Source organism: Bacteroides sp. QWL-09 (genome assembly GCF_058683585.1).
In genome coordinates this window covers 2998453-3056123 of record NZ_CM178748.1, presented here as the reverse complement: position 1 = coordinate 3056123, position 57671 = coordinate 2998453, and the positions used below count along the sequence as shown (strand labels likewise).

Annotated in this window: 42 protein-coding genes, 3 tRNA genes, 3 rRNA genes and 1 pseudogene (2 of these 49 only partly in view); 22 read left to right on the top strand and 27 right to left on the bottom strand. The window is 40.4% G+C overall.

Annotation, left to right across the window (positions count from 1 at the left end):
- From AC4PG5_RS12215 to tig, 8 genes are all read right to left on the bottom strand, one after another.
- Positions 1–379: the 5' portion of a peptidylprolyl isomerase gene (locus AC4PG5_RS12215; protein ID WP_492029138.1), read on the bottom strand. It extends 1004 nt beyond the left edge of the window; the window shows 379 of its 1383 coding nt (coding positions 1–379); it begins with the start codon at positions 377–379; its stop codon lies beyond the left edge, outside the window.
- Positions 380–388: 9 nt separating this feature from the next.
- On the bottom strand, positions 389–1234 hold the full coding sequence (locus AC4PG5_RS12210) for a peptidyl-prolyl cis-trans isomerase (RefSeq protein WP_492029137.1): 846 nt from the start codon (positions 1232–1234) through the stop codon (positions 389–391).
- Positions 1235–1291: 57 nt separating this feature from the next.
- The gene (locus AC4PG5_RS12205; RefSeq protein ID WP_492029136.1) at positions 1292–2791 is read right to left on the bottom strand and encodes a peptidylprolyl isomerase; all 1500 of its coding nucleotides are present in this window, start codon (positions 2789–2791) and stop codon (positions 1292–1294) included.
- A 117-nt stretch (positions 2792–2908) separates the two neighbouring features.
- Positions 2909–4384, bottom strand: coding sequence for an IMP dehydrogenase (gene guaB, locus AC4PG5_RS12200; RefSeq protein ID WP_492029135.1), 1476 nt, complete (start codon positions 4382–4384; stop codon positions 2909–2911).
- Between the two features lie 229 nt (positions 4385–4613).
- A complete protein-coding gene (gene recQ / locus AC4PG5_RS12195) occupies positions 4614–6794 on the bottom strand; it encodes a DNA helicase RecQ (RefSeq protein WP_492029134.1) in 2181 nt (726 codons plus the stop codon).
- A 177-nt stretch (positions 6795–6971) separates the two neighbouring features.
- Positions 6972–8213, bottom strand: a complete 1242-nt coding sequence (clpX, locus tag AC4PG5_RS12190; protein ID WP_492029133.1) for an ATP-dependent Clp protease ATP-binding subunit ClpX — start codon at positions 8211–8213, stop codon at positions 6972–6974.
- A gap of 2 nt (positions 8214–8215) precedes the next feature.
- Positions 8216–8878: an ATP-dependent Clp endopeptidase proteolytic subunit ClpP gene (gene clpP, locus AC4PG5_RS12185; RefSeq protein ID WP_492029132.1), complete on the bottom strand. Its 663-nt coding sequence runs from the start codon at positions 8876–8878 to the stop codon at positions 8216–8218.
- Positions 8879–9018: 140 nt separating this feature from the next.
- Positions 9019–10374 carry a trigger factor gene (gene tig / locus AC4PG5_RS12180; protein WP_492029131.1) on the bottom strand — a complete coding sequence of 452 codons (1356 nt, stop codon included), beginning with the start codon at positions 10372–10374 and terminating at the stop codon, positions 9019–9021.
- Between the two features lie 430 nt (positions 10375–10804).
- Here tig and rbp point away from each other — a divergent pair, with 430 nt between their 5' ends.
- Positions 10805–11050 carry an RNA-binding regulator gene (rbp, locus tag AC4PG5_RS12175; RefSeq protein ID WP_492029130.1) on the top strand — a complete coding sequence of 82 codons (246 nt, stop codon included), beginning with the start codon at positions 10805–10807 and terminating at the stop codon, positions 11048–11050.
- 81 nt (positions 11051–11131) lie between these two features.
- Here the strand turns inward: rbp and lptB are convergent, their stop codons facing one another.
- Positions 11132–11887: an LPS export ABC transporter ATP-binding protein gene (gene lptB, locus AC4PG5_RS12170; RefSeq protein WP_492029129.1), complete on the bottom strand. Its 756-nt coding sequence runs from the start codon at positions 11885–11887 to the stop codon at positions 11132–11134.
- A 77-nt stretch (positions 11888–11964) separates the two neighbouring features.
- On the opposite strand from lptB, the gene AC4PG5_RS12165 reads away from it, so the two are divergent.
- The gene (locus AC4PG5_RS12165) at positions 11965–12708 is read left to right on the top strand and encodes an MlaE family ABC transporter permease (protein WP_492029128.1); all 744 of its coding nucleotides are present in this window, start codon (positions 11965–11967) and stop codon (positions 12706–12708) included.
- Positions 12705–13484: an ABC transporter ATP-binding protein gene (locus tag AC4PG5_RS12160; protein ID WP_492029127.1), complete on the top strand. Its 780-nt coding sequence runs from the start codon at positions 12705–12707 to the stop codon at positions 13482–13484. Before AC4PG5_RS12165 ends, AC4PG5_RS12160 begins: the two co-directional genes overlap by 4 nt.
- 69 nt (positions 13485–13553) lie before the next feature.
- On the opposite strand, the gene der is transcribed toward AC4PG5_RS12160, so the two are convergent.
- The 12 genes from der to AC4PG5_RS12100 form a co-directional block, all read right to left on the bottom strand.
- Positions 13554–14867: a ribosome biogenesis GTPase Der gene (der, locus tag AC4PG5_RS12155; protein WP_492029126.1), complete on the bottom strand. Its 1314-nt coding sequence runs from the start codon at positions 14865–14867 to the stop codon at positions 13554–13556.
- 48 nt (positions 14868–14915) lie between these two features.
- A complete protein-coding gene (gene era / locus AC4PG5_RS12150) occupies positions 14916–15797 on the bottom strand; it encodes a GTPase Era (RefSeq protein WP_492029125.1) in 882 nt (293 codons plus the stop codon).
- A gap of 84 nt (positions 15798–15881) precedes the next feature.
- Positions 15882–16889, bottom strand: a complete 1008-nt coding sequence (locus AC4PG5_RS12145) for a beta-ketoacyl-ACP synthase III (protein WP_492029124.1) — start codon at positions 16887–16889, stop codon at positions 15882–15884.
- A gap of 90 nt (positions 16890–16979) precedes the next feature.
- A complete protein-coding gene (gene rpmF / locus AC4PG5_RS12140; protein WP_002562387.1) occupies positions 16980–17165 on the bottom strand; it encodes a 50S ribosomal protein L32 in 186 nt (61 codons plus the stop codon).
- Positions 17166–17176: 11 nt separating this feature from the next.
- Entirely contained in the window at positions 17177–17749 is a 573-nt protein-coding gene (locus tag AC4PG5_RS12135) for a YceD family protein (protein WP_492029123.1), read from the bottom strand.
- A 1500-nt stretch (positions 17750–19249) separates the two neighbouring features.
- A complete protein-coding gene (locus AC4PG5_RS12130; RefSeq protein WP_492028251.1) occupies positions 19250–20404 on the bottom strand; it encodes an IS256 family transposase in 1155 nt (384 codons plus the stop codon).
- A gap of 186 nt (positions 20405–20590) precedes the next feature.
- A 5S ribosomal RNA gene (gene rrf / locus AC4PG5_RS12125) occupies positions 20591–20701 on the bottom strand.
- Positions 20702–20782: 81 nt separating this feature from the next.
- Positions 20783–23664 (bottom strand): 23S ribosomal RNA (locus AC4PG5_RS12120).
- 126 nt (positions 23665–23790) lie between these two features.
- Positions 23791–23864: transfer RNA gene (locus AC4PG5_RS12115), tRNA-Ala, on the bottom strand.
- Between the two features lie 44 nt (positions 23865–23908).
- Positions 23909–23982, bottom strand: a tRNA-Ile gene (locus tag AC4PG5_RS12110).
- Between the two features lie 143 nt (positions 23983–24125).
- Positions 24126–25649, bottom strand: a 16S ribosomal RNA gene (locus AC4PG5_RS12105).
- The 16S, 23S and 5S rRNA genes sit together here with 2 tRNA genes alongside, the layout of an rRNA operon.
- 846 nt (positions 25650–26495) lie before the next feature.
- Entirely contained in the window at positions 26496–28688 is a 2193-nt protein-coding gene (locus tag AC4PG5_RS12100; RefSeq protein ID WP_492029122.1) for a GH92 family glycosyl hydrolase, read from the bottom strand.
- 176 nt (positions 28689–28864) lie between these two features.
- On the opposite strand from AC4PG5_RS12100, the gene sppA reads away from it, so the two are divergent.
- From sppA to AC4PG5_RS12075, 5 genes are all read left to right on the top strand, one after another.
- Positions 28865–30640, top strand: a complete 1776-nt coding sequence (gene sppA / locus AC4PG5_RS12095; protein WP_492029121.1) for a signal peptide peptidase SppA — start codon at positions 28865–28867, stop codon at positions 30638–30640.
- A gap of 11 nt (positions 30641–30651) precedes the next feature.
- Positions 30652–31758 carry a tetraacyldisaccharide 4'-kinase gene (gene lpxK, locus AC4PG5_RS12090; RefSeq protein WP_492029120.1) on the top strand — a complete coding sequence of 369 codons (1107 nt, stop codon included), beginning with the start codon at positions 30652–30654 and terminating at the stop codon, positions 31756–31758.
- Entirely contained in the window at positions 31715–32524 is an 810-nt protein-coding gene (locus AC4PG5_RS12085; RefSeq protein WP_492029119.1) for a purine-nucleoside phosphorylase, read from the top strand. The genes lpxK and AC4PG5_RS12085 overlap by 44 nt, the downstream gene beginning before the upstream one ends.
- A 9-nt stretch (positions 32525–32533) precedes the next feature.
- Positions 32534–33568: a thiamine-phosphate kinase gene (gene thiL / locus AC4PG5_RS12080; protein WP_492029118.1), complete on the top strand. Its 1035-nt coding sequence runs from the start codon at positions 32534–32536 to the stop codon at positions 33566–33568.
- Positions 33569–33688: 120 nt separating this feature from the next.
- Positions 33689–33761 (top strand) — tRNA-Phe (locus AC4PG5_RS12075).
- Positions 33762–34000: 239 nt separating this feature from the next.
- Here the strand turns inward: AC4PG5_RS12075 and AC4PG5_RS12070 are convergent.
- Both AC4PG5_RS12070 and AC4PG5_RS12065 read right to left on the bottom strand, forming a co-directional pair.
- Positions 34001–35104 carry a type II toxin-antitoxin system HipA family toxin gene (locus AC4PG5_RS12070; protein ID WP_492029117.1) on the bottom strand — a complete coding sequence of 368 codons (1104 nt, stop codon included), beginning with the start codon at positions 35102–35104 and terminating at the stop codon, positions 34001–34003.
- A complete protein-coding gene (locus AC4PG5_RS12065; RefSeq protein ID WP_492029116.1) occupies positions 35097–35432 on the bottom strand; it encodes a helix-turn-helix domain-containing protein in 336 nt (111 codons plus the stop codon). Before AC4PG5_RS12065 ends, AC4PG5_RS12070 begins: the two co-directional genes overlap by 8 nt.
- A 220-nt stretch (positions 35433–35652) precedes the next feature.
- Here AC4PG5_RS12065 and AC4PG5_RS12060 point away from each other — a divergent pair, with 220 nt between their 5' ends.
- The 3 genes from AC4PG5_RS12060 to AC4PG5_RS12050 all read left to right on the top strand — a co-directional run bounded on the left by AC4PG5_RS12060 (position 35653) and on the right by AC4PG5_RS12050 (position 39543).
- Positions 35653–36303: a virulence RhuM family protein gene (locus AC4PG5_RS12060; protein WP_492029115.1), complete on the top strand. Its 651-nt coding sequence runs from the start codon at positions 35653–35655 to the stop codon at positions 36301–36303.
- 667 nt (positions 36304–36970) lie between these two features.
- Positions 36971–38326: a serine/threonine protein kinase gene (locus AC4PG5_RS12055; protein WP_492029114.1), complete on the top strand. Its 1356-nt coding sequence runs from the start codon at positions 36971–36973 to the stop codon at positions 38324–38326.
- A complete protein-coding gene (locus AC4PG5_RS12050; protein WP_492029113.1) occupies positions 38323–39543 on the top strand; it encodes a hypothetical protein in 1221 nt (406 codons plus the stop codon). Before AC4PG5_RS12055 ends, AC4PG5_RS12050 begins: the two co-directional genes overlap by 4 nt.
- Here AC4PG5_RS12050 and AC4PG5_RS12045 read toward each other — a convergent pair.
- Together AC4PG5_RS12045 and AC4PG5_RS12040 are read right to left on the bottom strand one after the other, a co-directional pair.
- The gene (locus tag AC4PG5_RS12045) at positions 39537–40178 is read right to left on the bottom strand and encodes a hypothetical protein (RefSeq protein WP_492029112.1); all 642 of its coding nucleotides are present in this window, start codon (positions 40176–40178) and stop codon (positions 39537–39539) included. The two genes, AC4PG5_RS12050 and AC4PG5_RS12045, sit on opposite strands and share 7 nt — an antisense overlap.
- On the bottom strand, positions 40168–40842 hold the full coding sequence (locus tag AC4PG5_RS12040) for a PP2C family protein-serine/threonine phosphatase (protein WP_492029111.1): 675 nt from the start codon (positions 40840–40842) through the stop codon (positions 40168–40170). Before AC4PG5_RS12040 ends, AC4PG5_RS12045 begins: the two co-directional genes overlap by 11 nt.
- Before the next feature lie 598 nt (positions 40843–41440).
- Between AC4PG5_RS12040 and rhuM the strand changes: the two genes are divergently transcribed.
- Together rhuM and AC4PG5_RS12030 are read left to right on the top strand one after the other, a co-directional pair.
- Positions 41441–41899, top strand: coding sequence for a RhuM family protein (gene rhuM / locus AC4PG5_RS12035; protein WP_492030757.1), 459 nt, complete (start codon positions 41441–41443; stop codon positions 41897–41899).
- A pseudogene (locus AC4PG5_RS12030) lies at positions 41877–42188 on the top strand (ArsR family transcriptional regulator); the annotation flags it as partial. The gene rhuM and the pseudogene AC4PG5_RS12030, both read left to right, overlap by 23 nt.
- A gap of 59 nt (positions 42189–42247) precedes the next feature.
- On the opposite strand, the gene AC4PG5_RS12025 reads toward AC4PG5_RS12030, so the two are convergent.
- Entirely contained in the window at positions 42248–42664 is a 417-nt protein-coding gene (locus AC4PG5_RS12025) for a PH domain-containing protein (RefSeq protein WP_492029110.1), read from the bottom strand.
- 77 nt (positions 42665–42741) lie between these two features.
- On the opposite strand from AC4PG5_RS12025, the gene AC4PG5_RS12020 reads away from it, so the two are divergent.
- From AC4PG5_RS12020 to AC4PG5_RS12010, 3 genes are all read left to right on the top strand, one after another.
- Complete coding sequence (locus AC4PG5_RS12020; RefSeq protein WP_492029109.1) at positions 42742–43146, top strand: transposase; 405 nt, start codon at positions 42742–42744, stop codon at positions 43144–43146.
- Entirely contained in the window at positions 43143–44084 is a 942-nt protein-coding gene (locus tag AC4PG5_RS12015) for an IS3 family transposase (RefSeq protein WP_492030756.1), read from the top strand. The genes AC4PG5_RS12020 and AC4PG5_RS12015 overlap by 4 nt, the downstream gene beginning before the upstream one ends.
- Positions 44085–44916: 832 nt before the next feature.
- On the top strand, positions 44917–45522 hold the full coding sequence (locus AC4PG5_RS12010) for a type 1 glutamine amidotransferase family protein (protein ID WP_492029108.1): 606 nt from the start codon (positions 44917–44919) through the stop codon (positions 45520–45522).
- Between the two features lie 76 nt (positions 45523–45598).
- Here AC4PG5_RS12010 and AC4PG5_RS12005 read toward each other — a convergent pair whose 3' ends face one another.
- Entirely contained in the window at positions 45599–46543 is a 945-nt protein-coding gene (locus tag AC4PG5_RS12005) for an alpha/beta hydrolase (RefSeq protein ID WP_492029107.1), read from the bottom strand.
- A gap of 408 nt (positions 46544–46951) precedes the next feature.
- Between AC4PG5_RS12005 and nuoF the strand changes: the two genes are divergently transcribed.
- The 6 genes from nuoF to AC4PG5_RS11975 all read left to right on the top strand — a co-directional run.
- Positions 46952–48859, top strand: a complete 1908-nt coding sequence (gene nuoF, locus AC4PG5_RS12000; protein ID WP_492029106.1) for an NADH-quinone oxidoreductase subunit NuoF — start codon at positions 46952–46954, stop codon at positions 48857–48859.
- A 12-nt stretch (positions 48860–48871) separates the two neighbouring features.
- Entirely contained in the window at positions 48872–50638 is a 1767-nt protein-coding gene (locus AC4PG5_RS11995; RefSeq protein ID WP_492029105.1) for an NADH-dependent [FeFe] hydrogenase, group A6, read from the top strand.
- 18 nt (positions 50639–50656) lie between these two features.
- A complete protein-coding gene (locus AC4PG5_RS11990; RefSeq protein WP_492029104.1) occupies positions 50657–51133 on the top strand; it encodes an NADH-quinone oxidoreductase subunit NuoE family protein in 477 nt (158 codons plus the stop codon).
- Positions 51134–51311: 178 nt separating this feature from the next.
- Entirely contained in the window at positions 51312–54620 is a 3309-nt protein-coding gene (locus AC4PG5_RS11985) for a TonB-dependent receptor (RefSeq protein ID WP_492029103.1), read from the top strand.
- 12 nt (positions 54621–54632) lie between these two features.
- The gene (locus AC4PG5_RS11980) at positions 54633–56360 is read left to right on the top strand and encodes a RagB/SusD family nutrient uptake outer membrane protein (protein WP_492029102.1); all 1728 of its coding nucleotides are present in this window, start codon (positions 54633–54635) and stop codon (positions 56358–56360) included.
- Between the two features lie 139 nt (positions 56361–56499).
- Positions 56500–57671, top strand: the start of a protein-coding gene (locus AC4PG5_RS11975; RefSeq protein ID WP_492029101.1) for a M60 family metallopeptidase. 1606 nt of this gene lie beyond the right edge of the window; 1172 of the gene's 2778 nt are visible here — the first part of the coding sequence; its start codon is at positions 56500–56502; the stop codon falls past the right edge of the window.

The window sequence follows — 57671 nt, the reverse complement described above, 5'->3', positions numbered from 1 at the left end:
TCTGAGAAGAGGTTTTATTGAAGTACTCTTCCATCTTCTCCTTAGAGCCAAAAGCTTGAATGTATTGATTAGTCATATAGTCGGCACGTTTGATGATCTCAGACTCCGAAACCTCAATACTATCCAATTTTGCTTGATGCAAAAATAGTTTCTGAACAGCAATTTCTTCCGGGATAATGCAATAAGGATCCCCGTTGAATCGACGTCCATTAGACAACGCATCCAAGCGCATTTCTTCAACATCCGACTTTAAAATGGCCTCGTCACCTACAACCCATACCACTTCATCAATCACATTGTTCTGTGCATATGTTTCCGCACTGGCCATACATGCCAAAGCCAACAGTATAACAAATTTAAAGTTCACAAACTTTTTCATTCTTTGTATTTAATAATTATAACTAATTTTTTCTTTCTTGACGGCCTCATTGTATAAATCGGTTTTGACTTGCTTCATAAAGTCGACCTGCTTTTGGTTGATCAGAAAATCATGTATTTCCGATTGCGCAAACTCATAAGGCTTCTGTTCACTAATCCCTCTATAATCGGAGATGTTCAAAAAATAGCAAAACGCCGAATCTTTCAATTCAATCTGCCGATGGTTTTTCAAATAGTCTTCAGCTGAAACCCCTTTTAAAGGAAGCATCGCCAAAACATCATCGGCCAAAATCCATTTATCGTAAAAATAGCTATACTTGACCGCGTTCTGCAAACTATACTTTTCTAAATGCTCCACAGCTTCATGATCCTTACTTTTGTACCAACGTCTCACGTTGCTCAACTGAGGCGCTCTGAGTGGAACTTTAATAAACAAGCCTCTAATTAGAGGTCTATCTAATTTGAAAAGATCCTTATTCTTTTCATAATACTCGGCAATCTCCTGCGGCGTAATCTCGCGACTTAAACGCTGAGCAATCAACTCTTGTTGATAAGCGTGCATAATCAACGATTTACGATAATTCTCTACCAACTGGTCAATCTGTGCATTATCCGGTATATTATTGACCGCTTTATCGTACAACAAAATGTCTTCCGCCCAATTACGGATATAATGTTCGGAAAAAAGCAAGCTATCGTCTTTCGACAACCCTGTAGGCATCACCTTCTCCAAATCTTCACGATATAAGAAATGATGATTGATCTCAACCAATGGAGTTAATCCTTTGTGATCATACTTTTCTTGGCAAGACACACAAAAGAAAAATAGTATCCAAAAAAAGCTCCGAATCCGCATTTCCTATTTTGTTTAAACTGGTTTTAATATACGAAGATAATGGAATAATCAATTACATCAGAGATTATTAACGGTTTTTAAAACCTCTTGGTTAATTTCAACCTTATATTCTGTCCGTAACCGTCCCATCCAATAGGTATTTAAGAAGGTTTTATAGTCTTTTTGTACCAAATCGGCAACTTCCATATAACTGTCGGGCATTTTCTTCTTCTCCCCTAAAACGACAGTAAAAGGATGCGACTTTAACGGTTCAAATCGTCCGGCTTTATACACCATCTTATCGACGTATGGGTTATCTCCCTTAGAAAAGAAGCCTTCTTGTACTTTCACCTGTTCTTTCCCTTCGGAGTTGAATGTTTTATTAATCAACATCGCCCACTCCTCTTGAGGATATTTTTTCACAACTTTCTTTATTTTCTTCGCTATTTTCTTATCGGTACAATGCACCACTACTCCTTTGAACTTAGACTGATCAAACTTATAATTTGATTGATGATGTTCAAAATACATTTCCAATGCCTTATGATCGGAGAAAGCAGGGATATCCACTTTGCGACGCGTCAATTCACCGATGAGCCACTCACTGGAGTAGGGTTCAACGGCATTCCGGAACTCTTCTCCTTGCGTCAGGAGCTGTCCCTCATAATCAAGAATATGCTGGGTTATAAAAGCATTCAAAGCAGCCTTCACGCCCAACTCCTTAGCAATAGGGAACTGTTTAAAAAGAGCCCCGCCGAAAGTTTGCCCACCAAAAGTGAACAATGTCTTATTGGTCTCACCGTTCCGCAACAATTCGTCGATGCCGTACTTGTTGGGAGCGTAATGATATTTCGTCTTCAACTCATCCACCAAACGATCAACCCCTTCGGACGTGTTTACATCAACCGACAAATCAGGAATCTCAACCTGACGTCGAGAGATAACTTTCAGAATATGATAGCCTTCCGGAGAGAAAAACGGTTCCGAAAACTTTCCCGGTTTTAGTGAAAAGGCAACCTCCTCGATCTCTTTTGTAAAGTACAGCGGCTTTACCCACATTTTATTTTTTTCATCGGAGAACTGAGAGACCAATTTCTCGAAAGATTGATTGGGATGTTCTAAAAGAGCCGTGTACAGAGAGTCTATGAGTCGCGCATCCGAGCGCAATCGAGTCGATGTGATATTCTGAGAAAGATGTTTCGTAATTTGAAGGACTTCAACCCATTCTTCAGTCGCCTTCTCTTTCTTCATTGCAGAATATTCATGGCCCAGTTGTTTGGCCAAATAGTCCTTTACCCACTCCCGACGGAACTGATCAAATTGTTCCCGGTAAGCTGCAACCGTATCTAACCCCATTCGTTTAGCTTCCTCGATCTTCAACCGTCGATTGACAAAAACTGTTGTGTACTCCGCTAAATTCAACGAGGTTGTCCCTTCGGCACATATGCGGCGATAGTCTTGTTCAAATTCAGAACGATAAACAGCCTGTCCATTAATGTGCATTATAATGGGATCTTCTTTTGCCATTGCCATCAAAGGGAATAGGCCAAGTAACACAATAAATAGGTTTTTTCTCATAATATCATAACAGAAAGCACAAAATTGAGAATAAAAAAAATAAGAGTCAAGAATTAGTTGAAAAAAATCAAATACTAATTCTTAACTCTCGTTATTTTATAAAGGCAAAAGCCTTAATTATTCAGGGCGACTATAGTTTGGAGCCTCACTTGTAATCGTTACATCATGAGGATGACTCTCCATAACACCGGCATTGGTGATGCGAGTAAACTTAGCATCATGCAATTTTTCGATATTTTGAGCACCGCAATATCCCATACCGGCACGTAATCCACCAGTTAACTGATAGATCACTTCGAACAGCGTTCCTTTATAAGGTACACGAGCTGCGATGCCTTCCGGAACAAGTTTCTTAACGTCCATCTCACCACTTTGGAAATAACGATCTTTCGAACCGTTTTCCATTGCTTCAAGTGAACCCATACCACGGTATGATTTAAACTTACGTCCGTTAAAGATGATCGTTTCACCAGGACTTTCTTCTGTACCGGCTACCAACGAACCAATCATCACGCAATATCCACCTGCAGCTAAAGCTTTAACCACATCTCCGGAATAACGCAATCCACCGTCAGCAATCAAAGGTACACCGGTTCCTTGTAATGCTTTTGCCACATCATAAACGGCACTTAACTGAGGAACGCCAACACCTGCAACCACACGAGTGGTACAAATAGATCCAGGGCCAATACCAACTTTAACGCCATCAGCACCGGCTTCAACTAATGCTTTTGCAGCTTCACCTGTAGCAATATTACCAACAACAATGTCAATATGTGGATATTTTGCTTTTGCTTGACGCAAAACATCAATTACGCCTTTCGAGTGACCATGAGCTGTATCGATAACAATGGCATCAGCTCCAGCATCCACTAAAGCTTGCATACGTTCAAACGTATCGGCAGTCACGCCAACACCAGCAGCTACACGTAAACGTCCCTTAGAATCTTTGCAAGCCATTGGTTTATCTTTAGCCTTAGTGATATCCTTATACGTCACCAAACCGATCAACTTATTCTCCTTATCAACAACCGGCAATTTCTCAATCTTATATTGTTGTAAGATTTGTGCCGCTGCTTCAAGATCTGTCGATTGGTTAGTGGTTACCAAATTTTCCTTAGTCATCACCTCATCAATAAGCTTATCCATGTTTTGCTCAAAACGTAGGTCACGATTCGTCACGATACCAACCAAATATTTATGATCATCTACAACTGGGATTCCGCCAATCTTATACTCTGCCATCAAAGCTAAAGCGTCATGAACAGTCGATCCTTGTTTAATACAGATCGGATCATAAATCATACCGTTCTCAGCACGTTTAACCGTAGCAACTTGTTTGGCTTGCTCTTTTATCGGCATGTTTTTATGAATCACTCCAATTCCACCTTCACGAGCAATAGCAATAGCCATTTTCGCTTCTGTAACAGTATCCATAGCGGCTGTAACAAAAGGAACTTTTAACTCTATGTTTTTAGAAAACTTTGTCGACAAATCGACAGTGCGGGGCAAGACTTCAGAATAAGCGGGGATCAACAAAACATCATCATAAGTCAATCCGTCCATTACAATCTTATCAGCAATAAATGACATAAGGATATGCGTTTAAAAATTATTGCGTGCAAATATACGTTTTTTATTCCAAACGATATAAATGCTCCATCTTTTTTTTCGCTTTTTTAAATCAATCCTTTTTGCGTTGTTTTCTCTATATCAACGCCATGTTCAAAAAAATCTAAATAAAAAATCCGATTAATGTTTAAAATAAGGGTTTAAACATTAATCGGATCAAGATTATAATCGTTTATTCAATAACCGCTCTTTAATTGGCCATTTCAGAGATAAACTTAATACGAACAAGGCGAACTTCTTCTTCTGTGAAATCATCACCAAGCTCTTCTAAAGCATCTTCAATTTTATCGGTCGTTGACTCTTTGAAGTAATCATAAATATCCAGTAAATGATCTTCGTCCATGATCTCCTCAAGGAAGTAATCAATATTAAGCTTCGTACCGGAATAGACAATCGCCTCAACTTCATCAAGCAAATCACCAAAGTCAATGCCTTTAGATAAAGCAATATCGTCTAAAGCTACTTTACGATCGATGGCTTGTATAATGGCCACTTTCATTTTTGACTTGTTGGCTACCGTACGGACACGTAGGTCCTCCGGACGCTCAATTTCATTCTCTTCGCAATGGCGTTTAATTAACTTACAAAACTCTTCTCCATAGCGCTTCGCCTTACCGGCACCCACACCTGGAATATTTTGCAACTCATCCAGCGTTACAGGATAGATCGTAGCCATGGCCTCGAGTGAAGGGTCCTGGAAGATAACATATGGAGGAACTTCTAGTTTCTTAGACAGTTTCTTTCTAAGATCCTTAAGCATAGAATAAAGCGCCGGGTCAACAGCACAAGATCCACCTCCGCGAGCCGGAGCCTCTTCTTCCACCTCCTCAAAATCATTGTCTTCTGTGATTTTAAAGGATTTTGGTTTTTTGAGAAACTTATGTCCTGCATCAGTCACCTTCAACAAACCATAATTTTCTACATCTTTACTCAGATAACCAGCAATCAAGGCTTGACGGATAACAGCATTCCAGATTTTATCATCTTCTCCCATGCCTGATCCAAAAACTTCGAGATCTTCATGCAAATGAGCCTGAACTTCTGACGTTTCTCTACCTTGTATAATATCTATTATATAATCTGTTTTAAAATTTTCTTTAACCGCAACGACTGCCTCAATTACGGTACATAATAAGTCTTGAGCCTCCACTTGTTTTTTAGGATTTAAACAATTGTCACAATTTCCACAATTTTCTTCGGTAAACTCTTCGCCAAAATAATGCAATAATGCTTTTCGGCGACATACTGAAGATTCGGCATAAGCAGCTGTTTCTAATAAAAGCTGTTTGCCTATTTCCTGTTCTGCCACAGGTTTTCCTTGCATAAATTTTTCTAATTTCTGCAAGTCTTTATTCGTATAAAAAGTGATGCACTGTCCTTCCCCTCCATCTCTGCCGGCACGGCCAGTTTCCTGATAATATCCCTCCAAACTCTTCGGAATATCATAATGGATTACAAATCGAACATCCGGTTTATCAATCCCCATACCGAAGGCAATAGTCGCCACAATCACATCCACCTTTTCCATCAAGAAGTCATCTTGATTTTGGTTTCTTGTTGCAGAATCCATACCGGCATGGTAAGCACGTGCGTTAATCCCATTGGCTTGAAGAATCTCAGTCAGTTCTTCTACTTTCTTTCGACTCAAGCAATAGATAATACCCGATTTCTCCGAATTATTCTTTATGTATTTAATAATATCTTTATCAATATTATTGGTTTTGGCACGTACCTCATAATAAAGGTTGGGGCGATTAAAAGACGACTTGAAAACTTCTGCATCTACCATTCCCAAGTTTTTCTGGATGTCATGCTGGACTTTAGGAGTCGCTGTCGCTGTTAGCGCAATGACCGGTGCTTGACCGATCTCATTGATAATTGGACGAATTCTACGGTATTCCGGACGGAAATCATGCCCCCATTCCGAGATACAATGTGCTTCGTCAACCGCATAGAATGAGATCTTAACCGTGCGTAAAAAGTCAACATATTCCTCCTTTGTCAAAGACTCCGGAGCAACATACAACAACTTTGTTTTACCAGCAAGAATATCTGATTTTACTTGATCAACCGCGCTTTTATTTAAGGAGGAATTGATAAAATGTGCAATTCCATCATCTTCACTAAAATTACGCATCGCATCAACTTGATTTTTCATCAATGCGATAAGTGGAGAAATCACAATGGCAGTACCTTCCATTAGAAGAGAAGGCAACTGGTAACACAATGACTTACCTCCACCAGTTGGCATTAAGACAAAAGTGTCTTTTCCATCAAGTAAATTCTGTATTATAGTTTCCTGATTACCCTTGAATTTATCAAATCCGAAATAATTCTTTAGTTCATCTGTTAAATTAATCTTCTTTACCATCTTAAATAAATTGTTATTCAATTCATGGTTCAACTTAAAGTCAACGTCCCCTAAAAAGGAACCTTAACAAAGTTATAAAACAACTTCTTAAATATCAAGAAAAACTCGGCTAATATTTTCAAGATTCACAAAGATCCGATATTCATCACAACATCTACTCTTTCTCACTAAACACAATTATGCCGTCTGTAATCGAGCAAGGTTCGCTTTTTCAAGCTGTTGCTTGGCATATTCGAGTTTAACCTTATAGGTTTTTCTATTTTCCGAAGGTATCTCAAACATGATATCCATCATGATTGTCTCTACAATCGAACGCAATCCGCGTGCGCCTAATTTATATTCCACAGCTTTATCAACAATGTATTCAAAAACAGCTTCATCAAACGTTAGTTTAATGCCATCCATTTCGAATAATTTAATATACTGTTTAATAATTGAATTTTTAGGCTCAGTCAATATTGCCCGCAACGCTTCACGATCTAAAGGGCTCAAATAAGTGAGCACCGGCAAACGACCGATAATCTCAGGTATTAAACCAAAAGATTTCAAATCTTGAGGTGCAATATACTGCATCATGTTGCTCTTATCAATTACCGCCGTCTTTTGAGAGGCACTGTAACCAACAACATGTGTATTCATCCGTTGAGCAATTTTCTTCTCAATACCATCAAAAGCTCCTCCACAAATAAAAAGTATATTTTTGGTATTGACAGGAATCATCTTCTGATCAGGATGCTTACGCCCGCCTTGAGGAGGAACATTTACAATCGAGCCCTCAAGTAATTTCAATAACCCCTGCTGAACTCCTTCACCACTAACGTCACGAGTAATAGAAGGATTATCACCCTTACGAGCTATTTTATCAATCTCGTCTATAAACACAATACCCTGTTCTGCTTCAGCCACATTGTAATCGGACACCTGAAGAAGACGAGTCAATATACTCTCAATATCTTCCCCGACGTAGCCCGCCTCAGTCAATACGGTTGCATCTACAATTGTAAAAGGTACATGTAACAGTTTAGCGATTGTTCGAGCCAACAAGGTCTTACCGGTACCCGTGCTGCCAACCATAATAATGTTCGACTTTTCAATCTCAACATCATCACCACTATCTTTCTGAAGTAAGCGCTTGTAATGGTTATAAACCGAAACCGATAAAAAACGTTTAGCGTCATCTTGTCCAATAATGTATTGGTCAAGAAAATCTTTTATTTCAATAGGCTTAGGGAGTTGCTCCAAATTAAGAGTCGTTGCCGTAGCCTTATTCTTTTCACCTAAAGCTTCTTGAGTGATTTCATAAGCCTGACTGACACAACTATCACAAATATAGCCGTTCATTCCGGTAATTAGAAAACCAACCTCATCCTCGCTACGCCCACAAAAACTACATCTATTTCTTGTCTTAGAATTCGCCATTTCTATTTTTTAATCAATACTTCGTCAACCATACCATAATCCTTAGCCTCTTGAGCAGTCATCCAATAATCGCGATCAGAATCCGCCCAAACTTTATCAAACTCCGTATGAGAGTGATCGGCAATGATAGTATAAAGTTCTTTCTTCAACTTTTGTATCTCACGAGCAGTAATTTCGATATCCGAAGCTTGTCCTTGTGCTCCTCCCATCGGTTGATGAATCATCACTCGAGAGTGAGTCAAAGCCGAACGCTTACCCTCTTGACCGGCAACTAATAAAACTGCCGCCATTGATGCTGCCATACCTGTACAGATCGTTGCAACGTCACTAGACACAAATTGCATCGTATCATAGATACCCAATCCGGCATAAACACTACCACCCGGCGAGTTAATGTAAATCGAGATATCCTTTCCAGGATCAACAGAATCAAGATACAGCAATTGCGCTTGCAAAGTATTCGCTGTATAATCATCGATTTGAGTTCCCAAGAAGATAATACGATCCATCATCAAACGTGAAAACACGTCCAATTGGGTAACATTCAACTGCCTTTCTTCAAGAATATAAGGGTTCAAATATCCAGACTGCGACTTTATCACGCCATCTAAAGCCAAGCTATTCATCCCTAAATGCTTGGTTGCATATTTTCTAAAATCATCCATATGAATTCTTTTTCTAATTACTGTATTCAAAAATAGAAGTACAAAGAAACGAAAAAAGAAGTGAGACACAAAAAAACACAGAGTGATAATTTTAAAATACTCTGTGTTTTTTATCTTTATCCGTATATTACGGAACTATCTTATTCAAACATTTTGTTGAACTCTTCGATAGAAACTGTTTTGTTTTCTAATGTAACTTGAGCTTTCAATGCAGCAGCCAATTTAACTTCTACTGAACGGTTCACTAAGTTGTTCACACTTTCTTTCTTCTTCAACATCTCTTGAGCGTAGTTCTCCAAAAGATCTTCAGGAACAGAAAGCATTCCGTATTGAGCGAATTGAGCCTTAGTTGTTTCTTTAGCCATTTTCAAAACGTCATCTTGTTCTACTTTGATATCGTTAGCTTCAACCAACTGCTCTTTGATTAGGTGCCAAGTTAATTCTTCGATGCTATTTTCATAGTTCTCAGCAACAAATTCTTCTCCCTTTTCTTTGTTGTTAAGCAACATAACACGCTTCAATAACGTGTCAGAGAATTCTAATTTGCCAACTTTTTCCATCAAGACCTTACGAACGTCAATTAAGAACTTATAGTCGCTATCAGCTACGAACTGAGCAGCAACATTCTCTTTTACTTTCGCACGGAATTCTTCTTCCGATTTAACAACGCCTTCACCAAAAACTTGGTCGAAGATTTCTTGTGTCAAATCACCTGGAACGAAACGAGTGATTTCTTCTACTTGGAAGCTGAAGTTATATTTCACGTCACCTGCGATTTCTTTATCGATCTTCAACAAAGAAGCCATTTCAGCAGCGTTTCCTTCGTAAGCAGTGTGAGGATTGAAAACCAAAACGTCGTTTACTTTTGTGTTTGCAAAAATAGCCTTTTGGTCATCATTCTTCATATATGAAGGCATCATAACAGCACCTTCAACTTGAATTCCGTTTTCTTTTGTATTACCATTCTCATCAAGTTGAGCGATCAAACCTTTCAACATATCGTTTTCTTGGTAAACATCTACTTGATCGTATTTTCCGTTACGTTGAGTATAGGCTTTGATTTGATTTTCAACCATATCATCAGTGACATCAATGGTATAGTAATCAACTTTATCAGATGCTGCAACCTCAGCTTTAAATTCAGGAGCCAATGCGATATCGAATGTAAATTCGAATTCTTCCATTGTATCAAAATCAATCTCTTGTTGTTTTTCTTCATTAGGCAACGGTTCACCCAACATATTCACGTTGTTGTCTTTAATGTAACCATAGATGGCTTCTTGAAGAATCTTATTCACTTCTTCAGCAACTACAGAGTGACCATACATCTTTTTAACCAAGCTCATCGGTACCATTCCTTTACGGAATCCCGGCATTTGAGCCTTCTGGCGAAGGTTCTTCATCGCTTTATCTACTTTCTCTTGATAATCGGCTTTTTCTACTTTTACAGTAAGCAATGCACTTACTTTGTCAATGTTTTGTAATGAAACGTTCATTCTGACAGTTATTTATTTGATTTATACTCTATTCTATTCACGCAAAATAAGAGGGTGCAAAATTAGTGCTTATCTTTTAATTATCAAAAAACATTGCGGCTTTATTTCTTATCATTCAATAAATCAATGATTTCACACGAAAAGCCCCTCTAATAGATTTGTTCTTCATATTACATTTCAATGACATAAACTTTCTAAAAAGAAAAATATATAACTTTAACACAAATATTTAATAGAAAAAGAAGATAATTTCAAAAATAATGCGTTTCTTTGTCGCGGACAGACGAAGCATTAGTTTCTCGATTTCTATTACACGGTTTTTACTTCTGTTAGATTTGCATTTGTAAACTCTCTGTCGTTTTAATCCTTTTATTAGTACCTAACTGTCCAGAGAGTTTTATTCATTTATTTATTTTTTTATTTTTTCACTATGAATATTTATATTGGAAACCTTAACTACCGTGTTAAGGAAGGAGATCTGCAACAAGTTATGGAAGATTACGGATCAGTATCTTCAGTTAAAATCATTACAGATCGCGAAACTGGCAAATCAAAAGGATTTGCTTTCATTGAAATGGAAGATGACGCTGCTGGTTCAAAAGCCATCGCAGAGCTAAACGGTGCAGAATACATGGGCCGTACAATGGTTGTAAAAGAGGCTAGACCAAGAAGCTAATTTATAGCAAGAAAAACAAAAGGGATATCACAACGATATCCCTTTTTTATTTTCAACCTTATGGTATTACAGTCTAAATCATTACAACTGAAAATCTTTCCGTCTTAGCACAAAGCTATTACTTAAATATTTCTCACGGACAATTTTGTTCTCTGCCAACTCCTCAGGGGTACCTTGGAAAAGGATCTTACCCTCAAATAGCAGATATGCACGATCTGTAATACTCAGGGTTTCCTGAACATTATGGTCGGTAATCAAAATTCCAATATTCTTATCTTTCAACTTCCAAACGATCTGCTGTATATCTTCAACAGCAATAGGATCGACCCCCGCAAAAGGCTCATCAAGCATAATGAATTTAGGATCTATGGCTAAGCAACGGGCAATTTCCGTACGCCGTCTTTCACCACCCGATAATTGATTTCCTTTATTCTTCCTAACTTTCTGCAATCGAAACTCCGCAATCAAACTTTCAAGTTTATCCTTCTGATACTCTCTAGATTTATTAGTCATTTCAAGAACTGAAGCAATATTATCCTCCACAGTCATCTGACGAAAAACAGAAGCTTCTTGTGCAAGATATCCAATGCCTGTTTGAGCACGCTTATAAACCGGGTAATCGGTAATATCCAGATCATCTAAAAAAATATGTCCTTCATTCGGCGTAATAAGACCTACAGTCATATAAAAAGAAGTCGTCTTTCCGGCGCCATTAGGCCCTAAAAGTCCAACAATTTCACCCTGTTTCACATTAATGGAAACATGGTTTACAACTGTTCGCTTCCCATATTTTTTAACGAGATCCTCTGTACGAAGAACCATTTTAGCCTCTTCCATGTTTTTTGTTATTTTGCCGCAAATGTAATAAAAATAAGCTAGAATAATGTACCTTTGCATATATTAATAGTATAGCAATGATACAAGCATTAAGAACAGTTGGTCAATACATGATATTAATGAAACGAACATTCTCACGTCCTGAACGAATGCGTATGTTCTTTCACCAATACATTAAAGAAGTAGAACAATTAGGTGTTAATTCGGTTGGTATCGTACTACTCATCTCATTCTTCATTGGAGCTGTTATTACGATCCAGATTAAACTGAACATTGAAAGTCCTTGGATGCCTCGGTGGACCGTAGGATATGTAACCCGCGAAATCATGTTATTAGAGTTCTCATCTTCTATCATGTGTTTGATTTTAGCAGGTAAAGTGGGATCAAACATTGCATCCGAATTAGGAACAATGCGAGTTACTCAACAAATAGATGCTTTAGAAATCATGGGAGTAAATTCGGCAAACTACCTTATACTGCCCAAAATAACAGCGATGATCACTACCATACCGATTTTGGTCACATTCAGTATATTTGCCGGGATTATCGGAGCCTTTTGCACTTGCTGGATCGGAGGAATCATGAATGCAGTCGATCTGGAATACGGACTTCAATATATGTTTGTTGAGTGGTTCATTTGGTGTGGTATTATAAAATCGCTATTCTTCGCTTTTATTATCGCCAGTGTTGCAGCTTTCTACGGATACTCCGTTGGAGGAGGATCTATTGAAGTCGGTAAAGCATCTACTGATGCTGTAGTGTCAAGTAGTGTACTGATTTTATTTGCCGATTTAGTACTAACTAAACTTTTAATGGGATGATTGAAATAAAATCTTTATATAAGTCCTTTGAAGACAAAAACATCTTAAAAGATATCAATGCTACTTTTGAAAATGGAAAAACGAGCCTAATTATCGGACAAAGCGGATCAGGAAAGACAGTTCTAATGAAGTGTATTGTCGGCCTCCTAGAACCGACTAAAGGAGAAGTTTTATACGATGGGCGAAACTTCCTATGCATGGGCAAGAACGAAAAAAAGATCCTCCGAAAAGAAATGGGCATGATCTTTCAAAGTGCAGCATTATTTGACTCAATGACGGTACTCGACAATGTGATGTTTCCCTTAAACATGTTTAGCTATGATACTCTTAGAGCTCGTACTCAAAGAGCGATGTTTTGCCTAGATCGCGTCAACTTAAGTGAAGCTCAAAATAAATATCCCGGAGAGATCAGTGGGGGCATGCAGAAACGCGTAGCCATAGCTAGAGCTATAGCACTAAATCCTCAATACCTTTTCTGTGATGAACCGAATTCTGGACTGGACCCTAAGACTTCTATTGTGATAGACCAACTCATACATGATATCACAGAAGAATACAATATGACGACCCTTATCAACACTCATGACATGAATTCGGTAATGGGAATAGGCGACAAAGTCATATATATCCATGAAGGGAACAAAGAATGGGAAGGAACAAAAAATGATGTTTTCAATTCAACCAATAAGTTGTTGAACAACTTCATCTTTGCATCAGATCTATTACGCAAAGTCAAGGACTTAGAAGAACAAAACTTCGGAGAAAAAGACCTATAGCCTTTTTCAAATAAGCAGATAAAAAAAAATCGATTTTAAAATGATATTTAAAATCGATTTTTTTTATTTCTATTTCTGACGAATATAGATGTTAATCGGTGTACCGGTCAAATTCCATTTTTCGCGCATCTTATTTTCCAAGAAACGTTTATAAGGCTCCTTCACATATTGAGGAAGATTAGCGAAATAAACAAATGAAGGAACTTGCGTATTCGGCAATTGAGTAATATATTTTATCTTAATATATTTACCCTTAGTTGATGGAGGAGGATAAGCCTCTATCAAAGGCAACATTTCTTCATTCAAGCGAGCAGTTGAAATTTTAGCAGTTCGATTGTCATAAACACTACGAGCCTCTTCTAAAACTTTCAAGATACGTTGCTTCGTTAACGCTGATGCAAAGATGATAGGAAAATCAACAAAAGGTGCAAATCGATTACGAATAGCATCCTCGAATGTTTTCATAACCTTCACCGTTTTATCTTGAACCAAATCCCACTTGTTCACAACAACAACTAAACCTTTTTGATTTCGTTGGATCAAAGAAAAAATATTCAAATCTTGCCCTTCAACTCCACGTGTTGCATCAATCATCAAAACACAAACATCGGCATTTTCAATTGAACGAATAGAACGAACAACAGAGTAATATTCCAAATCTTCATTGACTTTATTCTTTTTACGAATACCAGCTGTATCCACAAGATAAAAGTCAAATCCAAATTTATTATAGCGAGTATAAATAGAATCACGAGTCGTACCGGCTATCTCAGTCACGATATTACGATCCTCACCAATAAAAGCATTTACAATAGATGACTTACCAGCATTCGGACGTCCAACCACTGCAAAACGAGGAATATCATTATCTAAGATCTCACTAGACTCTTTCTTAAATTTGGTGACAATTAGATCCATCAAATCACCAGTACCACTACCGGTAATCGCCGAGATACAACAAGGATCACCAAGTCCTAATTTATAAAATTCAGGTGCATTATATTGGAGGTCGTTATTATCCGTTTTATTAGCAACGACAATGACCGGACTTTTAGATCGACGTAGAATCGTAGCCACAGCCATATCCAAATCAGTCAACCCATTGATCACGTCTACCACAAATACAATTACATCAGCTTCTTCCAAAGCCATCAAAACCTGTTTACGGATTTCCTCTTCAAAAATATCATCAGAGTTCACTACCCATCCACCGGTATCTACAACAGAGAACTCCCGTCCAAGCCACTCCGATTTCCCATATTGTCGATCCCGAGTTGTACCAGCTTCGTCGTTCACAATAGCCTGACGAGTTTTCGTCAAACGGTTAAATAAAGTAGATTTGCCCACATTAGGACGACCTACAATTGCGACTAAATTTCCCATAGTTCTTAATATATTAAAACAACGACTATCACAGTCGAATAAATACTTTTAATCTAACTGATAACCAAAATTACGAAGTTTTTTATCTGAACTTCGCCAATCTTTATCCACTTTCACAAATGTCTCAAGAAAAATCTTTTTCCCAAAGAAGCGTTCTAATTCCAATCGTGCTTCAGTTGCCACTTTCTTCAAAGTTTTTCCTTGTTTTCCAATAATGATTCCTTTTTGTGAATCCCGTTCCACATAAATAACAGCTTGAATATGGATTTTATTTTCACTCTCTTTGAAAAGTTCTACAACCACTTCAACAGCGTAAGGGATTTCCTTATCATAATACAATAAGATTTTCTCACGAATAATCTCATTGACAAAAAAACGCGCAGGTTTATCTGTCCACTGATCCTTATCGAAATAAGGCGGAGATTCTGGCAGAAGTTCTTTTATCCGCTTCAACACATAATCTACATTAAACTTAGAAAGCGCAGAAAGCGGGATAATTTCAGCCTGAGGAATCAATTCTTTCCAACTCTCAACTAATTGCACAAGTTTTTCCTGATCGGTTAAATCAATCTTATTAATAAGCAACAAAACTGGTACCGTCATGTGACGTACCTTTTCCACAAACTCAGAATTTTTATCAGGAGTCTCAACTACATCCGTAACATAAAGCAAAATATCAGCATCAGTCAAAGCTGAGGTCGAGAAATTTAACATCGACTCTTGCAACTTATAATTGGGCTTCAATACTCCAGGAGTATCCGAAAACACAATTTGCATATCATCCGTATTATATATTCCCATAATACGATGACGCGTAGTCTGAGCCTTAAAAGTGGCAATCGAGATACGCTCTCCGACCAATGCATTCATCAATGTCGATTTACCGACATTAGGATTTCCTACAATATTTACAAAACCAGCTTTATGCATGAATAAAATTTTATGAGTTGAGAAAAAAAAACGCATCGAATCGAGATAGGATGCGTTTTCATATGTTATATATTAGAAACGAATCTAATCATTTTTTTTACCATCATAGCCCCATTTCACATAAACAGCGCCCCAAGTAAATCCAGCACCAAATGCTGTAAAGATCAAATTGTCTCCTTTTTTCAATTTATGTTCAAAGTCCCACAGACAAAGAGGAAGAGTTCCGGCACTAGTATTACCGTAACGATCAATATTAACCATTACTTTTTCGATAGGAACCTCAACACGATGAGCGACCGCCTCAATGATACGCATATTAGCTTGATGAGGGATAATCCAGTCGACAGTATCTTTAGTTAAACCGTTTTTAACAACGATTTCTTCAGTTACATCTGACATATTAGATACTGCATATTTAAACACAGTGCGTCCTTCTTGGTGAATGTAATGCATCTTATTATCAACAGTGAAGTAAGAAGAAGGACAAACAGATCCTCCGCCTTTCATATGTAGGAAAGGAAGTCCCTTACCATCTGTTCTTAATATTGCATCCATGACTCCAACATCTTCCAAAGTAGGTTCCATCATACACGCTGCAGCTCCGTCACCAAAAATAGGACAAGTTGCACGGTCAGTGTAATCAACTGTAGAAGACATCTTATCTGCCCCAACAATAATAACTTTTTTATATCTTCCTGAACGAATGAAACTAGCTGCAGTTTCAAGCAAATATAAGAAACCACAACAAGCCGCTTGCATATCGAATGCAAATGCGTTTTTCAAACCTAACTTATCACAAAGAATAGAAGCAGTAGAAGGGAAATGATAATCAGGAGTAGTAGTAGCAACAATAACTAAATCAATATCATCAGGATTTGCACCAGTTTTCTTCATCAAATCCTTTGCCGCTTTACGCGCCATGTATGAAGTACCTAAGCCTTCTTCATTAAGTATGTGTCGTTCCTTTACTCCAATACGAGTCATAATCCACTCGTCATTGGTATCTACCATCTTTGAAATTTCGTCATTAGTCAAAATATAATCTGGTACATAACCACCAACGCCTGTGATTACTGCATTTATTTTTTCCATCAAATCGGTTTTAAATTAACAATGCTTATAATACCTAAAGCAGCCGGAGAGGAAAACTCTCAGGCTGTCTTGAGTGTATAGCTGCACTGATTATACAGCTGCTTCTTTTTCAATTGCAAGTTTACCTCTGTAGTATCCGCATGCTCCACATACAGTATGATAAACATGCCATTCTCCACAGTTAGGACAAATAGCTAATGTAGGAGCTACAGCCTTATCATGAGTTCTTCTCTTTGCTGTTCTTGTTTTTGATTGTCTTCTTTTAGGATGTGCCATTTTCTTAAACTTTAATTATTATCTAATATTTTTTTTAAATCATTCCAGCGGGGATCGATCGTTTCTTCGACTTCTTCTTCCCCTACGTTAAACTCAGGGTCAATGCCCTCATCAGAATCATCGTCAGCTGCAGTACGCAAATGTTTGTTTAGTTTTCCAGACATTGCCTTATTACATTTACCAGGAGCATGGACATGCTTCATTGGTACAGCAAGGGCTATAAATTCATACATAAACCAAGCAACATTAATCTCTCCTTCCTCTTCAGGAATAATGATCATATTGTCACCTTCTTCTGCATACTCTGAACCAAACTTAACAACAAGCTTATCTGTGGAGGCAACCAATTGTTCCATATCGTCTAAGCAACGATCACAAGGCACCCAAACCACACCTTCTGTCTTAAAGTAAAATTCAAAAGCATATGATACCTTCTTAACTGTCAATTCGACATTTACTTTACCCTTTTGAACCTCCGGTCCATCAATATGCGAGAAATAGAGATTATCTAAAACGAACTCATACTTAGCAGAGTCGCTTTTCATATTTCTCAAGTCAATTTTGTATTTATCAAACTTACCCAAAGCTTTTCATTTTTAAGTAAATGTAAAGGTATAAAAAGTCAGAAGTATATCACTAGCCCATCTCCATACAGAGATGCACCAAACTCGATATAATTCGGGCGACAAAGATACAAATAATTATCCTCATTACATATAATTTATAGGTAAATATTCTCATTTTTAGCACAAAAACAGACAAAACTTTTAAATAATCATATTCACAATATTAGTCAAATAGCCATATAGAAGGGTTTTTCAACCATAATATATATGAAAGAAATTACGTCATTCAGCAATCATACAAATAATTCATAATCCACTAAAGTGCTTCTCAGCCAACACTAGTATTTCAAGATTAAAAGGAAACCAGTTCCAAGTAAAAAAAACAAAAACTGATTTTAGAGAACAACCAACGCTGTATATTACTCTTAAATCATTGACTAGATAGATAAATAACAAATCTATTTCCTAGACTTTAGTAAAATATCATAGTAAGAAGCTTCGCTATTATTAAGTTGCACCGAATGAAAAGGAATCAATCTTAGAAGGTTTAAAAGGACAAACTAAAGAAAGCCAAAAGAATTATAGGCGCTATAGAAGAAATAAGAAGATCAAACTGATAGACAAACTCAATTAGGCAAAAGAAGGGATAAATGGGGGAAAAAAAATAGTTCCGAAAAGATGAAAGAAGAAAAGAATAAAGGAAGAAGAATAGAAATAGGAACAAGAGCAGTAGTTCCAGAAGGTGTTTTAGCACAAAGACAGTGGTATTATAATGATAACGGATGATAGATTATCGTAATGAATCATCATCGCTAACATCGAAACAGATACCCTCAATCAATGGTGATAACCCGACCGATTCCTCTGAAGTTGAATATAATCGTATTGAATCTGATTTAGCTAAATATAACCTTGATTGCTATAATTTCATAAGCATAATTTACAATGGTGATTGCGGATAAGGAATAAGAGATGGATAAAGGATCTAAATAATCTAGAGCTTTTTAAAGCAGTTCAGGAGTACCCATCCAATTATATGGAATAAGTATAAGGACATATCAATTAGATTAGATAGATCAGTAGATCAGTCAGATGTGCTATGTGCGTTATATATGGTCATGTGGCTTATATGTAGCCATATGTAATAATGTATGTTATATATATGTGCGGTCATCTACAGTGATGTAGTGTGTATCGCGGTGATCATGCGCGGTAAGATGTAGATGTAGGTGTACCTAGCATCAGTCAATGTCTCTTCATCTGTATATTCAATCGGGGCCTATCAATCGAGGTTTGAAGAAGAAAAGCTGCATCAGATTCATGGACGGGTTCAGAAGACATGGCACGATAGGAGATAACATGACATGGCATCGAAGGAATGGGATGGAATGAAATAAGATGGGATGGGATGGTACGAGATAATGCGGCACAACATTGGATTAGATTAGATAAGAAGGTAATGTTCAGAAAAGTGTGTATGTTTTATTTCTTAGGCATAAATATTTCTCAAAAATATAATTATTCTGTTTTGATAAAAAGCTTTGATTCAAGAAAGTTGTAAATTGGATATTTAAATACATCTTTATTCATAGCCACATTGCCAAGCAATAATATCACAGAATCATAGTTTGGCATCGCGCCACGCATTTTCAGCACTCTTTTAAAATCCTTATTGAGTCGTTCAATCCAATTGGTTGTATATATCATACCTCTTATTTCTCTCTCATATTTGAAATAAGTGAAATAGAATTTGTACCTTTCATGTTTATACCTTTTAAGCATGGGGTAACTCTTCACCCATTTATCTATAAAATCTAGGAATTGTTTATGTGAGCTTTCAGGGGTGACCAAATCTTGATCTGGCCTAAATACTATCTGCATTTCAGCCGCAATTATTTTTTTATCTCGAGGTTTAATTTTCCCCAATATATTCCTCTTTAAATGCACCGTGCACAATTGGATATCTGCACCAGGAAATGCATGTGCGATAGAATTTTCAATACTAGATAAGCCATCGCATACAAATAAATTAATCTCACTAACTCCTCTTTCTTTTATATCATCGAATATATCAAGCCAGTTGGAAGCACTTTCGGTTGGGAAATTCACAATTGATAAGACCTCACGAGTTCTATCTTCTTTTACTCCTAATATTACGTAGTATGCTTCATTTGAAACCGAGTCATTGCGCCTGGTGGCAACATACGTAGCATCAATATAAACGATTGGATAACGTGCATCTAATCTACGGTTCAGCCACGCAGAAACATCTCCACGTGCCGTATCAAGGAGCCGGCTTACTTGACTCTTACTATAATGCTTACCGTAAAATTCCTCAGAGATATCACCAACTTGCTTGGTGGTCAAGCCTTGAGCGTATAAACTACAAATTAAGCGCTGAACTTCAGCTTCTTGATCTTTAAGTACCCCTAATAAAACAGGATAAAAGTTGCTCTCACGACTCCGAGGAACGCGAATCTCAAACATTTGACCGCCATGACATACTCGACGATCACGATAGCCATTACTCACATCATCAGTCTGAGAATTATAAATCTTACGCTCTGATTTCATTAAGGATTCCATCCCTAAACGGATTAATTCCTGAAATCCTTCTTTACCATTTGTAAGTGAAGAAATAATTTCAGACATTTGTTCTTGTGTAAATTCCATTTCTCTTTCATTTTAGGTTACAATACAAATCTAAGAAATATTGGGATTTACACACTTTTTAAAACGCTATCGATAAGAAGGCAAGGTAAAACAAGACAAGGTCAAATAGTATTGCATGGTACAAAACAGTACGAGCGGCACAAAAAAAAGACCCTTCGAAACATTACTGAATCGAAGGGTCAATCAAAATGGCGGCTACCTACTCTCCCACTGTTACGCAGTACCATCGGCGTGACGAGGCTTAACTTCTCTGTTCGGAATGGGAAGAGGTGGAACCCTCGTGCTATAACCACCTAAAAAAGGTTATGACATGTGTACAGTAAAAATTTAGACTCCTAAAAAGGATAGCTAAATGGATATAACAAACAACGCGCGTTTGTAAGAAAGTGCACGGGCAATTAGTAACGCTCGGCTTTGATGTTGCCACCTTTACACCTGCGTCCTATCAACGTCATCGTCTATAACGACCCTAAGAAATCTAATCTTGTGGCCGGCTTCGTACTTAGATGCTTTCAGCACTTATCCGATCCCGACTTAGATACCCAGCGATGCACCTGGCGGCACAACTGGTAAACCAGAGGTCAGTCCAACACGGTCCTCTCGTACTAGTGTCAGAGCCACGCAAATTTCATACGCCCACGATAGATAGAGACCGAACTGTCTCACGACGTTCTGAACCCAGCTCGCGTGCCACTTTAATGGGCGAACAGCCCAACCCTTGGGACCTTCTCCAGCCCCAGGATGTGACGAGCCGACATCGAGGTGCCAAACCCCTCCGTCGATATGAGCTCTTGGGAGGGATCAGCCTGTTATCCCCGGAGTACCTTTTATCCTTTGAGCGATGTCCCTTCCATGCGGAAACACCGGATCACTATGCTCTAGTTTCCTACCTGATCGACTTGTCTGTCTCCCAGTCAAGCACCCTTATGCCATTACACTCTACGGACGGTTACCAATCGTCCTGAGGGTACCTTTAGAAGCCTCCGTTACACTTTTGGAGGCGACCACCCCAGTCAAACTACCCACCAAACAATGTCCTCGCAAAAGCGAGTTAGAACTCAAACAATCAAAGGGTCGTATTTCAACAGCGACTCCACAAATACTAGCGTACCTGCTTCAAAGTCTCCGACCTATCCTACACATCAATGGCCCAAATTCAATGTTAAGCTATAGTAAAGGTTCACGGGGTCTTTTCGTCCCATCGCGGGTAATCGGCATCTTCACCGATACTACAATTTCACTGAGCTCACGGTTGAGACAGTGTCCAGATCATTACACCATTCGTGCAGGTCGGAACTTACCCGACAAGGAATTTCGCTACCTTAGGACCGTTATAGTTACGGCCGCCGTTTACTGGGGCTTCAATTCAATGCTTCTCTTGCGATGACATCTCCTCTTAACCTTCCAGCACCGGGCAGGTGTCAGGCTGTATACTTCATCTTTCGATTTTGCACAGCCCTGTGTTTTTGTTAAACAGTTGCCTGGACCTATTCTCTGCGCCCACATCGCTGTGGGACCCTTTATCCCGAAGTTACAGGGTCAATTTGCCTAGTTCCTTAACCGTGATTCACTCAAGCGCCTGAGTATATTCAACCCAACTACGTGTGTCCGTTTACGGTACGGGTACCTCAAAGATTATGTTTAGCGGATTTTCTTGGGAGTATGGTTACATGCGCTATTGAATTGTTCCGAAGAACGCTCCATACTATCAGGTTCGACTCTCGATACGGATTTGCCTGTATCGATCAACATCTACACCCTTTAACGAACATCCGTCTGTTCGCGGCATTGTCACTCCTCCGTCCCCACGTCACTCTTAAAGGTAGTACAGGAATATTAACCTGTTCTGCCATCGGCATCACCTGTCGGCTGAGCCTTAGGACCCGACTAACCCTGATCCGATTAGCGTTGATCAGGAAACCTTAGTCTTTCGGCGAGGGGGTTTCTCACCCCCTTTATCGTTACTTATACCTACATTTGCTTTTCCACAAGCTCCAGACAAGCTTACGCTTGGCCTTCAACGCGTAGTGGAATGCTCCCCTACCGATATTTACATATCCCACAGCTTCGGTAATACACTTAATGCCCGATTATTATCCACGCCAAACTCCTCGACTAGTGAGCTGTTACGCACTCTTTAAATGAATGGCTGCTTCCAAGCCAACATCCTAGCTGTCTTAGCAATCTGACTTCGTTAGTTCAACTTAGTGTATATTTGGGGACCTTAGCTGGTGGTCCGGATTCTTCTCCTTTAGGACATGGACCTTAGCACCCATGCCCTCACTCCCGTGATTAAACTAATGCGCATTCGGAGTTTATCAAGACTTGATAGGCGGCGAAGCCCTCGCATCTTATCAGTCGCTCTACCTCACATTAGTAACTCACGAGGCTGCACCTAAATGCATTTCGGGGAGTACGAGCTATCTCCAAGTTTGATTAGCCTTTCACCCCCACCCTCAACTCATCCAGAAGCTTTTCAACGCTTATTGGTTCGGTCCTCCAGCTAGTGTTACCTAGCCTTCAACCTGGTCAAGGGTAGATCACTTGGTTTCGCGTCTACTCCTACCGACTATACGCCCTATTCAGACTCGCTTTCGCTTCGGCTGCAGATCTCAAGATCCTTAACCTGGCCGGTAAAAGTAACTCGTAGGTTCATTATGCAAAAGGCACGCCGTCACAGCATAAAGCTGCTCCGACCGCTTGTAGGCGCACGGTTTCAGGGACTATTTCACTCTTCTATTCGAAGTGCTTTTCACCTTTCCTTCACAGTACTGGTTCGCTATCGGTCTCTCGGGAGTATTTAGCCTTACCGGATGGTCCCGGCAGATTCAGACAGGATTTCACGTGTCCCGCCCTACTCAGGATACCACTAGGATCTTTTAAACTTCGAATACGCAACTATCATGCGCTATGGTTGAACTTTCCAGATCATTCTTCTCATTTAAACAGATTCCACAACGTGGTCCTACAACCCCATCACATGCCGTAACATGGATGGTTTGGGCTGTTCCCCGTTCGCTCGCCACTACTAGGGGAATCATTATTATTTTCTTTTCCTACAGGTACTAAGATGTTTCAGTTCCCTGCGTTAGCCTCCTGACATAATCAGGATGATATTTCTTCAAAATATCAGGTTGTCCCATTCGGAAATCCGCGGATCAAAGGTTATTTGCACCTACCCGCAGCTTATCGCAGCTTATCACGTCCTTCATCGCCTCCGAGAGCCAAGGCATCCGCCATGCGCCCTTATTTACTTTCTTACAAACGTTCACTGTTACTATAAAAGTAACATGCGTAAAGTTTGATATATACTTTTAGCTCTTACTAAATTTTTACTTTTTGTACAACATGTCAAAGATCGTTTTTCTTATGTCTCAAAGAAAAGGTGGAGAATAACGGATTCGAACCGTTGACCCCCTGCGTGCAAGGCAGGTGCTCTAGCCAGCTGAGCTAATCCCCCGAAGTAACAAAAAAAGAGATGGTCATCCAAATCTCGTACATCGGTAGTCCCAGGCAGAGTTGAACTGCCGACCTCTACATTATCAGTGTAGCGCTCTAACCAACTGAGCTATAGGACTGTCAGTACACTCGTGCCTAAAATAGGCCCGGCTTCTTTTTATCTCTTGTTTATCCTTATTAAAGATCTATATCTTAAATAAACAAGTACCAGTAGTACAAAAACCAAGAACCATTAATCGTCATTTGAACGGTATCGCTCCAGAAAGGAGGTGTTCCAGCCGCACCTTCCGGTACGGCTACCTTGTTACGACTTAGCCCCAATTACCAGTTTTACCCTAGGACGCTCCTTACGGTTACGTACTTCAGGTACCCCCGGCTTTCATGGCTTGACGGGCGGTGTGTACAAGGCCCGGGAACGTATTCACCGCGCCGTGGCTGATGCGCGATTACTAGCGAATCCAGCTTCATGGAGTCGGGTTGCAGACTCCAATCCGAACTGAGAGAGGTTTTGGGGATTAGCATCACGTCGCCGTGTAGCTGCCTGTTGTACCTCCCATTGTAACACGTGTGTAGCCCCGGACGTAAGGGCCGTGCTGATTTGACGTCATCCCCACCTTCCTCACATCTTACGACGGCAGTCTCTCTAGAGTCCTCAGCATGACCTGTTAGTAACTAAAGATAAGGGTTGCGCTCGTTATGGCACTTAAGCCGACACCTCACGGCACGAGCTGACGACAACCATGCAGCACCTTCACAAATGCCTTGCGGCTATAATCTTTCAACTATATTCATTTGCAATTTAAGCCCGGGTAAGGTTCCTCGCGTATCATCGAATTAAACCACATGTTCCTCCGCTTGTGCGGGCCCCCGTCAATTCCTTTGAGTTTCACCGTTGCCGGCGTACTCCCCAGGTGGAATACTTAACGCTTTCGCTTGGCCGCTTACTGTATATCGCAAACAGCGAGTATTCATCGTTTACTGTGTGGACTACCAGGGTATCTAATCCTGTTTGATACCCACACTTTCGAGCATCAGTGTCAGTAACAGTCTAGTCAGCTGCCTTCGCAATTGGAGTTCTTCGTGATATCTAAGCATTTCACCGCTACACCACGAATTCCGCTAACCTCTACTGTACTCAAGACTGACAGTATCAACTGCAATTTTACGGTTGAGCCGCAAACTTTCACAGCTGACTTACCAGCCCACCTACGCTCCCTTTAAACCCAATAAATCCGGATAACGCTCGCATCCTCCGTATTACCGCGGCTGCTGGCACGGAGTTAGCCGATGCTTATTCATAATGGTACATACAAAACACCACACGTGGCGCACTTTATTCCCATATAAAAGAAGTTTACAACCCATAGGGCAGTCATCCTTCACGCTACTTGGCTGGTTCAGACTTCCGTCCATTGACCAATATTCCTCACTGCTGCCTCCCGTAGGAGTTTGGACCGTGTCTCAGTTCCAATGTGGGGGACCTTCCTCTCAGAACCCCTATCCATCGTAGGTTTGGTGGGCCGTTACCCCGCCAACTGCCTAATGGAACGCATTCCCATCGATAACCGAAATTCTTTAATATTTTCAACATGCGAAGAAAATATACTATCGAGTATTAATCTTTCTTTCGAAAGGCTATCCCCGAGTTATCGGAAGGTTGAATACGTGTTACTCACCCGTGCGCCGGTCGCCAGCAGATTATTGCTAATCCCTGATGCCCCTCGACTTGCATGTGTTAAGCCTGTAGCTAGCGTTCATCCTGAGCCAGGATCAAACTCTTCATTGTAATAATATTGTTTGAATATTAACTCTTATATAAATAAAAGCCAATACCTTTTTAGCTCTGTTCAGGATACCGTAAAAATTTATTGACGATCTAATAATACCTAATAATAAGTATTGACGGTTCTTGTTTTTTACTTGTACTACTTGTATTGTTTATCAATATTTCAAAGAACGTGGCTTCTGATCAAATCTTCGATTCAAAAGCGGGTGCAAAGGTAAAACTCTTTAAGCAAACCACCAAACGTTTTGGAAAGTTTTTTTTCAGAATTAATCTTTTAGGTTTTTTAAAATCAACATAAAGAGATCTTAAAAAAGAATATCCTCGCAACCATTAGCGATCAAACCAAAGCAACATTTCAATCAAAAGGCTTCGTCTCTCTTGCAAAGCGAATGCAAAAGTAGAGCATTAAACACCAATACGCAAATACTTGGAAAGGTTTTTTGAAAGTTTTTTGAATAAAAAAACGTAATCAACTGGATAACAGATGTGTTATAAAGCATAATTTTAAGGGAGTGAACCAAGTCGGTGGAAAAGATACACCATATAATATTCACACACACATGTACGTCTGCGGGCGAACGCGCAATTGCGGGTGAGGGCGCGAGCACACACGCACGCACGCATACATTCGCACGCACAATTAAAAATGAAGATCGGAGTTTAGTCACCAGCCAAACCCCGATCTCCAGTTATACTATCAAGTAACGATTATCAATTACAGACATCGATTAAATCTTTATATCGCTTCAGTAAAAGCAATGATTGCCTATAACCCAAACCACCATTATCAAGAATGAGAATAGAAAGAAAGGCACAACAAGAATAAAAACTAAAATGAAAACGACACTATTTCATTTCAAAAATCAACGTTCCACCCCTCATAATATCTTCATGTGTGATATAATTCTTCGTATACGGCTGTCCATTAAGCGTCACACCGTCAACATGCAAATGATCTTTCGATAAACCTTCAGCAATCACCGTAAACGTCTTTCCACCAGAAAGATGAAGTACCATTTTAGGTAATTGAGGAGCACCAAAAACATAATTGCCGCTGACCGGATCAACAGGATAGAAACCCATAGCACTGAACATATACCAAGCCGACATCTGTCCACAATCGTCATTTCCACACAATCCATCAGGCTTATTCCGATATTGAGTCGTAAAAATCTCACGAACCAACTCCTGTGTACGTTCAGGGCGGCCGGCCAATGTGTATAAGTACGCCACGTGATGACTCGGTTCGTTACCATGCGCATATTGCCCAATCAAACCCGTAACATCCGCTTGCTTCGTTTCCAATTTCAACGTAAACACCGAATCAAGTTTATTCAAGAACGATTTCTCGCCACCGAACAATTTAATCAACCCCGGGATATCATGCTGCACATGCCAGGTATATTGCCAAGCATTACCTTCCGTATAATCCCCGCCACTACTCTCAGCGTGCGCTACATCACTCGGATTAAAAGGTGTTTTCCAAGTTCCGTCCGAACGACGTGGACGCATAAACCGCGTCTCCTTATCAAATAGATTCTTATAAAAGTCGGCACGACGAGCAAAATAAGCCGCATCCTCCTTCTTTCCCATTCGTTTAGCCATGTCCGCCGCCGCATAATCATCATAAACCGATTCTAAAGTCGAAGAAACAGACTCAGCCGGAGTCAAATCAGTTGGGAAATATCCATACTTCATATACACCTCCCAATTCGATTTCAGTTTATGAGAAACCGTTTGCGTCTGCTTCACCATTCGGAAAGCCCGTTCAGCATCAAACCCACGGAATCCCTTCCGATAAGCCTCAGCCACCACAGACACACCATGATTAGCGACCATACAATAATTCTCTTTACCCCACAAAGCCCAAATAGGTAAAAAACCTTGAACTTCACCCTGCTCAATCAGCGAATTAATAAAACCATCCACACGTTCAGGAACCATCAACGTATAAAACGGATGAGCCGCCCTATACGTATCCCAAAGCGAGAACGTCGAATAGAATTTACCTCCTCCGGCCTTCACCACAGAGTCGGCAGCATTACGATAAAATCCATCAACATCCGAAATCTCATTCGGTTGAATCAATGCATGATAAAAACACGTATAAAAGTTAATCTTCTCCTCTTCCGTTCCCTCAATTTCGATGCGTCCCAAATAACTATTCCAAACCTCACGAGCATTCACCTTCACCCGATTAAAATCCCAGTCCGCAATCTCCGCTTTCATATTCTTTTTAGCTCCTTCAACACTGGTCGTCGACAGCGCCACCTTCATCATCAACTGCTCCCCCTCTTTCAAGTCGAAAGTAGCCACAATCCGCTTTCCCTTCTCCATATCCAGCATAGGCAAATCGATTCGACTCACGACCGGATGGTCGAATTCCAACACAAAGAAATAATCCTGATCGACCCAAACCGTGTTCGAAACATGACCGGTTAACATCCGATCGCTCTCCCAGGTCACCTCACAATGAGTCACATGCGAGTGATACTGTTGTTCATTCCAGGCCGGTCCATGCTGCAAATCGATCAACACCGAAGCCGAGTCCGCCTTATGAAACGTATAACGATGCAAAGCCGCATGAACAGAGGCCGTCAGCTCCGCTTTTACTTGAGCATCCGTCAGCTCAACCGCATAATAACCCGGTGAAGCCTCCTCCTGCTTTTTATCCAATCGACTACGATAACCCTCCCACGAGCGCACCCGATTACCCGTAAAAGGCATCACTAAAAGATCACCCAAATCCATACATCCCGTTCCGTTAAGATGCGTCTGGGAGAATCCCCAAATCAAAGAATCCTGATACGTATATTCCGAACAATAACGCCACCCCACCGCTCCGGTAACCGGACTCGTTTGTACCATACCAAAAGGCACACAAGCTCCGGGGAAAGTGTGTCCATTATCAGCCGCACCAATAAAAGGATTTACAAAGCGAGTATAATCGACCGTTTCCGCCACTTTCGTCGGCACACAAGAAACGAACAATAAGCCCATTATAAGCATTGAAAATAAGATAGTTTTCTGTTTCATCATGGTATTTATTTTAATAATCATCCGTGAGCAAAGATAGCAGAAAATCTTGTTTTTGGGTGAAATAAAACAGCGTTTCATGTGACAAAAGAAAAAAAACGGCGACATATTAAATAAATATCAATGCAATTAATTATCTTTGTTAGCTTTAAAACAGCTGACAACAAAACCTATAGCTCATGAAAGATTTTTTTAAATTTACTCTGGCCACAGTTACAGGAATCATTCTGTCAGGCATTATTCTATTCATCCTCGGCATTGTGACCTTTTTCGGCATCGCTTCTTCAGCAGATAGCGAAACCATTGTGAAGAAAAACTCAATAATGATGCTCGATCTGAACGGCACATTAGTTGAGCGTACGCAAGAAACCCCATTTGCATTCTTTTCAGAAATTATGGGCGATAAAGAAAACGTCTATGGATTAGACGACATCCTGTCTTCAATCAAAAAAGCCAAAGAGAACGAAAACATCAAAGGAATTTATATACAAGCCAGCGCCTTAGGGGCCTCTTATGCCTCACTACAAGCTATTCGGAATGCTTTAGTCGATTTTAAGACCAGCGGCAAATTCATTGTAGCCTACGGAGACGTATACAGTCAGAAGTTATACTATCTATCGAGTGTAGCCGACAAGGTTCTACTCAATCCAAAAGGCATGCTTCAATGGACCGGACTATCGGCTACCCCTATTTTCTATAAAGATCTACTCAAGAAAATCGGCGTTGAAATGCAGATCTTCAAAGTCGGAACCTACAAATCGGCAGTTGAACCCTTTAACTCAACAGAGATGAGTCCGGCCAATCGCGAGCAAGTCACCGTCTTCTTGAATTCCATCTGGAATCAAGTCCTAGAAGGTGTTTCCACCTCTCGCCACCTTTCGAAAGATTCATTAAACAACTACGCCGATCGGATGCTCATGTTCTCTCCGGCAGAAGAAACAGTTGCCTGCGGATTGACCGACACCCTAATCTATCGTAACGATGTAAAAGACTACCTCAAGAAGATGGCACAAGTGAAAGAAGACGATCCACTTCGCATCCTAGGCCTTCACGACATGATCAATGTTAAACGCAATGTCCCCAAAGATAAAAGCGGCAATATCGTAGCCATCTATTACGCTGCAGGAGAAATTGTCGATGCCGCTCAAAACGGAACAGACAACCTCATCGTTGGCAACAAAGTCATCAAAGACTTACGCAAGTTAAAAGACGACGACGATATCAAAGCCGTAGTTTTCCGCGTAAACTCTCCGGGTGGAAGCGCTTTTGCTTCAGAACAAATCTGGAACGCCGTTAAAGAATTAAAAGCTAAAAAGCCAGTCATCGTATCTATGGGCGATTATGCCGCATCAGGCGGATACTACATCTCCTGTTTAGCCGATACGATTGTAGCCGAGCCAACCACCCTTACCGGTTCTATTGGCATCTTCGGCATCGTGCCCAATGCCAAAGAGTTGACCGACAAGATCGGATTAAGCTACGACATGGTTAAGACCAATAAATTTGCCGACTTTGGCAACCTTATGCGTCCCTTCAACGACGACGAAAAACTCTTAATGCAAGCCATGATCAACAGAGGATATGAAACCTTTGTTAGCCGTTGCGCCGAAGGACGCGGCATGAGCAAAGAGGCGATTAAGAAGATTGCCGAAGGTCGTGTTTGGACCGGCGAAAAAGCAAAAGAGCTTGGTTTAGTCGACATCTTAGGAGGCATTGACACCGCTATGGAGATTGCCACCAAGAAAGCCGGTATCGAAAACTACACCGTTATTTCCTATCCGGAAAAAGAAAGCTGGTTATCGAATCTGTTCAACGATACCCCAAACAATTACATTGAATCGAAGCTATTAAATAGCAAACTAGGAGAATATTATCAACAATTTGGTTTATTAAAGAATCTCAGCGATCGTTCGATGATCCAAGCTCGGATTCCGTTCGAGCTCAGTCTAAAATAGGAAGGAGTTAAATGAGCGAAGACTTAATCAGAAAAAACAAATGGCTTTACCCCGTCTCATGGCTTTATGGGACGGCAGTTACAATAAGAAACAAACTCTTTGATTGGGGAATTCTCCAATCAAAGAGTTTTAATGTTCCTATCATCTGCGTAGGCAACCTTGCCGTAGGCGGGACAGGCAAAACCCCGCATACCGAATTCCTGATCAAACTCCTCTCCGCTCACTATCACGTTGCGGTACTGAGTCGCGGGTATAAGCGTCACACCAAGGGCTATCTTTTAGCTGATCCAAAAAGCACCGCCCAGACCATTGGCGACGAACCCTATCAGATTCACCAAAAGTACCCCAATATCACCTTAGCAGTCGACGAAGACCGTTGTCATGGTATCCAGCAACTTCTGGCTATCAAACAACCCAAAGTCGATCTCATCCTTCTTGACGACGCCTTTCAGCATCGTTACGTCAGAGCCGGACTAAACATCCTACTCACCGACTATCACCGCCTCTTCTCCGATGACGCCCTTCTACCGGCAGGTCGCCTCCGCGAGCCCAAGAGCGGTAAAAACCGTGCACATATGGTCATTGTCACCAAATGCCCGTCAGACATCAAGCCCATCGATTACAACATCATCGCCAAGCGGCTCGATCTGTACCCCTATCAAGCTCTCTACTTCTCGACCTTCCAATACGGAAGCCTCCGTCCGGTATTTCCGAGCGAGCACTCCAAAGAAAAGAAACTCGTTACCCTTATCGGTGCCGATGTTCTCTTAGTCACCGGCATTGTTTCGCCCGCTCCGATGTTAAACGAACTAGAGACCTATGCCACTAAAGTAGACCTTTTAGCATTCGACGACCATCATCAGTTCACCGAAAGCGATCTACAACAAATCGAAGAACGATTTCAACAGCTCAACCCCAACAACCGGTTCATCGTAACCACCGAAAAAGACGCAGCGCGTCTCGTTGGGCACAGCCAACTCAAGGACGAGTTAAAGCCCATGCTTTACTCCCTACCCATTACCATTAAGATATTACAAAAACAACAAGATAAGTTTAATCAACACATTATAGGCTATGTTAGAAAAAATACAAGAAACGGCAGCTTACCTCAAAAGTAAGATGCACACAAGCCCAGAAACAGCCATTATACTAGGCACCGGCCTCGGCAGTCTCGTTAACGAGATCACTGAAAAGTATGAGATAAAATACGAAGAGATTCCCAACTTCCCGGTATCAACCGTTGAAGGACATAGCGGAAAACTCATCTTCGGAAAGCTAGGCAACAAAGACATCATGGCCATGCAAGGTCGTTTCCACTACTACGAAGGCTACTCCATGAAAGAAGTAACCTTTCCGGTACGCGTGATGCGTGAACTCGGCATCAAAACCCTTTTCGTTTCGAACGCCAGCGGAGCCACCCATCCCGACTTTGAGATTGGCGATTTGATGATCATCACCGATCACATCAACTACTTCCCCGAACACCCGCTTCATGGAAGAAACATCCCTTACGGTCCACGTTTCCCGGATATGAGCGAAGCTTACGATAAAGAACTCATTCGCAAGGCCGATGCCATTGCCGAAGAAAAAGGCATCAAAGTACAACATGGCGTATACGTCGGTACCCAAGGCCCAACCTTCGAGACCCCAGCCGAATACAAACTCTTCCGCATCTTTGGTGCCGATGCTGTTGGTATGTCGACCGTACCCGAAGTCATCGTAGCCCGTCATTGCGACATTAAAGTCTTCGGCATCTCCGTAGTCACCGACCTTGGAGTAGAAGGAAAGATTGTAGAAATATCGCACGAAGAAGTACAAAAAGCAGCCGATGCCGCACAGCCCAAGATGACCACCATCATGCGCGAATTGATCAATAGAGCATAATCATTTTATATGAGAACAGAAATATCCACCCTCGGCGAGTTCGGCCTCATCGACCACCTTACCGAGGGCTTAACATTAGAGAATTCATCTAGTCAATACGGAGTGGGCGACGATGCCGCCGTCCTTTCCTACCCATCGGACAAGCAAGTCCTAGTCACCACCGACCTCCTCATGGAAGGCGTGCACTTCGATTTGACTTACGTCCCCCTAAAACACTTAGGCTACAAGTCAGCCATTGTCAACTTCTCCGACATCTATGCCATGAACGGCACTCCTCGTCAGATCACCGTATCGCTCGCGCTATCGAAGCGATTCAGTGTAGAAGACATGGAAGCCTTCTATGCCGGCATCCGTCTCGCTTGTGAAGAATACCATGTCGACATTGTAGGTGGCGACACCACCTCTTCTCTCACCGGATTTGCCATCAGCATCACCTGTATTGGCGAAGCCGATAAAGACAAAGTAGTCTACCGCCATGGAGCAAAACCGACTGATCTGATCTGCGTCAGCGGCGATCTCGGTGCAGCCTACATGGGACTTCAGCTATTAGAGCGCGAAAAAGTTGTTTTAAAAGACTCTGCCGACGTTCAACCCGACTTTACGGGCAAAGAATACCTTCTTGAACGCCAGCTCAAACCAGAAGCCCGCAAAGATATTATCAAGCTTCTAGCCGAAGCCAACATTGTGCCAACTGCCATGATGGACATCTCAGACGGTCTTTCGTCAGAATTGATGCATATCTGCAAACAAAGTAAAGCCGGTTGTCGTGTATACGAAGAGCATATCCCAATCGACTATCAGACCGCAGTGATGGCAGAAGAGTTCAACATGAACCTCACCACCTGTGCGATGAACGGCGGCGAAGACTACGAGCTCCTATTTACTGTCCCCATTGCCGATCACGAGAAAGTAGCAGAGATGAAAGGCATCCGCATCATCGGACACATCACCAAGCCTGAGCTTGGTTGTGCATTGATCACCCGCGACGGACAAGAGTTCGAACTGAAAGCACAAGGCTGGAATCCTCTTGAAGAAGAAAAATAAAAAAAGTTCAAAATTTAAAACACTGATAATAAGACTACAAGCTTTTTATCAGTGTTTTTTCCTTTCAAAAGGTTTGGTAGTTTCAAAACTTTCACTACCTTTGCAACCGCAAACAAGCAAGGTGCCATAGCTCAGTTGGTAGAGCAAAGGACTGAAAATCCTTGTGTCCCCGGTTCGATTCCTGGTGGCACCACAGAAAAGAGAGTTACAGAAATGTGACTCTCTTTTTGTTTTAGGAGGTTGGAAAAACAAGGATCATGGGATCATACCAAAATCGGGGATCAGTCCGAAATTCTGAGGGATTGTCCTGTTAAGCATAAATTTTAGATAATCTGAATAAGAAGAATGCCACATTTGGACTGCAACAGCATGACCGTTTTTGCTGTTACAGTCCGCGTCGTTTTTTACACTATTTCCTGTATTTTATGATTATCATAGTTTAAATTTAGCCATCTTCCTAGTGCCACATTTATCTGTCAATTCTTCGATTATTTGAGTCGCTGACTGTTTAGATAATCCTACCTCAGTTGCCACCGCAATCACATCTGCGAGTGTTGGTTCTCCTTTGCCGTTTATTGTCGTAGTATGGTAGCCGTTAAATCCACTACTTGGCAAAAGGTCATAAGCAGGCGAAAGTTTCCACTCCCCATCAACCCACTGAAACGAGAAGTTTTTAGAATGGTCGTCTCGGTTCGAAATCAATATATTAAACACCATTATTCGGAACATTTGAGCCACCTGCTCCATATCTTTGGTAAGATTCAGCGTCAGTTTCAGTAGCAAAGAGTAGTCAAGGCTTGGAATCCGATAATTGGCATGGAGCAGTCCTGCCGCACTTATGGTATGGATCTTATTTTGTGAGATTCTATCGAATCGTTCCACCCCGAAATAGCGACTATCGAACAAGCGGGTTTCTGCCATTTGCACCCCGCACTCTTTGGCAAGTAGAGAATAGTTGTATTCTATTTCTCCCACATTAACGGGATCGCTGGTTGCTTTAAATTTCACCAACCATTCACGACCATCGATTCTCGCAAAGACCTTCGGACGCGCTCCACCTGACGAACCACCATATTTATAGAGTAAATCGACTGAGCCCGCACTTTCTTTACTTTCAAGTATTTTTTCGACCTCTTTAGCCAAACGATCAAAATTTAGAAATTCATCCTCCGTAGCAATACTTTTGTCGGGTCGGTACTCCAATGCGCCACGTCCGGTAGAACCGATGAGCGACAATCGTTCCAAAACACTCAACCTATATGGATCGATCCCTTTTTCTTGCAAATAACGATCAAGTAATAGATTACCCCATCCATCCGGCAAACTATCATCAAACACGCCAAAATTTCCTGCGAAAGGATCCCGCTTAGCCATTATCAGCCCCGGCTTCAACGGCAGATAAAATGGAGATATCGAAAATCCGCTTTGTATCCAATCCACATCGTATTCAAAACCACACAATCCTTCAGGCGTAAGCGCCATTCGTCCTACACGACTATCAGATATAAAAATCTCTATCATTGAAATACTATTCATTTTTAAGCCCCCTCTTTCTTTGTTTCGGTTGCTTTGCTTTTAATATATCGTCAATACTCTGATAGGTTTTGTTACTGAAAAGAGTTTCAAACTCATCCGTCATGTCTAATGCATAAGCAAGCATCACCAATGAACGCAAAGAGATCTCTCCCGATAACTCAAAACGCCTGTAAGAAGGATATGATAAGCCTGCTTTTGCAGCAAGTAGCTTTTGCGTCCATCCTTTTTCCAATCGTCTCTGCTTAACACGCTCTGCAAGACCCAACATCAACAAGTCGGGAGTTTTATTTATAAGTGATAATATATTATCATTCACATCTGTTTCCATGTTTTAAATGCTATTATTTGGATACTTACAAATTTAATCAAAGTTTCTCATTTATCAAACCAATCGAGATAAAATATCCTTTTATGAAAAACAAAATCTCAAAAACTTAAATTATCTTACTCTAGGGTAAATACGTGTTTTACTAGCCTACAATACAATTATGCTCAAATCCATTTGAGTGAACAAAATTAATCATTAACTTTATAGAAATTTAGGCGTTGTGAATACAGGAGAAATCATACTATATACAACCTCGGACGGTACAACTGCTCTGGACGTAAGGTTGGAACAATATACAATCTGGATTAACCGTCAGCAGATGGCAGAGCTATTCGATAGAGATATCAAGACCATTAGTAAGCACATTAATAATGCTCTAAAAGAAGAATTAAAGGATATTCCAGTTGTCGCAAAATTTGCGACAACTGTCAGCGATGGAAAAACATACCAGGTAGAACATTATAACATTGAAATAATTACCTCTGTCGGCTACCGTGTCAAATCGCAACGAGGTACCCAATTCCGTATCTGGGCAAACAAAGCACTGAAAGAACACCTTATTAAAGGCTATTCGGTTAAGGATAATATCAAATTGGAACAGTACGAAGATTTGAAGCAAACCATCAAGGTATTGGCAAATGTGCTTGACTACAAACCATTGAAGTATTCTGAAGCAACCGGATTACTCAAGGTTGTAACAGATTACACCTACGCTCTCGACACCCTTGACAGATATGATTATCAACAACTCAAGATATACAACCCAACTTTCACCCCCCTAAATTATTCTTCAAAAAAAACGTACATGTTTTGGTTCCTTTTGGACCAATACCCCACTGATAATCAAAGATGGCATTCTTCAGAGCTGTAGCAAATTCGAGTTGTAGGACACTTTCGTTAACATTTTATATAGGATGCGAAAAATGTATATTTGGAAAGGAAAGTTATGGTGAACGTTTTATAATTTACATGCTGTATGTACTATAATACATAAAGCTCACAGTAACATGATTTCAGACTACATTTAGCTAATATTTCTAATTACATCAACAAGACCTTTGTTACCTTTGCATTCAAAATAACCTATAAATTGTAATATATGGCAAGATTCAAAACTACAACAAAACACGTTAGAAACTGCAACTTCGCATTGAACCAGAAATGATAGTTTGGCAGATGCGAAAGCAGTAACTGTTTTTAACACTTGAGACAAGTTCCATCAACAACAATGCTTGTAGATACTCCGGGATTATCTTCTCCTGATCCAAAACATTAACAAACCCTTGTAAACTTTTTACCTAAAGCCGATGGAATTCTATTGGTAACAGATACAAATCAGCAGATAGCCAGACAATTAACAGGATTTATAGAAACTATGAAGTTATCAATGAAACCTATATTTTGGTTCTTACAAAATCGGATACAAAATCTCTTAACGACATAGATGCTGCTAAAAAATATATTAGCAAGAATTGCCAAATTCCTTTAAAACAAGTTACTGTAGTATCTGCAACCAACAATAATTTATCAGAGTTTACATGCCTTCTAGAAAGTGTCAAAAAAGCAAAAAGGAGATTATCAAACAAGTCGATTCAAAAAGACTTAAAGATATCGTTAATGTTTTAACACAACAAATTGAGGAACTAATGAACGCTTCTGGTTCTGATAAGGAAACGGATGAAGCGATACATCGAAGTCAATATGGGTCAAAGGAAATTAACAGAAATATTGATAGATTAGTAGAATCGATGTCTGATGATATAGAAGAAAAAGAAAGAGAAGTTTCAAGGAAGTTTGAAGATATCATCTTCTCTAAGTCAAATGACCTTGTTACTGGAAAGAGTAACAACTTTGATGCCGAAGCTATCTCTTTAATTAATAGTACGCCTGTTTTGTTAATGAATATAAAACAGGTATCCAACGTATTTTATGCGATAAAGCTAGAAGCAAAAAAAGGTTCAGATGAAGAGGTTTGCGTCTACAAATTTGAACGCTTTTTATATATCCTCCAAAAAAACTGCCGATTTAACATTTCCAATTTTCGACGATTCAAAGTTACCGATTACAACATTTTTATTTATCTTTGTGGTTATAAGTACAATATCATGAGAACTACTAAATTAGCAGAAGAGTTCATTAAAACCTTCAACATACATAAGATAATTGAGGAAAAACCTAAATCTGGTCAAAAGCAGGTATATATTGTGGAAATAGATGGCTCTATTTTCGCCCTTAAAATTATACCTACAGCAGATGAAAGAATAGCGAGAGAATTGAATATTTATGAACGTTTCAAGGATAACTCTGGAATACCGAATGTTATCAATGTGCAAACATATGGAGATGAGCTTGTTGTCATTGAAGAATTTATTGAAGGAGATGATTTAAGCCACATAGCTTCACAGTATATAAACAATTCTAATAAGACACGATATTTAATTGCTGATATAGCTCGCATATTAGCTCCGGTATGGAATAATAGATGTATTCATAGAGATTTAAAACCACAGAATATCATCATCAAAAATGATGGTCATCCAGTTGTACTAGATTTCGGTATCGCTAGAGACTTAGACGATGAAACTATAACGCCAACAGGTTTCCAACCTTTTACTTGGACTTTCGGAAGTCCAGAACAATATTTTTTTAGAAAAGATCAAATTTCATATCGAACTGATTTTTTCTGTTTAGGGATTATTGCATATTACTTATATACAGGTAATCTACCATTTGGAAGGTCAAGATCTGCCGTAGCTGAAAGTTTTATGCAGCCACAAAAAAATCATGATGTACATAATGAAGAAATGAATATATTTTTGAATGCAGTTTTAAAATATAGTGTTGCAGAGCGACCAAGAACCGTTGAACAATTTATTAAATTACTAAGTGTATGAAAATAGTACAGATATTGGGACACAATCCAAATTGGAATGTTGAAGCCTTCACTCAACAGGGTATTGGAGATGAATTTCTTATCACAGCAATCTCTTTTGGAAATAAGTTTGTAAACAATAAGAGAGTTGCTCCCATATTGGATAAATCAATGCTAGATCTTCAATTTTATGGTCAAAAAAATAGTGGACATTTATCAAAAGGGAAATTGTCAGATTTCGATTTCCATCCTGCAAGATTCTTAAATGATGATGAGGCTACGAATATACGAATTAATAGTTGCATAGAAAAAGCTATCGAATATCAAATATCATTAGGCTTCAAGAAAGTAATAATCCCCCATTATTATGAAGATAATTATATAGCTGGAATTATTTCTACTATAAAAGTTGCAAATGAATACCTCAAAAGTAATAAACAAGATGGGATAGAATATTTTATGACTCTCCCATTAGCTTATGATATTATTCGCAACCAGGACAATGTTGAGGATTTGTTATTGGAGTTAACTGACATGAGTATTATTTTTGACGGTTATTTTGTTGTTTGTGAGAATAAGCCAGAACAAGGTCACAAAATCTCAAACGATATAAAACTTATAACAAATTTATCTAAAGTTTTAAGAGTATTGAAATATCAAGGATTTAAAACTATATATGGATATGCTAATTGGGATGCAATATTTTTTCTAGCCCAAACTGATATTGATTATATTACAATTGGCACTTATGAAAATTTGAGAAATTTTTCCATAAAAAGATTCACAGAGGATATTTCAGGAGGTGCTTCTGAAGGATATTATTTTTCCGAAAAACTTCTAAATATGATACGTGCAAAAGATTTAATAAACATTCGCGCTAATGGTATGCTAGATACAATTAAAAATGAGCATAATATATTCTCGGATATGATATTAAAAGAAAACTACATTTGGAATATACACAAACCAGATGTGAACAAAAACTATCTTTTATCAATATCGTTTCTATTAAAGAAAATTTCCACGGTACACAATATAAAAGATAGGATAATATATGTTTTATTTCTAATCCAGGAAGCTATCGATAATTACCAACATCTTGACGATAATTATGTAGTACTACAAAGTGAAGGTAGAAACTACCATCTAAATACTTGGTTAATGTATTTACTAAAAACAATCCAAATGAAACCTGATGAATTTTATACCATATATAGAAAACATAAAGAAAATCATTGAAACATAACAACCTCCGACAATAGCATTTGCATAGTTGGATCAAGTGGTTTTTGTTTTTTGGGGTGATAATATTTTTTTATTACCCCATCTATGGATATAGTCAATAACCCAACATTTAATTTCTCAAATAGTGGTAAATTTTCTATAGCAGCTTTAGAATGAGCCTCATCCAATACAACATATGAGTAATCCGCAAACCATTTATATCTATAAGCTTGCATCAGTGCTTTTTTCCAATGTCTTAACTTAGCTTCAAATGCTATATTCTTTTTAAAAGACAACTCGTATTTATTACTAAATACATAGTATGAATCCATTCTCTTTATAAAACTATATTCAATAAGTTTTTCTAAAGATTTAGCAATTTCTGGCTTCTTAATTCCTGTTATAGTTTTAACAATATCCAAAGAAACCTTTTTCTTGTTTTTTACAATTTGATATACATTTATATCGATAGAAGTCAGCCTTTCTCTCTGGACTATCTCTGCTGAATCTTTAAGTTCTGTAACAACTAAATCTGCAATGCCAAAACCTAAGCTAACTTCCTCTAAGACTCTTTTATTGGCAATATTAAATTTGCTAGAAAAAGATATTTTAAATAAATCTACTAACTCTTGTTCTGTACTAAAGCCCATTTCTTCTTATTATTATATACGTTGAATCGTCTCTGTTTTTATTTGTTTGTAATCTGTTAATAGCATTTACAATGTTCTTATTACGCTTATATTGGAAAATCATAAAATACTTTTTTATATCCTCTTCCATAAGGCTGTAAAACCCATCAGAGCATATTAAAAAATTTTGAGTTATATCTATCTCTTTTTGAGTTATATCATCTAACATCAATTCTTCTAAACCTATATATTTAGTTAGTATACGACTACTTCCAGACAAATTATCATCTACAGTCAATGGCTCCAAGAAATAATTTGAGAAGGAATAAATTCTAGAATCTCCAACATTAACAATAAAAGCTTTATGCAAATTAGAATGAAGTAATAACGCACTACACGTAGTTTTTCCATCTATGGAAGAAGATAAAGAAGATAAATGCATATCATATATCAATCGATCTAATTTAACCTCAGAATTGATATATAAATTATAATTTTTATTCAAGTAGTATTTACAATCCTGAATATAATCGATACTCTTTTTCAGTGAACTAACACCATCAAATAGAATGAAAAGACTATAAGTATCAGTATGCATAAACCAAATATCATCTTGATTCTGCAACCGTGCGATTCCTTTTAAGGAATTGCATATAATAGTTCTATTTTTATCATTCTCTATCATACAAACAAACTTTCTTGTGGTTACAAAGTTACATTTTTTTGTGAAGAAACCTCTAGTATTACCAATAAAAAGGATTTTATAACTGATAAACAGCATATTACGATCACCATTGATCTCCTTGTTTATAACAAAAATACAATACGTATGTTTATAAACCCGCCACAAGTTTGCCTTTATAAATCTAAATTTATATATTTGTATCGCTTAATAGCAAGCAAAACGATAAAACATAATCGTGTGCTAAATCATGTGGATTTCCAAATTAAATAAACTATAAAACGGTGATGATCAACAGAGAGAAGACAATAGTTCTCTTACTGGTGGCACCACAGAAAAGAGATTCACAGAAATGTGACTTTCTTTTTGTTTTAGGAGGTTGGGAAAACAAGGGATCATACCGAAATCCTGAGGGATTATATACGACCTCTGACGGGACAACTGCTCTGGACGTTAGACTTGAACAAGAGACTATTTGGTAATTCAAAAGCATATAGCGAAGCTATTTGGTACAAAGCGTCCAGCAATAACCAAACATCTCAAAAACATATTCTCGTCAGGCGAACTTAACGAGAATAGCACATGTTCCATTTTGGAACATATGGGTAATGATGGGAAACAACGCTATCAAACGACCTATTATAACCTCGACGCTATTTTATCAATAGGCTATCGTGTAAACTCTAAAAATGCAACCCAGTTCCGTATCTGGGCAAACAAAGTACTGAAAGAACACCTTATTAAAGGTTATTCGGTTAAGGATAATATCAAATTGGAGCAGTACGAAGATTTGAAGCAAACCATCAAGGTATTGGCAAATGTGCTTGACCACAAAACATTGGAGTATTCTGAAGCAACCGGATTACTCAAGGTTGTAACAGATTACACCTACGCTCTCGACACCCTTGGCAGATATGATTATCAACAACTCAAGATAAATAAGATTACCAACAAAGAAAAGATCAATCCTTTAAAGGCTCTATCGGTGGTATATATCAGACTTTCGGAGGGCAGGATCTCTATCCAAGTATCGAGGAGAAAGCAGCAAAATCTTCTTTGATCACATCTCTGTTCATGGTTCAACATATATACAAATGCAGACGAAAGAGCCATAAAAGACTTCCGTACAGAAGGACAATTAAGCCCATCCACTACCGACAAACAAATCTTTTAAAATTTGGAGCTCTTTACAGATAAGGGAGTAGCCCAAAATGGTGCTGCCATTTCTTTGGAAAAGAACCGAATCGAAAATTTCCGTATGCTATTACAAGATGTGTTTTTTCAAAGGGACAGCTAAAGTATATATTATAGATTATAAATTCTTTGGCGATCCATTTTATCAGCAGTATTCAATTTAAAAATTTGATATTACACAGAAATACCCAAACCAGTCCGAACAATTCTGCATTTACCCTATTTGTTGGTTTATCTCTTTCCTGAATCGTTGCGGATTAGAAACAAACGGATAACTGATCGTTACTCCACCAGTAGTAACGGTTATTGTCCCAAATCCAAAGATTCGTCCCCACACACTCTGTTTAATTTGTAATCCTTCGCACTTTGTTAGCACCAAGTCAAGTATATTGCGATTTATTACCCCAGTTTTCAATATGACCCGTTTATTTGTTACGACGTAAACGGAACCGATTTTTACCATTATCAGCTGTAAAAGCGAAATCACTCCGATAATCAATAGGAAAATACTGCCGTAGCGGACTATATCAGCTCCCGATCCATAAAGCCACCAACTCAACAATAGAAACACGATAGGCTGTACGAATAGGAAGAAATGAAGTTTTGCTTTGTATACAATTTCCTCTCCCATTTGTAAGTTAGATTCTATATAACTGTCTTACCCTGCAAAAAGTTGACTCTATAATTCATTAAATAAATAGCTTTATTATGAAAAAAGAGAACATTCAATTCATTTCAGGTGATTTTTCCTTTGATTCTTTAGAGTCTGCTCAGGCAGATAACTCCTTGCATTTTATGGTTCTTCGTTCGCATTATGTGGATGATTTGGGCTTAAATGCCCTTGCATTAAAATACTCTGTATCTCGTAGCACTATTTACCGTTGGATTTGTAACTTTGCTTCGTCTAATCCCGAAATCGTTGATTATATGAAGCAGAAAAAAAGTATCAAACCTTCTTCTGAGGAAATCGCCTCTCTCAAGTCTGAGATCCTTCGTTTGAAGAAAGAACTCCGTGATGCCCAGATGCATGCTCATGCCTACGACACCATGATTGATGTTGCTGAAGAGATGTTCAACATCCCTATCCGAAAAAAAGCTGGCACCAAACAATAAAGAGGCTTCGCATAGAACGTTCTCCTTATGGAGTAACTTCTCTATGCGCCCTGTTTGGTGCTTCAAAACAAGCCTTTTATAAGCATGAAGATTCTTATTTTAACTATCTTGCCCAAGAATCCATCGTCGTTGAATTCGTCTATGATATCCGAGATAAGAAAGATCTGGCCATAGGCGGATTAAAGCTTTGGCATAAGTTTCAGGAAGGTCCCGGCAAATCTGCACCCATGGGTCGTGATCGTTTTCTATGGATCCTTTCTAAGTACGGATTCACTCTGCGTGCACCTCATAAACGCCCACAAACCACAGATTCATCTCATCATTTACCCAAATATCCAAACCTTATCAAAAATTTGCTGCCTGATCGTCCCAATCAACTCTGGGTAAGCGATATTACTTACCTTAAGATTTGGCACACTGAAGCTAAAGATGATTATTCTTTTTGCTTCTTATGTTTACTCACTGATGCTTATACGAAAGAAATTATAGGTCACCGGGTTGGTGAAAATCTTTCGGCTGTCTATGCTATTAATGCTTTAGAAATTGGCCTAAAGCGTCTCAAATCTTTAGATGATGTGGACTTAATTCACCACTCTGATCGTGGTGTCCAGTATGCCTGTTTTGATTATACAGAAAAACTTCGTAAAGCAGGAGTGAAAATAAGCATGACAGAATCCGGTAATCCTAAGGATAATGCCATCGCCGAAAGGGTCAATAATACGATCAAGAATGAGCTGCTTAAAGGCAAGTCTTTTTATAGCATTGAGGACGTTTCTATAGCGATTGCCGGTGCCATTGAGTTCTATAATAATGAACGGCCACATTTAAGTTTGAATATGCTGACGCCCGCACAAGCGGCCATGGAATCGGAAGTTATGAAGAAAAGATGGCATAGCTACAGAGAAAAGTATCTTCAAAGAGTGCAAAATGAATATTAACTTTATACATTTGCAAAGAAACAAAATCTAAAAACCTTCTGATAGGCAATTTAAAAGGAAAAGGAGGTATTCTTTCTCCTATCTTCCTTTTAACGTGATTTAGTCAACCCGATTTAGTACGTATGCTAAAAAAGGTCAACCTGAACCTGATTCAGACTTAATAAACGAATGAGGCAACCTGATTTAGGGATAATAAATAATATTGGCAACTAAATACCGTCTAGAGAATATAAAACGTCAACCATTTCAAGGATAAGACATTGAAAATAGATTGTCAACGTTAGAAAAAAGATTGTCAGACGTTGAAACTTTTTTTCCGTCAGCTTGAAACTAAAGTTGCGTCATATTGGAACTCCAATTGCGTCAGCTCAAAACTAGAGTTTCGATATAATGAAACTCACAGCCGATCAGCCTATTTATTTTTCTTACAAAACAAAAGGAAAAATTGACCAGTATAAAATCTCTTGCATCTAAATAAGAAGTAAAATAGAGAGTCTGGTATGCAGCAGTAAACAGAAAACACGAAGTGTTGCAGATCATTGATCTGTCACCTATCTGCAACGGGTATCTGCAACGTCACAAATCGCTGACATAATGCTACTTAACGTCAAAAAGGTGACAGGTGTAAGATAAATTACAAAAAACAACTTCTAGAGAGAGAAGAAAGAGAGAGAGAAGAAGAAGAGAAAGAAAAAACAAACAGAGAAACAACAAACAAGGTCAATTAAAGAAATAAATAGGCCAATAAATAAAAATGAAAGAGTAGACCAATTAATAAGAACGAAAGAACGAAAGAAAGAAAGAAGAAATCAATGAATAAGACATACAGAAAATGAAAGATATGAAAGATATGAAAGATATGAAAAAGAAGATCATCGTTTATCTATTCGATGGTTTCTCAGATTGGGAGATCGCCTATTTCACTCCGGAGATTAAGAAAAGTGACCGGTTCGAACTGACATATTGCTCGGAAAACGGACAAGAAGTTTGTTCGATGGGCGGATTGAGGGTTACTCCTCAGCTCTCTCTATCGGAAATCAAGATGGACGATCTGGAGTTGATCGTTTTACCGGGTGGGACTTTCTGGGAAAATCCGGGAGTAACACCCATCGACGACTTTATAAAAAACGCTTTCCAAGAACAAAAGCCTATTGCTGCCATTTGTGGAGCTACCATTTATCTGGCACGAATGGGTATGCTCAATGAGGTGAATCACACCAGCAATGACTTGAACTACTTAAAGATGGTGGCACCGGAATATACCGGGGAGCAGAATTATATCAACGCCCCGGCTACTACAGGTCAAAATATCATCACCGCTTGCGGCATAGCTCCTATTGAGTTTGCCCAAGAAATTTTTAGAAAGATTGCGCTTTACGATGAGCCGTCGATCAAAAAATGGTTCGACTTATTTAAACATGGCATCTGGAGCGAGTAAACACCGCTATACCCAAACGCCATCGAACGATTTCATCGATTGAATGATTTCATCATTGAATAATTTCGCCATCGAATTATTTCACCGATTGAATGAAACGAGTCACCGCTTCATCGAACACCGGACAGTTCTTAATAGATGAATTACCATATACCGCTATTTGAGCCATCTTGTCGGTTGTCTCACAGGGTTTAAAGACGTGATTCATCGTTGGAATGATCTCTTTTTGAGCCTTAGGTTGGGCTTGATGCAAGAGTTCGGCTTCTTCAACGGCAACTTGAATGTCCTTATCGCCTTGGATAATTAAGGTCGGCACTTTAACCTGACTCAGCGATTGTGCGGGGTTAACGGCAAACCATGAAATCATATAGGGTTGAATACTTGGGCGAAAAAGGCTATAGAGCATTGGGGAGACATTGTCGATGGTCTCTCCTTTCTTCAAGGTGTCGATCATCGGGAAAATCATATCTTTGACCATCTGCGGTTGATCGGCCATCTGAATTTTGAGAATCTCATCGGCGGGACGAGCGGGACCGGCAATCAAGACCAAGGCACTGACCTTGGGGCGAGCAATGGTGGCTAACGTCCCAATGGTCGCTCCTTCACTATGACCGGCAACAATAATTTTCTTATAGTCTTTACTTAACAGATCGATCCAACCTTCGGCATCGTCGACACAAGTCGTGAAACGTAGATCGGCTTCCGATGCACCGGCTTTCTGACTAGCGGCTATTCCGCGTTTATCGTAACGAACAGAGGGGATGCCGGCTGCACACAAGGCTTCCGCTAGGTATTTTATAGAATTTCCTTTCAACTGAGGGTTGTTACCATCTCGGTCGGTTGGTCCTGATCCACAGATCAATAAAACCACTCGATCGCTTTTCGTTCCTTGATCGGGCATCAACAACGTCCCATAAATATCGCCTGTAGGCGAATGAAGCACGAGTTCTTTTTCTTCACCATAAATATTTACGAAGAGAAATAAAGCAGCGGCTAAAAGTAGAAAGACTCTTTTTTTCATAGATCATTTTTTATTAAGTCCATAACAACGGGTTAAGAAACAGCTAACAAGCTTATACAAATATAGATATAATAGAAATAAGTTGTTCCGGCATTGGGTCTATTTATTTAGAAAGAGGAATCTCTCTTTTCTCATTCCCAGCCTTAAGCAAATAAGAGAAATATCGAACAAAAAAAATGAAAAACCAACGAATAGGCGGTTTTATCAGCAAAAAGGATATATCTGATTAATTGACAAATAGATACTTTACATAGAATCTTCCAACTTGCAACAAAAACTTACAAACAACACAGACAAAAGACCTTACAGCATAGAACACGCGTAAAAACAGTGGCATTTTTTAGTTAAAAAAGTTTCCACTTTCATACAAAAGACTATATTTGCAGCAAACCAACTAATCTAATATTCATGAAAGTGTTAACCATTGAGGACTTGCAAGCCATTAAAGCAAGAGCCGAGGATGTGCTCTCGATTCGCGAAGAGAGTAACAAAAAAGTGGCCGAGAGTTGTTGCGGCCTGGCAGTCGGCACACCCAAGATTCAGATTCTAATCTGTGGGGGAACGGGTTGTAAAGCATCTGCCAGTCATCAGATCGCCGATCATTTTAAAGCGGCCATCGAAAATCGGAAAATCGAAAATCAAGTGGAGGTTATTACCACGGGATGTTTCGGTTTTTGCGAAAAAGGACCTATCGTTAAAATCATTCCCGACAATACCTTTTATGTACAGGTCAGCCCCGAAGATGTGGAGGAGATCGTTGCAGAACATGTTGTCGAGGGACGAAAAATTGAGCGATTGCTCTACATCGACCCGAAGACGGAACAGACGGTGAGCGACTCGAAGCATATGGCGTTTTACAAGAAGCAGATCAGAATTGCGTTGCGCAACTGCGGCTTTATCGACCCGGAGAACATTGAGGAATATATTGCTCGAGGTGGGTATCATCCTTTAGCGGTAGCCTTGCTTCAGAAACAGCCGATCGATGTGATCGAAGAGATCAAGAAATCGGGCTTGCGCGGACGAGGGGGCGGTGGCTTCCCGACCGGCCTGAAATGGGAGTTTGCCGGTAAGCAGGTTTCCGATATGAAGTTTGTGGTTTGTAACGCGGACGAGGGTGACCCGGGAGCGTTTATGGATCGTTCGATCATGGAGGGCGACCCTCACTCTATCATTGAAGCCATGGCACTGTGTGGCTACTCCATCGGAGCATCGAAAGGGCTGGTTTATATCCGGGCAGAATATCCGTTGGCCATCCAACGTTTAAGAATAGCCATCGAGCAAGCGCGTTCGTATGGGTTACTCGGCGAGCGAATCTTTGGAACAGCGTTCGGGTTCGACATTGAGATCCGATATGGTGCGGGTGCTTTTGTCTGTGGTGAGGAAACCGCGTTGATTCATTCGATGGAAGGTAAGCGTGGAGAGCCAACGCTGAAACCGCCGTTCCCTGCCGAATCGGGTTATCTGGGACGTCCCACAACGGTTAACAATGTAGAGACATTGGCCAATATTCCGATCATCTTAGAGAAAGGAGCCGACTGGTATGCCTCTATCGGTACAGAGAAATCGAAAGGGACAAAGGTGTTTGCACTGGCCGGTAAGATTAATAATGTAGGCCTCATCGAGGTACCGATGGGTACCACCTTACGTGAGGTGATCTACGAGATCGGAGGAGGAATTAAGGGAGGTAAGAAATTTAAAGCGGTACAAACCGGAGGTCCTTCGGGTGGCTGCTTGACGGAGAAACACCTGGATACGCCGATCGATTTTGACAACCTCTTGGCAGTCGGTTCTATGATGGGTTCGGGAGGAATGATTGTCATGGACGAAGACGACTGCATGGTTTCTGTGGCACGCTTCTATCTGGACTTTACCGTTGAAGAGTCGTGCGGAAAATGCACCCCGTGCCGCATCGGTAACAAGCGTCTGTTGGAATTGCTCAACAAGATCACTGAGGGACGGGCCAACGAAAAAGATTTGGAGACGTTGTCCACCTTGGGACGGGTCATCAAGGATACCGCGCTTTGCGGCTTGGGGCAGACCTCTCCCAACCCGGTTCTATCGACTTTAGATAATTTCCATGAGGAATATCTGGAACATGTACGCGATAAGACTTGTCGCTCGAAACAGTGTAAAGCACTGCTCACCTATGTCATCAATCCGGAAGCCTGCATCGGTTGTCACCTCTGCGCGAAGCATTGTCCGGCGGATGCCATCCTCGGTACAGTACGTAAACCTCATGTAATCACCCCTGACAAATGTATCAAATGTGGTATGTGTATGGCACGTTGTAAGTTCAACGCCATCAGTGTCAGCTAAAATCATCGAATCATGGAAAAGAAACAAGTCACTCTACAGATAGACCGCCATTTCATTACGGTGCCTAAAGGGGCAACCATCTTGGAGGCGGCCCAAAAAATCGGCATTGATATTCCGACACTTTGCCACATCAACTTGAAAGGAACCTGCATCAAGAACAACCCGGCCTCTTGCCGGATCTGTGTGGTCGAGGTGGAAGGACGTAAAAATCTAGCTCCCTCCTGCGCCACACGTTGTGAGGATGGAATGGTGGTACGCACGAGTACCCTCCGGGTGATGAATGCCCGAAAGATTGTGGCCGAACTGATCTTATCGGATCACCCGAACGAATGTCTCACTTGTCCCAAATCGGGCGACTGTGAGTTACAAGATCTAGCCTTACGTTTCAACATCCGCGAGATGCCGTTCAATGGTGGAGAGTTGTCGCCCCGCAAGCGGGAAGTCACCTCGTCGATTGTACGCAACATGGATAAATGTATCTTCTGTCGCCGTTGTGAAAGTGTGTGTAATGATGTACAGACCGTGGGCGCTCTTGGAGCGATCCGTCGTGGGTTCAACACCACCATCGCTCCGGCCTTCGACCAAATGATGGTTGACAGTGAATGTACCTACTGTGGACAGTGCGTAGCGGTTTGCCCCGTGGGAGCACTCACCGAACGCGACCACACGAATCGTCTGGTCGAAGATCTGGCTAACCCCAATAAGGTGGTGATTGTTCAGACGGCACCGGCTGTACGCGCTGCTCTGGGAGAAGAGTTCGGATTGCCACCGGGAACACTGGTGACCGGAAAGATGGTGTATGCCTTGAGGGAATTGGGATTCGATTATGTGTTCGATACGGATTTTGCAGCCGACCTGACCATCATGGAAGAGGGTGCCGAGATCTTGAAACGTCTGACGCGTTACATGAACGGCGATAAGACCGTACGCCTCCCTATCCTCACCTCCTGCTGTCCCGCTTGGGTGAATTTCTTCGAATATCACTTCCCCGATATGCTCGACATCCCGTCGACTGCCCGCTCCCCTCAACAGATGTTCGGGTCGATCGCCAAAGCCTTCTGGGCAGAAAAGATGGGTATTCCACGCGAGAAGTTAGTGGTGGTATCGATCATGCCTTGTCTGGCAAAGAAATACGAATGCGACCGTAATGAGTTTAAGACCAATGGGAATCCGGATGTGGATTATTCAATCTCAACACGCGAATTGGCACGCCTCATCAAACGGGCAAACATCGGATTTAACCTTTTACCGGATAGCGAGTTCGACCAGCCATTGGGCACATCGACCGGTGCGGGGGTCATCTTCGGAACAACCGGTGGGGTCATGGAAGCCGCCTTACGATCGGTCTACGAGATTTATAGCGGACAACCGTTGCTGAATGTCAACTTCGAACAAGTTCGCGGTTTGGAAGGGATTCGTCGCGCCACCATCAATCTCGACGGCTTCGATCTCAAAGTTGGCATTGCACATGGTTTGGGAAATGCCAGACGTCTATTGGAGGATATCAGACACGGAAAGAGTGAGTATCACGTGATCGAGATTATGGCTTGCCCCGGAGGATGCATCGGTGGTGGAGGACAGCCTCATCATCATGGCAATTCGGAAGTGTTGTATGCCCGTTCCAACGCACTTTACCGTGAAGATTCGAACAAGCGGTTGAGAAAATCGCACGAGAACCCGTATATTCAAACGTTATACGAAGAGTATCTCGGTAAGCCGTTGAGTGAGAAGGCCGAAAAGCTGCTTCACACGCATTACTTTAATAAATCTATCGACTAATCTTAAACAACCAGCGTTATGTCTGAGATCAAATTAGCATGCGATATCGCCGAAAAGGTTAAAGATATCTGTATAAAACATAAGAATAGCCCGGGGGAGTTGATCAATATCTTACATGAAGCACAACACCTACAAGGGTATTTGCCGGAGGAGGTACAACGGATCATCGCCTCACAACTCAATATACCGGTATCGAAGGTGTACGGTGTGGTGACCTTCTATACTTTCTTCACCATGACTCCCAAAGGTAAGCATCCGATATCGGTCTGCATGGGTACAGCCTGTTATGTGCGGGGATCGGAGAAGTTACTCGAGGAGTTCAAGCGGGTTCTAGGCATTGATGTGGGCGAAACCACTCCGGATGGTAAATACTCACTGGATTGCTTAAGATGTGTGGGAGCTTGCGGACTCGCACCGGTAGTCATGATTGGTGAAAAGGTTTACGGACGTTTACAGCCCGTTGACGTGAAAAGAATTATCGATGAGCTAGAGTAAAGCTATAAAGATCAAATAAAAAAGGACGCGGTTATTGTTTTTTATCAATAACCGCTTTTTTTTCATTCTTCTTTGGGGGATCGCAATCTACCAATCATATTTATTAATAGATCGGATCTTTAAACCAAAGGATTGGTCGATTAATCTATATTATAAATCTAATTAACGCATTTATCTCATGAAAACACACCGTTTCTTTACGTGGTGTAACCGTCGGACATTAAACAAACATCTCTCGATGCTTTTAGTCGTTTGTTTAATGGCTATGATTCCGGTCACCACCTTCGCACAACTGATCAAAATCACGATGAAGAAAACCAACACGACTCTACAAACAGTTGTTCGTGAACTGGAAAAGCAGAGCGGATATAGCTTTTTCTACAACGACAACAAAGTTAAGTTGAACAAGAAAATCTCCATCAACGTCAATGAGGTGGCTTTCGAAGAGGTCTTAAAAGAGGTGTTCAAAGATTCCGGCTACAGCTATAAAATCGTAGATAACCAAATCGTCATCTCCTCTATCTCGCCGTCACACACACCATCGACCACCCAACAAAAAACAGCTCGATCGATCAAAGGGGTCGTAACCGATGCAAACGGTGAACCGATCATCGGAGCTTCAGTAATCGAAAAGAGTCGTACAACGAACGGAAGCATTACCAATATCAATGGACAGTTTTCACTAGATGTTTATGGCAATGAACTCGAAATCAGTTATATCGGATATGGCTCACAAACCGTCGCGTTGAAGAAAGATAACTCATTCTATAATGTGGTATTGAAAGAAGATACCAAAACGTTGGATGAAGTGATCGTTGTGGGATATAGCACCCAACGAAAGGAAAGTTTGACCGGAGCAATGCAGGCAATTAAAGGTGACAAACTTAAAGATGTGACCACGCCATCGGTTGAGAATATGTTGAGCGGTAAGATTCCGGGAGTATATGTCGCACCCGGAAGCGGACGTCCCGGAGCAAGTGGAGCAGTAGTCATCAGAGGAAGAGCTTCGCTCACAGGAATGACTTCTCCGTTATGGGTAGTAGACGGCGTAATCGTTGGAACCGACGGTACCGGTCAGATCAATCCACAAGATATAGAGAGTATGACCGTATTGAAAGATGCAGCATCGACTGCCATCTATGGATCACAAGGAGCAAACGGGGTCATTATTATCACAACAAAGAACCCGAAAGCGGAAAAGATGAGCGTTAACGTCTCAGCAAAACTTGGAGTTACACAACTCAACACAGGTAATCTAGAGATGATGAACGGAAAAGAGTTGTATGACTATTATAGCTCGTTCTCGAATGTCGATCAGATCAAATTCACCCGATGGAATGAAGACTTGCAGAAGAGCAACTTCAATTGGTGGGATCTGGCGACACAAGACGGATTTAATCAAGAATATAATGTTTCTCTTCAGGGAGGTAGCGAAAACCTTCGCGCTTACATGTCCGTTGGAGTATACGATGAAACGGGAGCTGTAAAAGGATACGACTATACACGATACAACTTCTTGTTCAAAACTGTATACAAACCGAAATCATGGTTAACCATCAAACCGATGTTACAAGGTTCACGCCGAGATATCGACGACAAGCAATATTCGGTAGGTGCCATGTATTCTATGTTACCTTGGGATAGTCCATACGACGAAGAAGGCAACTTAGTTCCTCATCGCTACGAAGGTTGGGTCAACGGTGCATCTACGAACTACCTTTACGACTTACAATACAACCATTCGGGATCGACCAACTACGAATTTAGAGGAAGCTTAGATTTCGACGTTAAGTTGAACGACTGGTTGACATTCTCATCGGTCAACAACTATAAGTATACAAACTATGCTTCAAACTCTTACTCAGACCCTCGTTCCAGCGGGGGAGCACACATTGGAGATTATAGATTTGAAACGGTGAGACGATACACCAACCATATTCTTCGGTTTAACAAATCGTTCGGCAAACATTTCATCAATGGATTGGCTGCTTATGAGTACAACGATTACTGGCATAAAACATTAGACGTTTCCGGAAAAGAGTTTATCCCCGGATTGGAAGTGTTGGATATTGTTACAACACCTGAAAAGACGAAAGGAAATATCGGAGAATGGGCGGTACAATCGTTACTTTTCAACGCCAACTATTCGTACGACAATAAATATTTAGCCCAAGTCTCTTTCCGACGTGATGGAGCTTCAAACTTCGGAGATAGTTCAAAATATGGTAATTTCTTCTCTGTCAGCGGTGGATGGAACATCAATCGTGAAGAATGGTTCGACTTAGATAAAGTTGATCAACTAAAACTACGTGCCGCATATGGTTCTGTTGGAAATCGTCCAGACCAATATTATCCTCAGTATAACCTCTATTCGGTTTCGGCAAGCTATAATGAAGAACCCGGAATCTTAATCAAGCAGATTGGTCGGAATCAATTGACTTGGGAGAAAACTTATACTATGGGATTGGGACTAGATGCTTCTTTATTCGAAAATCGTCTACGCTTCAATTTCGATTATTATCTCAAAAACACTGATAACATCTTGTACAAAGTACCTATTAGTGGACTTACCGGGGTGACTTATATCTGGAAGAACATCGGAAAAATGAAGAATCAAGGAATTGAGATTGCTTTAGGAGGAGATATCATCCGGACTAAGGATCTAACTTGGAGCATTGATGCGAATGTCGGTCACAACACCAACGAACTGAAACAATTATTCAAGAGTAAAGATAGCGAAGGTAATCTGGTCGTGAAACCAATCTTGGCTTCAGACAACTCGGGAATAGCAGGAGCAGCACAAACGGTCTTGGAACCGGGAAATCCAACCGATACCTACTATTTAAAGAAGTGGGCGGGTGTCGATCCTGAAACGGGCTCTCCACTTTGGTATAAGACCAAGAAGAATGAAGATGGCACACAAACGGTGACCACAACGAAGAAGTATGCCGAAGCAACTTATGAAAAATGCGGCAAAGCATCTCCTGATTTGTTTGGTGGATTTAACACCACGCTGACTTGGCGCAAATTAGAGGTTAATGCAGCCTTTGGATATTCGATCGGTGGACAGATCTATAATTATTCACGACAAGAGTATGACTCTGACGGTACTTATTGCGACCGTAACCAGATGAAATTGAAAGACGACTGGGTACGTTGGGAAAAACCGGGCGATATCGCCACTCATCCGGTTGCATCGTACAACAACCAAAGCAAGTCGAACTCTGCTTCATCTCGTTATTTGGAAAACAGCGATTACCTAAAACTACGTTCGCTATCGATTGGATACCGTTTTGATCTGACTAAATATAGCATCAAAGAATTAAGAGTATTTGTTTCCGGAGAAAATCTCTTTACCCTCACCGGTTATTCGGGAGTAGATCCCGAGATCCCAATCTCTGATGAAGGAAAAATCATCGGTACGGCAGGTCCTTCGGTATACCCTTCTACTCGTAAGTTTATGCTTGGCTTAAATCTAACTTTTTAAAACAGAACACACATGAAAAAAATAATATTCCTATTACTCACGCTATTCTCAATATCGTCTTGTGATATTGAGCGTCTTTCACACGATTCGATGATGAGTGAGGACATCACTAAAGATCCCAATAGAACATTGGATGGTCTCATCAACGGCATCTATGGACAACTTAAAACATGGTCCGACCCCATGCACCGCTGTGGTGAGTATGCGGGTGACAACATGGTGATTCGCGGATCTTCAACCGACTCTTTCTATGAATTTATCTCGTATGTCCGCAAACCGAACAATGGACGTTTGCAAAGCTTCTGGGACTCGGGGTATAAAGCAATCGCACAAGCTTCAAATGTGCTTAAGCTTGTCAAGGAAGGACAGAGCGAAGATATCGATAATCGTTTGGGGGAATGCTACTACGTTAGAGGTATGATGTATTTCTACTTGTGCAGAGCATACGGACGTCCATACTATCAAAGCCCTGAAACTAATCTAGGGGTGCCTATTGTGAATGGCACTCCGGAAGATATTGACAATATGCAACTCCCCGATCGTGCTACTGTAAAGGAAACTTACGAACAAGCCATCAAGGATTTGAAAGAAGCAGAACGTTTGTTGACCGTCAACAAAGGAGCGGCATACGCCTCAAAAGAAGCAGCCCAAGCCATGCTCTCTCGTATTTATGTCTACATGAGCGGAACATACGAAAATCCGAATAAAGAGTATGCACAGTTGGCCATCGACTACGCCGACAAGGTGATCGCTTCTCCTGAGTATCAACTCTTGTCGAGAGCTGATTTCATGAAATACAACACCCTCAGACCGGAAGATAACAAAGAGTCGATCTTTGTCATCAAACGGGTTGCTTCGGAATTTTCCGGATACGATCATTACTATGGCATAGGCGGCATGTATGCCAATATTGGTGGTATGGGCTGGGGAGAGATGTACGCTAGTGCCAAATATATCGATTTATTGAATGAGACAGGAAGAAACGACTGGCGTCCGGATCACTATAACATTGTAGATGCACGTGCTACATTTATTGAACCGACTTATACGTCCGATCACAAAAAGGTTTTCCGGTTTATCAAATACGACACTCCAACGGTCTTAAACTACGTGCAAGCTGAATATCAAGACGAAAATGGACAATTGGTTTGGAATGAAAAGTGGACTGATGCAAATAAAGTTGAGCAAACAACCCGTTACGTTCTTAATCCGATCAAAGAAGATCAAGGTATCTATTCAATCGAATATAGAGACGGGAAAACGTATACCGGCATGTTAGATTATTATATCAAACTAAACCGAGTATATCCACAGTTCTACATCACTAAGTGTTCACGCGAAGGGGAAGACTCGCATCTACACTCTCCAATCATCTCACGTTTGGGTGAAATCTACCTCAACCGTTCGGAAGCTTATGCTAAGTTAGGAAAATACGATAAAGCATTAACAGACTTGAACACGATCCGTGAACGTTCCATTCCTGGTGCCGGGTATCCATCATTAGATGCCGATAATGCACCGGAACGTATCGATAAAGAGCGCCAACTGGAATTGGCTTATCAAGCCGAACGTAGCTATGATGTATTCCGTAATGGTAAAGCCTTATCCAGACATTATCCGGGACCTCATCAACAGTTTGAAGATATACCTTCAACAGACTATAGGGTTGTTTATTATATCCCTCAAAGTGCGATCAATGTATATCCGGGGACTTTAACACAAAATCCGACAGGCAATTAATTTAAATTGTAATCAAGAAAAGGGAGACTTCATTTGGAGTCTCCCTTTTTATCAATGTTAATAAAATCAAAAAGGAATAGGGACAAACGGTTTTATTTTGTATTCTACATATGAAGTCTAACTTTATACAATTAAATCTATGAAAACAATCTCATTTTTTAAGCTATTCAGCATTTCACTGCTTTTCTTTATCGTAGCATGCAGCAATGCTGAAGAAGAAGCCCCCCTATCTCCTATCTTAAAGATTGACACTGAGGTTGTCAACTTTGAAGAAAACAAATCGATGAAAGAGGTCGTTGTATCAACCAATCAGGAATGGAGTGCCCAAGTCGACAAGGGCGGAGAAACGTGGTGTCAGACCGAAAAGGATGGAACCACTCTTCGAATTAATGTCGCAGAGAACTCCGGTAAAGAAATCCGGCAAACAAACATAACGGTGAGAGTCGGTAATCTGAGTCAGTCCTTGAAAATACAGCAACTTGGATGGGGGAAAGATATACTGGTCAGCCCCGAACTTTTTGAAATCGCTGCAGCGGGACAAAACATCACGTTCGAGGTGACGGCAAACTGCGATTACGAAATCGTCACGACCGGCTGCGATTGGATAAAGAAACCTACGACAAGGGCACAGGAAATGATCACGACGTCTCATGCTTATATCGTTAGCCCTAATGCACAAGATGCCTCACGTTCCTATAACCTAGTCGTTAAAGATCAAGCTGCTTCGTCTACCCTACAGAGAATCATTACCGTCACCCAAAAAGGACTGAACGAGTATAGTTCAACAAAACCAGACGAGCTTAAAGATGATATTAAAATAAAGATCTCACGTGGAGAAGCTTCATCTTTCCAATCTGGACAGAACATTGAGAAATCATTTGATAATGACATGAGTACTATTTATCACTCGAGTTGGAACAATGCCGGTAGTAACTATTTCCCCATTACGCTAACATACTATTTCGAAAATCAAGAACAAGTCGATTATCTTGTTTATCACCCTCGTCAGTCCGGTTCAAATGGACATTTCAAAGAAACAGAGATATACTGGTCGGCAGATGGCGTTGCTTTCGAGAGATTAATGGACAAGAACTTTGGAGGACTGTCGTCTAGTTCGGTGGTTTATTTCACCACTCCTCTGATCAATGCCAAAGCCATCAGGTTTGTAGTCAAGAGTGGAGCCGGAGACAACCAAGGATTTGCCAGCTGCTCTGAAATGGAGTTCTATCGAAAGAATCCGGAAAACTTTGATGTTTTATCGCTCTTCTCCGATCGCAGTTGCTCGGAACTAAAAGCCGGCATCACATTAGC

Bases quoted from the DNA above. Each gene is read 5' to 3' on its own strand.
- AC4PG5_RS12210 (WP_492029137.1), bottom strand. From the start codon at position 1,234: ATGCGGATTCGGAGCTTTTTTTGGATACTATTTTTCTTTTGTGTGTCT.
- AC4PG5_RS12205 (WP_492029136.1), bottom strand. From the start codon at position 2,791: ATGAGAAAAAACCTATTTATTGTGTTACTTGGCCTATTCCCTTTGATG.
- guaB (WP_492029135.1), bottom strand. From the start codon at position 4,384: ATGTCATTTATTGCTGATAAGATTGTAATGGACGGATTGACTTATGAT.
- recQ (WP_492029134.1), bottom strand. From the start codon at position 6,794: ATGGTAAAGAAGATTAATTTAACAGATGAACTAAAGAATTATTTCGGA.
- clpX (WP_492029133.1), bottom strand. From the start codon at position 8,213: ATGGCGAATTCTAAGACAAGAAATAGATGTAGTTTTTGTGGGCGTAGC.
- clpP (WP_492029132.1), bottom strand. From the start codon at position 8,878: ATGGATGATTTTAGAAAATATGCAACCAAGCATTTAGGGATGAATAGC.
- tig (WP_492029131.1), bottom strand. From the start codon at position 10,374: ATGAACGTTTCATTACAAAACATTGACAAAGTAAGTGCATTGCTTACT.
- rbp (WP_492029130.1), top strand. From the start codon at position 10,805: ATGAATATTTATATTGGAAACCTTAACTACCGTGTTAAGGAAGGAGAT.
- lptB (WP_492029129.1), bottom strand. From the start codon at position 11,887: ATGGAAGAGGCTAAAATGGTTCTTCGTACAGAGGATCTCGTTAAAAAA.
- AC4PG5_RS12165 (WP_492029128.1), top strand. From the start codon at position 11,965: ATGATACAAGCATTAAGAACAGTTGGTCAATACATGATATTAATGAAA.
- AC4PG5_RS12160 (WP_492029127.1), top strand. From the start codon at position 12,705: ATGATTGAAATAAAATCTTTATATAAGTCCTTTGAAGACAAAAACATC.
- der (WP_492029126.1), bottom strand. From the start codon at position 14,867: ATGGGAAATTTAGTCGCAATTGTAGGTCGTCCTAATGTGGGCAAATCT.
- era (WP_492029125.1), bottom strand. From the start codon at position 15,797: ATGCATAAAGCTGGTTTTGTAAATATTGTAGGAAATCCTAATGTCGGT.
- AC4PG5_RS12145 (WP_492029124.1), bottom strand. From the start codon at position 16,889: ATGGAAAAAATAAATGCAGTAATCACAGGCGTTGGTGGTTATGTACCA.
- rpmF (WP_002562387.1), bottom strand. From the start codon at position 17,165: ATGGCACATCCTAAAAGAAGACAATCAAAAACAAGAACAGCAAAGAGA.
- AC4PG5_RS12130 (WP_492028251.1), bottom strand. From the start codon at position 20,404: ATGGAATTTACACAAGAACAAATGTCTGAAATTATTTCTTCACTTACA.
- AC4PG5_RS12100 (WP_492029122.1), bottom strand. From the start codon at position 28,688: ATGATGAAACAGAAAACTATCTTATTTTCAATGCTTATAATGGGCTTA.
- sppA (WP_492029121.1), top strand. From the start codon at position 28,865: ATGAAAGATTTTTTTAAATTTACTCTGGCCACAGTTACAGGAATCATT.
- lpxK (WP_492029120.1), top strand. From the start codon at position 30,652: ATGAGCGAAGACTTAATCAGAAAAAACAAATGGCTTTACCCCGTCTCA.
- AC4PG5_RS12085 (WP_492029119.1), top strand. From the start codon at position 31,715: ATGTTAGAAAAAATACAAGAAACGGCAGCTTACCTCAAAAGTAAGATG.
- thiL (WP_492029118.1), top strand. From the start codon at position 32,534: ATGAGAACAGAAATATCCACCCTCGGCGAGTTCGGCCTCATCGACCAC.
- AC4PG5_RS12070 (WP_492029117.1), bottom strand. From the start codon at position 35,104: ATGAATAGTATTTCAATGATAGAGATTTTTATATCTGATAGTCGTGTA.
- AC4PG5_RS12065 (WP_492029116.1), bottom strand. From the start codon at position 35,432: ATGGAAACAGATGTGAATGATAATATATTATCACTTATAAATAAAACT.
- AC4PG5_RS12055 (WP_492029114.1), top strand. From the start codon at position 36,971: ATGCCTTCTAGAAAGTGTCAAAAAAGCAAAAAGGAGATTATCAAACAA.
- AC4PG5_RS12050 (WP_492029113.1), top strand. From the start codon at position 38,323: ATGAAAATAGTACAGATATTGGGACACAATCCAAATTGGAATGTTGAA.
- AC4PG5_RS12045 (WP_492029112.1), bottom strand. From the start codon at position 40,178: ATGGGCTTTAGTACAGAACAAGAGTTAGTAGATTTATTTAAAATATCT.
- AC4PG5_RS12040 (WP_492029111.1), bottom strand. From the start codon at position 40,842: ATGATAGAGAATGATAAAAATAGAACTATTATATGCAATTCCTTAAAA.
- rhuM (WP_492030757.1), top strand. From the start codon at position 41,441: ATGGGTAATGATGGGAAACAACGCTATCAAACGACCTATTATAACCTC.
- AC4PG5_RS12025 (WP_492029110.1), bottom strand. From the start codon at position 42,664: ATGGGAGAGGAAATTGTATACAAAGCAAAACTTCATTTCTTCCTATTC.
- AC4PG5_RS12020 (WP_492029109.1), top strand. From the start codon at position 42,742: ATGAAAAAAGAGAACATTCAATTCATTTCAGGTGATTTTTCCTTTGAT.
- AC4PG5_RS12010 (WP_492029108.1), top strand. From the start codon at position 44,917: ATGAAAGATATGAAAGATATGAAAGATATGAAAAAGAAGATCATCGTT.
- AC4PG5_RS12005 (WP_492029107.1), bottom strand. From the start codon at position 46,543: ATGAAAAAAAGAGTCTTTCTACTTTTAGCCGCTGCTTTATTTCTCTTC.
- nuoF (WP_492029106.1), top strand. From the start codon at position 46,952: ATGAAAGTGTTAACCATTGAGGACTTGCAAGCCATTAAAGCAAGAGCC.
- AC4PG5_RS11995 (WP_492029105.1), top strand. From the start codon at position 48,872: ATGGAAAAGAAACAAGTCACTCTACAGATAGACCGCCATTTCATTACG.
- AC4PG5_RS11990 (WP_492029104.1), top strand. From the start codon at position 50,657: ATGTCTGAGATCAAATTAGCATGCGATATCGCCGAAAAGGTTAAAGAT.
- AC4PG5_RS11985 (WP_492029103.1), top strand. From the start codon at position 51,312: ATGAAAACACACCGTTTCTTTACGTGGTGTAACCGTCGGACATTAAAC.
- AC4PG5_RS11980 (WP_492029102.1), top strand. From the start codon at position 54,633: ATGAAAAAAATAATATTCCTATTACTCACGCTATTCTCAATATCGTCT.